General features: G+C 65.2%; 46 protein-coding genes and 3 pseudogenes (1 of these 49 running past the window's edge). 26 read left to right on the plus strand and 23 right to left on the minus strand.

The genetic code is table 11. The features are described from left to right. On the plus strand, window positions 1-627 hold a 627-nt coding region (locus tag F6X42_RS21525), incomplete at its 5' end, for a YadA family autotransporter adhesin (protein ID WP_222945667.1). A gap of 459 nt (window positions 628-1,086) precedes the next feature. Here the strand turns inward: F6X42_RS21525 and F6X42_RS21530 are convergent. Continuing rightward, a complete protein-coding gene (locus tag F6X42_RS21530) occupies window positions 1,087-1,806 on the minus strand; it encodes a response regulator (RefSeq protein WP_187636132.1) in 720 nt (239 codons plus the stop codon). Window positions 1,807-2,110: 304 nt separating this feature from the next. Between F6X42_RS21530 and F6X42_RS21535 the strand changes: the two genes are divergently transcribed. Then, complete coding sequence (locus F6X42_RS21535) at window positions 2,111-2,413, plus strand: ArsR/SmtB family transcription factor (protein WP_187636133.1); 303 nt, start codon at window positions 2,111-2,113, stop codon at window positions 2,411-2,413. Window positions 2,414-2,498: 85 nt separating this feature from the next. After that, window positions 2,499-3,557, plus strand: coding sequence for an alkene reductase (locus tag F6X42_RS21540; protein ID WP_187636134.1), 1,059 nt, complete (start codon window positions 2,499-2,501; stop codon window positions 3,555-3,557). 96 nt (window positions 3,558-3,653) lie between these two features. On the opposite strand, the gene F6X42_RS21545 is transcribed toward F6X42_RS21540, so the two are convergent. After that, the gene (locus tag F6X42_RS21545; RefSeq protein ID WP_187636135.1) at window positions 3,654-4,181 is read right to left on the minus strand and encodes a GNAT family N-acetyltransferase; all 528 of its coding nucleotides are present in this window, start codon (window positions 4,179-4,181) and stop codon (window positions 3,654-3,656) included. Between the two features lie 151 nt (window positions 4,182-4,332). On the opposite strand from F6X42_RS21545, the gene F6X42_RS21550 reads away from it, so the two are divergent. The 3 genes and pseudogenes from F6X42_RS21550 (at window position 4,333) to F6X42_RS21560 (ending at window position 7,239) form a co-directional block, all read left to right on the plus strand. Beyond that, window positions 4,333-4,980 carry a VTT domain-containing protein gene (locus tag F6X42_RS21550; protein ID WP_187636136.1) on the plus strand — a complete coding sequence of 216 codons (648 nt, stop codon included), beginning with the start codon at window positions 4,333-4,335 and terminating at the stop codon, window positions 4,978-4,980. Window positions 4,981-5,050: 70 nt separating this feature from the next. Then, window positions 5,051-5,599 (plus strand): annotated as a pseudogene (locus F6X42_RS21555) (MFS transporter); the annotation flags it as partial. Between the two features lie 236 nt (window positions 5,600-5,835). Continuing rightward, on the plus strand, window positions 5,836-7,239 hold the full coding sequence (locus tag F6X42_RS21560) for an MFS transporter (protein WP_187636137.1): 1,404 nt from the start codon (window positions 5,836-5,838) through the stop codon (window positions 7,237-7,239). A gap of 71 nt (window positions 7,240-7,310) precedes the next feature. On the opposite strand, the gene F6X42_RS21565 is transcribed toward F6X42_RS21560, so the two are convergent. Further along, the gene (locus tag F6X42_RS21565; RefSeq protein ID WP_187636138.1) at window positions 7,311-8,390 is read right to left on the minus strand and encodes a hypothetical protein; all 1,080 of its coding nucleotides are present in this window, start codon (window positions 8,388-8,390) and stop codon (window positions 7,311-7,313) included. Window positions 8,391-8,509: 119 nt separating this feature from the next. Here F6X42_RS21565 and F6X42_RS21570 point away from each other — a divergent pair, with 119 nt between their 5' ends. From F6X42_RS21570 to F6X42_RS21580, 3 genes are all read left to right on the plus strand, one after another. Next, window positions 8,510-9,415 carry a LysR substrate-binding domain-containing protein gene (locus tag F6X42_RS21570; protein WP_187636139.1) on the plus strand — a complete coding sequence of 302 codons (906 nt, stop codon included), beginning with the start codon at window positions 8,510-8,512 and terminating at the stop codon, window positions 9,413-9,415. A 99-nt stretch (window positions 9,416-9,514) separates the two neighbouring features. Further along, a complete protein-coding gene (locus tag F6X42_RS21575) occupies window positions 9,515-10,228 on the plus strand; it encodes an HAD family hydrolase (protein WP_187636140.1) in 714 nt (237 codons plus the stop codon). Then, a complete protein-coding gene (locus F6X42_RS21580) occupies window positions 10,225-11,373 on the plus strand; it encodes a DSD1 family PLP-dependent enzyme (protein WP_187636141.1) in 1,149 nt (382 codons plus the stop codon). Before F6X42_RS21575 ends, F6X42_RS21580 begins: the two co-directional genes overlap by 4 nt. Window positions 11,374-11,381: 8 nt before the next feature. Here F6X42_RS21580 and F6X42_RS45945 read toward each other — a convergent pair. Beyond that, window positions 11,382-11,492, minus strand: a pseudogene (locus tag F6X42_RS45945) (homoprotocatechuate degradation operon regulator HpaR); the annotation flags it as partial. A 64-nt stretch (window positions 11,493-11,556) separates the two neighbouring features. Continuing rightward, a complete protein-coding gene (locus tag F6X42_RS21585; RefSeq protein WP_187636142.1) occupies window positions 11,557-13,908 on the minus strand; it encodes a bifunctional diguanylate cyclase/phosphodiesterase in 2,352 nt (783 codons plus the stop codon). 354 nt (window positions 13,909-14,262) lie between these two features. Between F6X42_RS21585 and bcsD the strand changes: the two genes are divergently transcribed. From bcsD to F6X42_RS21630, 9 genes are all read left to right on the plus strand, one after another. Then, window positions 14,263-14,718 carry a cellulose biosynthesis protein BcsD gene (gene bcsD, locus F6X42_RS21590; RefSeq protein WP_187636143.1) on the plus strand — a complete coding sequence of 152 codons (456 nt, stop codon included), beginning with the start codon at window positions 14,263-14,265 and terminating at the stop codon, window positions 14,716-14,718. Window positions 14,719-14,906: 188 nt separating this feature from the next. Next, window positions 14,907-15,764, plus strand: coding sequence for a cellulose biosynthesis protein BcsP (gene bcsP, locus F6X42_RS45315; protein WP_187636144.1), 858 nt, complete (start codon window positions 14,907-14,909; stop codon window positions 15,762-15,764). Continuing rightward, window positions 15,764-16,552 (plus strand): cellulose biosynthesis protein BcsQ, encoded by a 789-nt coding sequence (gene bcsQ / locus F6X42_RS21600; protein ID WP_187636145.1) that lies wholly within the window; start codon window positions 15,764-15,766, stop codon window positions 16,550-16,552. Before bcsP ends, bcsQ begins: the two co-directional genes overlap by 1 nt. Continuing rightward, window positions 16,549-18,756, plus strand: a complete 2,208-nt coding sequence (gene bcsA, locus F6X42_RS21605; protein ID WP_187636146.1) for a UDP-forming cellulose synthase catalytic subunit — start codon at window positions 16,549-16,551, stop codon at window positions 18,754-18,756. The genes bcsQ and bcsA overlap by 4 nt, the downstream gene beginning before the upstream one ends. Window positions 18,757-18,759: 3 nt before the next feature. Further along, a complete protein-coding gene (gene bcsB, locus F6X42_RS21610; protein WP_187636147.1) occupies window positions 18,760-21,303 on the plus strand; it encodes a cellulose biosynthesis cyclic di-GMP-binding regulatory protein BcsB in 2,544 nt (847 codons plus the stop codon). Between the two features lie 19 nt (window positions 21,304-21,322). Continuing rightward, window positions 21,323-22,510, plus strand: a complete 1,188-nt coding sequence (gene bcsZ / locus F6X42_RS21615) for a cellulose synthase complex periplasmic endoglucanase BcsZ (RefSeq protein ID WP_187636242.1) — start codon at window positions 21,323-21,325, stop codon at window positions 22,508-22,510. After that, entirely contained in the window at window positions 22,501-27,168 is a 4,668-nt protein-coding gene (locus F6X42_RS21620) for a cellulose synthase subunit BcsC-related outer membrane protein (RefSeq protein ID WP_187636148.1), read from the plus strand. The genes bcsZ and F6X42_RS21620 overlap by 10 nt, the downstream gene beginning before the upstream one ends. Window positions 27,169-27,514: 346 nt before the next feature. Further along, window positions 27,515-30,187, plus strand: coding sequence for a response regulator (locus F6X42_RS21625; protein WP_187636149.1), 2,673 nt, complete (start codon window positions 27,515-27,517; stop codon window positions 30,185-30,187). 245 nt (window positions 30,188-30,432) lie between these two features. Continuing rightward, a complete protein-coding gene (locus F6X42_RS21630; RefSeq protein ID WP_187636150.1) occupies window positions 30,433-30,699 on the plus strand; it encodes a hypothetical protein in 267 nt (88 codons plus the stop codon). A gap of 43 nt (window positions 30,700-30,742) precedes the next feature. Here F6X42_RS21630 and F6X42_RS21635 read toward each other — a convergent pair whose 3' ends face one another. The 3 genes from F6X42_RS21635 to F6X42_RS21645 are packed head-to-tail and all read right to left on the minus strand — an operon-like array spanning window position 30,743 to window position 33,147. After that, the gene (locus F6X42_RS21635; protein ID WP_187636151.1) at window positions 30,743-32,116 is read right to left on the minus strand and encodes an ATP-binding protein; all 1,374 of its coding nucleotides are present in this window, start codon (window positions 32,114-32,116) and stop codon (window positions 30,743-30,745) included. After that, the gene (locus F6X42_RS21640; protein ID WP_187636152.1) at window positions 32,113-32,826 is read right to left on the minus strand and encodes a response regulator; all 714 of its coding nucleotides are present in this window, start codon (window positions 32,824-32,826) and stop codon (window positions 32,113-32,115) included. Before F6X42_RS21640 ends, F6X42_RS21635 begins: the two co-directional genes overlap by 4 nt. Before the next feature lie 27 nt (window positions 32,827-32,853). Continuing rightward, a complete protein-coding gene (locus F6X42_RS21645) occupies window positions 32,854-33,147 on the minus strand; it encodes an EF-hand domain-containing protein (RefSeq protein WP_187636153.1) in 294 nt (97 codons plus the stop codon). A gap of 248 nt (window positions 33,148-33,395) precedes the next feature. On the opposite strand from F6X42_RS21645, the gene F6X42_RS21650 reads away from it, so the two are divergent. Both F6X42_RS21650 and F6X42_RS21655 read left to right on the plus strand, forming a co-directional pair. Then, on the plus strand, window positions 33,396-33,617 hold the full coding sequence (locus tag F6X42_RS21650) for a hypothetical protein (RefSeq protein WP_246530167.1): 222 nt from the start codon (window positions 33,396-33,398) through the stop codon (window positions 33,615-33,617). Between the two features lie 207 nt (window positions 33,618-33,824). After that, on the plus strand, window positions 33,825-34,106 hold the full coding sequence (locus F6X42_RS21655) for a hypothetical protein (RefSeq protein WP_187636154.1): 282 nt from the start codon (window positions 33,825-33,827) through the stop codon (window positions 34,104-34,106). Here F6X42_RS21655 and F6X42_RS21660 read toward each other — a convergent pair. Continuing rightward, window positions 34,095-35,345 carry an arsenic transporter gene (locus F6X42_RS21660; RefSeq protein ID WP_187636155.1) on the minus strand — a complete coding sequence of 417 codons (1,251 nt, stop codon included), beginning with the start codon at window positions 35,343-35,345 and terminating at the stop codon, window positions 34,095-34,097. The two genes, F6X42_RS21655 and F6X42_RS21660, sit on opposite strands and share 12 nt — an antisense overlap. Before the next feature lie 305 nt (window positions 35,346-35,650). Here F6X42_RS21660 and F6X42_RS21665 point away from each other — a divergent pair, with 305 nt between their 5' ends. The 4 genes from F6X42_RS21665 to dinB all read left to right on the plus strand — a co-directional run bounded on the left by F6X42_RS21665 (window position 35,651) and on the right by dinB (window position 38,863). Then, on the plus strand, window positions 35,651-36,214 hold the full coding sequence (locus F6X42_RS21665) for a cytochrome b (protein ID WP_187636156.1): 564 nt from the start codon (window positions 35,651-35,653) through the stop codon (window positions 36,212-36,214). A 116-nt stretch (window positions 36,215-36,330) separates the two neighbouring features. Beyond that, window positions 36,331-36,906 carry a YceI family protein gene (locus F6X42_RS21670; protein WP_187636157.1) on the plus strand — a complete coding sequence of 192 codons (576 nt, stop codon included), beginning with the start codon at window positions 36,331-36,333 and terminating at the stop codon, window positions 36,904-36,906. Window positions 36,907-36,954: 48 nt separating this feature from the next. Further along, window positions 36,955-37,536, plus strand: coding sequence for a YceI family protein (locus tag F6X42_RS21675; protein WP_187636158.1), 582 nt, complete (start codon window positions 36,955-36,957; stop codon window positions 37,534-37,536). Between the two features lie 160 nt (window positions 37,537-37,696). Then, window positions 37,697-38,863, plus strand: coding sequence for a DNA polymerase IV (gene dinB, locus F6X42_RS21680; RefSeq protein WP_187636159.1), 1,167 nt, complete (start codon window positions 37,697-37,699; stop codon window positions 38,861-38,863). Here dinB and F6X42_RS21685 read toward each other — a convergent pair. From F6X42_RS21685 to F6X42_RS21710, 6 genes are all read right to left on the minus strand, one after another. Beyond that, window positions 38,830-40,308: a heavy metal sensor histidine kinase gene (locus F6X42_RS21685; RefSeq protein WP_187636160.1), complete on the minus strand. Its 1,479-nt coding sequence runs from the start codon at window positions 40,306-40,308 to the stop codon at window positions 38,830-38,832. The two genes, dinB and F6X42_RS21685, sit on opposite strands and share 34 nt — an antisense overlap. Continuing rightward, entirely contained in the window at window positions 40,305-40,991 is a 687-nt protein-coding gene (locus tag F6X42_RS21690; RefSeq protein ID WP_018424874.1) for a heavy metal response regulator transcription factor, read from the minus strand. Before F6X42_RS21690 ends, F6X42_RS21685 begins: the two co-directional genes overlap by 4 nt. 147 nt (window positions 40,992-41,138) lie before the next feature. Continuing rightward, a complete protein-coding gene (locus F6X42_RS21695; protein WP_187636161.1) occupies window positions 41,139-42,644 on the minus strand; it encodes an efflux transporter outer membrane subunit in 1,506 nt (501 codons plus the stop codon). Further along, the gene (locus F6X42_RS21700) at window positions 42,644-43,867 is read right to left on the minus strand and encodes an efflux RND transporter periplasmic adaptor subunit (RefSeq protein WP_187636162.1); all 1,224 of its coding nucleotides are present in this window, start codon (window positions 43,865-43,867) and stop codon (window positions 42,644-42,646) included. The genes F6X42_RS21695 and F6X42_RS21700 overlap by 1 nt, the downstream gene beginning before the upstream one ends. A 23-nt stretch (window positions 43,868-43,890) precedes the next feature. Then, entirely contained in the window at window positions 43,891-47,139 is a 3,249-nt protein-coding gene (locus tag F6X42_RS21705; protein WP_187636163.1) for an efflux RND transporter permease subunit, read from the minus strand. 372 nt (window positions 47,140-47,511) lie between these two features. Then, complete coding sequence (locus tag F6X42_RS21710) at window positions 47,512-47,946, minus strand: VOC family protein (RefSeq protein WP_187636243.1); 435 nt, start codon at window positions 47,944-47,946, stop codon at window positions 47,512-47,514. 151 nt (window positions 47,947-48,097) lie between these two features. Here F6X42_RS21710 and F6X42_RS21715 point away from each other — a divergent pair. Together F6X42_RS21715 and F6X42_RS21720 are read left to right on the plus strand one after the other, a co-directional pair. Next, window positions 48,098-48,974: pseudogene (locus F6X42_RS21715) on the plus strand (LysR family transcriptional regulator). Window positions 48,975-49,155: 181 nt separating this feature from the next. Further along, entirely contained in the window at window positions 49,156-49,794 is a 639-nt protein-coding gene (locus F6X42_RS21720) for a LysE family translocator (RefSeq protein WP_187636164.1), read from the plus strand. Window positions 49,795-49,841: 47 nt separating this feature from the next. On the opposite strand, the gene glnA is transcribed toward F6X42_RS21720, so the two are convergent. The 8 genes from glnA to F6X42_RS21760 all read right to left on the minus strand — a co-directional run. After that, a complete protein-coding gene (gene glnA, locus F6X42_RS21725) occupies window positions 49,842-51,347 on the minus strand; it encodes a type I glutamate--ammonia ligase (RefSeq protein ID WP_187636165.1) in 1,506 nt (501 codons plus the stop codon). 93 nt (window positions 51,348-51,440) lie between these two features. Then, a complete protein-coding gene (locus tag F6X42_RS21730; protein ID WP_187636166.1) occupies window positions 51,441-51,644 on the minus strand; it encodes a hypothetical protein in 204 nt (67 codons plus the stop codon). A 261-nt stretch (window positions 51,645-51,905) separates the two neighbouring features. Continuing rightward, the gene (locus F6X42_RS21735; protein ID WP_187636167.1) at window positions 51,906-52,409 is read right to left on the minus strand and encodes a hypothetical protein; all 504 of its coding nucleotides are present in this window, start codon (window positions 52,407-52,409) and stop codon (window positions 51,906-51,908) included. Then, window positions 52,394-52,948 (minus strand): hypothetical protein, encoded by a 555-nt coding sequence (locus tag F6X42_RS21740; protein WP_187636168.1) that lies wholly within the window; start codon window positions 52,946-52,948, stop codon window positions 52,394-52,396. The genes F6X42_RS21735 and F6X42_RS21740 overlap by 16 nt, the downstream gene beginning before the upstream one ends. 226 nt (window positions 52,949-53,174) lie before the next feature. Further along, window positions 53,175-54,887 carry a SulP family inorganic anion transporter gene (locus F6X42_RS21745; RefSeq protein ID WP_187636169.1) on the minus strand — a complete coding sequence of 571 codons (1,713 nt, stop codon included), beginning with the start codon at window positions 54,885-54,887 and terminating at the stop codon, window positions 53,175-53,177. 483 nt (window positions 54,888-55,370) lie between these two features. Further along, window positions 55,371-56,423, minus strand: coding sequence for a LacI family DNA-binding transcriptional regulator (locus F6X42_RS21750; RefSeq protein WP_187636170.1), 1,053 nt, complete (start codon window positions 56,421-56,423; stop codon window positions 55,371-55,373). A gap of 45 nt (window positions 56,424-56,468) precedes the next feature. Next, window positions 56,469-57,629, minus strand: coding sequence for an ABC transporter ATP-binding protein (locus tag F6X42_RS21755; protein ID WP_246530168.1), 1,161 nt, complete (start codon window positions 57,627-57,629; stop codon window positions 56,469-56,471). Between the two features lie 3 nt (window positions 57,630-57,632). After that, on the minus strand, window positions 57,633-57,671 hold the 3' portion of the coding sequence (locus F6X42_RS21760) for a carbohydrate ABC transporter permease (RefSeq protein WP_187636171.1). It continues 879 nt past the right edge of the window; 39 of the gene's 918 nt are visible here — the last part of the coding sequence; the start codon falls outside the window, past its right edge — the gene reads right to left on this strand; its stop codon occupies window positions 57,633-57,635.

Raw genomic sequence — 57,671 nt, forward strand, 5'->3', positions numbered from 1 at the left:
AACAATGACGCAGTGGCCAATGCGGCGACGCCGGGTACCGGTGTGGGCAGCACCGTGGCCGGGGCAAACGCCAGTGCAACAGCAGACAACGCGGTGGCAGTGGGCTCAAATGCGGCGGCAACCGGCGTCAACTCGACGGCGATCGGCTCCGGCTCGCAGGCTGGCAATGCGAACTCGGTGGCGTTGGGTCAGGGTTCGGTGACGGATCGCGATAACTCGGTATCGGTGGGTTCGGCGGGTAACGAACGCCAGATCACCAACGTCGCAGCGGGTACGGCGGACACGGACGCAGTCAACGTCGGTCAGATGAACAGCTCGGTCGCACAAGGCGTTCAGCAGGCCAACAACTACACCGATCAGCGTATCAACGCGACCAACCAGGCGGTCAACAATCTGGCCAGGAACGCCTACTCGGGAATCGCCGCAGCCACCGCGCTGACGATGATTCCGGAAGTCGATCAAGGCAAGAAAGTGTCGTTCGGTATCGGGGCAGCGACCTACAACGGTTATCAAGCTATCGCACTGGGCGGTACGGCTCGCATCAAGAACAACATCAAGGTGAAAGCGGGTGTCGGCATGTCTGCCGGTGGCACGACTGCCGGGATCGGTGCCTCGTATCAGTGGTAAGCAGTTGGCGGGAAGGGACATGTGTGCCCTTTCCCGCTTCTTCACGAGCCCAGGCTTCTCTCGTGGGCACAAAGTGGTAATTGAAATGCCCTTCTACAACCTGCCGTGGCGACTTGCCGTGCCTCGGGATAGCGTTGCAGCGATCGGGCTCCAGCGGTCGAGTTGATTCGGACAGGGGAAGTGAGTTGCACGCGGCAACTCAATTGTTCTCAGCCTGGAGTTGCCGGATGCGCTGCTGATCCGCTCTCAGCGGTTTGCCCTCTCCGGGACCGCCAGCATGCTCAGCGTCGTACCGAGCCGCGCAGCGCGGCACGGCTGCCTTAGCAAAGTCCAACGAGCCGAGGTCTTCTGCTGAATGTCAAGGCTGGCCTGGCAGTCAACGCGGTTCAGAAATATTTGACATCAAGACCGCCGCGACGCAAGGCAGGCATGCGTTCAGCGCAGGATCGCTTCCTGTGTTCATTCGGTGGAGGGAGGACTGTCCGATGTTTTCTGCGACGAAGTCACCATTCCATTTTCCAACGCATATCGAAACAGATCGATTTCTCGTTCGATACCGAGTTTTTCCATCGCCTTCGACTTCTGGGTACTGATGGTCTTCTTGCTGCGACTCAAGCGTTCGGCAATCTCGTTCACTGTCAGGCCAGACGCAAGGAGACGTACAACTTCGGATTCGCGCTGGCTCAAGACGTCCGAGGAGCCCCTGCCACGCCGGTTCCAGTCGATCGACTGGACGATCTCGTTGATTGTCGGCGAATAGTACTTGCCGCCGTGATGCACGGCATGAACGGCGGGGATAAGGTGGGTGGCAGCATCGGACTTGCTCACGACGCACGTTACACCTTGCATCACGAGCGCACGTACTACCGCCGGATTGTCCAGCATCGTTAGAACGACGATCTTGAGGTCAGGGTACCGGCGCTTGATCAGCGAAAACAGAGCAATTCCATCGCCGTATTCGCCTGCAGGCATCGCGTAATCGGATACGAGAACGTCGCATGGCTTGCTGTTGAGAAGCGCGATCAGTTCAGTCGAGTTTCTCGCTGTCCCGACCAGCTGGATCGTGCTCACCTCCGCAAACTCGTGTTCGATACCAATCAGCATCATGGGGTGGTCATCAGCGAGTATGACCCGAATCTCGGAAGCGGCCATATTGTCAACTTGATTGAAATAGGACATCACTATGATAGTCACCTGAAGGTGCGAATGCTCAACGGGTATACCTTCACGTTATGCGATCCCTCGCTTATTGCAGCCAAATATGTAAGGCTTTTAACTCATTACGTCGCCGTATGGACTTTAAATTTTCCTGCAACACGCGCGACGCGACCGCTCCCACCTTTTTGTGTCGCCAGCTATCGCCCCATTCGTAGTAGTGCCTTCGCCCGTATCGTTAAATACCGATATATGATTCGTCCTGTAGCGATGCAATTGCGCGCACGCCGCCCGGCGTGCCGGTTGTCGAATCACCTGAACCCATCCCATGACCCCTGATTTCGACGCGATCCACAAAGCACTGGCCAACCCGGTTCGCCGGGAGATTCTCGGTTGGCTGCGCGAGCCGCACGCGCATTTCGCCGATCAGGAACTGCCGCTCGATCACGGCGTGTGCGCGGGCAAGATCGACGCGCGCTGCGGCCTGTCGCAGTCCACCGTGTCGGCGCACCTGGCCGCGTTACAGCGCGCGGGGCTCGTCACGTCGAAACGGGTCGGTCAATGGGTGTTTTTCAAACGCAACGAGCCCGTCATTCAGGCGTTCCTCGAATACATGAACACGAAGCTCTGAGCGCCGCATTCGCATCGCCGCGTTTCCTTTTTCACGCAGTTTTTTTTGAGGCTCGGGTCCTGCCCGCCGCCAAAGGTGAACTCTCATGCCCACTCTTTTCGATCCGCTGCAAATTGGCGATATCACGCTACCCAACCGCATCATCATGGCGCCGCTCACGCGCCAGCGCGCCGAGGAAATCCGCGTGCCGAACACGCTGATGGCACGCTATTACGCCGAGCGCGCGAGCGCCGGCCTGATCCTCAGCGAAGCGACGTCGGTCACGCCGCAAGGCGTCGGCTACGCGGAAACACCGGGCATCTGGTCGCAGGAGCAGGTCGAGGGCTGGAAGCTCGTCACGCAAGCCGTGCACGACGCGGGTGGCAAGATCTTCCTGCAGCTGTGGCACGTCGGCCGCATTTCGGACCCGGTGTTCCTGAACGGCGAGCTGCCGGTCGCGCCAAGCGCGATCGCGGCGGGCGGTCATGTGAGCCTCGTGCGTCCTGAGCGTCCGTTCGTGACGCCGCGCGCGCTCGAGCCCGATGAAATCGCCAGTGTGGTCGAAGCGTTCCGCAAGGGCGCGGAAAACGCGAAGGCCGCGGGCTTCGACGGCGTCGAAGTGCACGGCGCGAACGGCTATCTGCTCGACCAGTTCCTGCAGGACAGCACCAACAGGCGTACCGATGCTTACGGCGGCCCGATCGAAAACCGCGCGCGTCTGCTGCTCGAAGTCACCGACGCGTGCATCAGCGTGTGGGGCGCGAACCGCGTCGGCGTGCATCTCGCGCCTCGCCGCGACGCGCACACGATGGGCGACTCCGACCCGGCCGCAACGTTCGGTTATGTCGCGCGCGAACTCGGCAAGCGCAAGATCGCATTTATCGCGGCACGTGAAGCGCTCGGCGACGACCGCCTCGGCCCGCAGTTGAAGCAAGCGTTCGGCGGCCCGTACATCGCGAACGAGAAATTCACGAAGGAAACCGCGCAACATGTGCTCGACGCCGGCGAAGCGGATGCGGTGGCCTGGGGCCAGCTGTACATCGCGAATCCGGATCTGGTGCGCCGCTTCGCTGAAGATGCGCCGCTAAACAAGCCGGTTCCGGCGACGTACTATGCGCGCGGCGAACTCGGCTACACCGATTACCCGGCGCTGGAAACGGTGTAATCGGCAGTGACAGCGGACTCATGTCCGCTGTATGGAATTGCAACGCAGAGCGGCGGGCGTGACTGAATTTGAGTCACGCCCGCCGCTTTTTGTGCGCTAGACAAGATCGCGTCGCATGAACACCCGTTTCGATTCATCGTGCCCGCGCGCGATATGCGCGTCGCGCCGCGCGAGCAACGCCGCGTCGAGTTCCGACATGTCGAGGTCGCGAAATCCGAGCCGCCGATAGTACGGCGCGTTCCACGGCACGTCGCGATACGTCGACAGCACGAGTTGCGTCAGTTGCCGCATGCGCGCGATTCGCGCGACCTCGTCGATCAATGCCGCGCCGATGCGTCTGCCCGCGTGCGAGGTCAGCACGTCGATCTCCTGAACGTAAATGCGCGCAGGCTGCGGCTCGAACATCACGAAGCCTGCGCAGGCCGCGTGTTCGTCGAGCGCAATGATGATCTCGCGCGCCTGGATCTTGCGCTCGACGATCTCGCGTGCCATAGGCGGCGCATCGGCAATGCCGGTCATGCCGACGCTGACGAAACGCAGACCCGCTTCGAATTCGATCGCGCGAATCGTTTCGGCATCGTGCGGCGCGGCAAAACGGAAGGTGATCGCGCAGTCGTGCAGCATGGCGTTGCATCTGATGAGGACCGTCCGAGTTTGACATCGGCGCCGCGACCTCGACAAGCGGCAAACGACATAAACTCGCGCAAGCGTCCTCCCCGCACGCTCACGGGACTACACTCATCACATCCGAACGCCACCCGAGCCCCACACCGACATGAATTTAATGAATGTGCTGCAGATCGCGCTGCACCTCGACCAGCATCTGAGCGCGCTGATCGTGCAATTCGGCACGGCAATCTACGCACTGCTGTTCGTCGTCGTGTTCGTCGAATACGGCTTTCTGCCGCTGTTCTTCCTGCCCGGCGATCCGCTGATTTTCATCTGCGGCGCGCTCGCGGCCACCGGCGCATTGAACGTGTGGATCATCGCGCCCGTGCTGTTCGTCGCGACGGTGGCCGGCAGCATCGTCGGGTATGCGATCGGCCACGTGGTCGGCGACAAGGTCTACACCCGCAACTACTACTGGCTCAATCGCGATGCGCTGCGCCGCGCGCACGTCTTCAGCGAGACGCGCGGCCGCCTGACCTTCCTGTTGTCGCCGTACATCGCCGTGGTGCGCACGTTCGCGCCGTTCGCCGCGGGCGTGTCGCGCATGACGTTCTCGCGCTTCGTCGCGTTCGTCACCGCGGGTGCGGCGCTGTGGGTCGTCTCGCTGATCGCGGCCGGCTATCTGTTCGGCAACGTGCCGGTGGTGCGCGAGCATCTGAGTTCGCTCGTACTGCTGGGCCTCGCACTAGGCGGCGCGATGCTGGTCGGCGGCGCGGTATGGCGCTTTTTCACCCGGCGGATGCGGGCGCGTTGAGGCCACCGCGTCGGTGCCCGGACGTACGGCCCCCCGACGCTTTAAAACTTGACCCGGGCGAGATATAAAGGCGATCGGCTCCGTCACCGGCGCCTTGCTCGCCGCGCGCCGCGCGCGTCCCACGATGGGGCTGCTGCTCGGCGCCGGCGCGATGTTCGGCATCGGCTGCACGGCGGCCGCGCTGATGCCGAACTACGTGCTGTTCGGGATCGTGCTGGTCGCGATCGGCGTGTCGACGCAGACCTTCACCACCTCGACCAATAGCCTCGTGCAACTGACGACCGAGCCCGCGATGCGCGGCCGCGTAATCGCGATTCTGCTCGCGATCGCGCTCGGCGGCACACCGCTCGGCGCGCCGGTAGTCGGCTGGGTCGCCGACCGTTTCGGCCCGCGCTGGGCGCTCGGCGTCGGCGCGGCATCGGGCTTCGGCGCGGCGCTCGTCGGTCTTGTCTATCTGATGCGATACCGGCAACTGCGCTTCTATCGCGAAGGCTGGCGCCTGCGCTACAGCATCGAAGACCCGCGTCCCGTTACGGCCACGGTCATTCCCGACTCCGTCACGACGGTTCAGCGCAGCGAGCCGGACGAGGCGGAAGAGGATACGGCTTCGAGCGTGTGAGCGCCGCGGCACGGCAACCAGCGCATACCGCCCACACGTCAACCCCTTGCTGGGAAACCCGATGCGGATCATTTGGGCAATGGCCGCCGGTTTGCAGCCCGATTGAATCCAATGCCCGGGACACCGTGGCCGTGGCTCACCCATTCAGGAAAATCCTGGCTTGCGCGACGCCCGTTTAAAGACGCCAATGATCCAGCCATAGACGCTGACAAAAACATTTCCCATCAGGAGACGTCATGCAAACGAACGCATCGGCAAGTAGCGGGCATCGCTCACAGACGCGCAAGGCAACCGCCAGCGGCTGGATCGGCTCCGCACTCGAGTACTACGATTTCTTCATCTACGCGCAGGCCGCCGCGCTGATCTTTCCCCAGCTGTTCTTTCCTTCCGGCAACCCCAGGATCGCGATCGTCGCATCGCTTGCCACCTACGGCGTCGGCTACGTCGCGCGGCCGATCGGTGCACTCGTACTCGGTCACTGGGGCGATACGCACGGGCGCAAGAACGTCCTCCTCGTCTGCATGTTCCTGATGGGTGTGTCGACGATGGCAGTCGGTCTGCTGCCGACCTATCAGCAGATCGGCTTTCTCGCGCCGGTGCTGCTCGTCGTGCTGCGGCTGATCCAGGGCTTCGCGGTCGCCGGGGAAATCTCGGGCGCCAGCTCGATGATCCTCGAACACGCGCCCTTCGGGCGACGCGGCTATTACGCGAGCTTTACGCTGCAAGGCGTGCAGGCCGGTCAGATTCTCGCCGCCGCAATATTCCTGCCGCTCGCCTATTTCATGGACGACAACTCGTTCAACTCGTGGGGCTGGCGCATTCCGTTCCTGCTCAGTTCGGTCGTGCTGATCGCCGGCTACATCATCCGCCGCGAAGTCGAGGAAACGCCCGCGTTCGCCAAGGAAGACGCGAGCGGCGCCGTGCCGCGCTCGCCGATCATCGAAGCGTTCAAGTACAACTGGGACGACATGCTGCGCGTCGTGCTGTGCTCGCTGATGAACGTGATCCCGGTCGTCGCGACGATTTTCGGCGCGGCCTACGCGGTGCAGCCGTCATACGGCATCGGCTTTTCGAAGAGCCTGTATCTGTGGATCCCGGTGATCGGCAACATCGTCGCGGTGCTCGTGATTCCGTACGTGGGCAATCTGTCCGACCGGATCGGGCGGCGTCTGCCGATCATCGCCGGCTCGCTCGGTGCGGGGCTGCTTTCTTTCGCGTATCTGTACGCGATCAGCATCCGCAACGTGCCGCTCGCGATGGTGATGTCGATCCTGATGTGGGGCGTCATCTATCAAGGCTACAACGCGATCTTCCCGAGCTTCTACCCGGAACTGTTCCCAACGCGTTCGCGCGTGTCCGCGATGGCAATCGGCCAGAACATCGGCACGACGATCACCGCGCTGCTGCCTGCCCTGTTCGCCTACGTCGCGCCGCCGGGATCGCACAACGTGCCGTTGACGATCGGCGCGATCACGTTCGCGATCACGATCGTCTGCGCGATCGCCGCATGGAGCGCGCGTGAGAACTTCCGTGTGCGGCTCAGCGACCTCGGCGAAAAGAACGTCGTGCCGATCGACAAGCTCAGCTACGACGCAATGCGCGCGCAGAGCATGGCCGAAGCGAAAAAGGCAGCTGCCTGAGCCCGCTGCGCGCGTACAGCCCGATCATGGTGTGCGCGGCAACCTGATCGCGCGGCGGTGTCGGCGCACGGCTAGCGCCACGTTTCGGTCAGCTCGTTCGCCAGCACCATCTTCTGGCGGACCACCTCGGTGAAGGCCGCGTCGATGCCCGCCTGCGCCTTCAGAAATTTCAGCGCGGCGGAGTGCACGGCGCGCAGCGCTCCGCCGTCGATGCCCGTCATGCGCGCCGCGCTGCGTCGCGTTTCAACGACCAGATCGCGCGCACTCGTGAAGTCGGGCGACAAGTCGCATTGCGCGTCGAACGCGGCGCGCAAACCGGTGGCGTAATCGCGCGACTCGCCGAGCCGGTCCATATCGATCAGCAGATCCACGCCCTCGCCCATGCGCAGCGCGCAGAGGATCCACAAAACGATGAACGCGCGATACGCGTTATCGCTGTCCACCGTGCGCGCGAATTGCTCGCACGCGACTGCATACGCGTCATCCGCCATCGACGGCAGCGGCGGCAAACGCACGCCGCACACGCCGATCGCTTCGCGCACCAACGGGTCCATCTGATTCAGACCGAGCACGCGAAACGGCGCGGCGACAAAAAACGCATTGCTCCATTGCTGCCGCAGCAGCCAACCCGACGCGAACTGCGACGCGGGATTGCGCAGCACGCCCACGTGCAACGCCTGCCCGAACGCGCGCTTCAGCCACGGCAGACGGCCGCCCGTGCGGCAAAACTTGAAGACCGGAACGCGGCCTTGCTCGATCGTGGGTTCGCTCAACGCGCGCAGATACGCCTGCAATGAGGAGAATGTCGCATCGGGCTCGCGCGTAAAGCGATCGATGCTGAAGCGCCTGTCGTAACCCGCCACGCCGCGCGCCTCTTCACGCAGAAACGGCCGGTATTCGTCGAAGTACGGCGCGGCGAGCGGCGGGTGTCCCGAGGTCAAGCTTGGACGCGAGGCGGGCACATCGGCGGGTTTGAGATCCGCGAGCACGTTGCTAAGCGGTTCGTAGAAACCGGCCGCGCGCTCGAGTTCGCGCAGCCGCGACCACACCCACGTGCCCGCGCTGCGCCAGCCCGTGTGCAGAAACACCGCCTGTTTCAGCGGACTGTTGGGCGCGGAGTCGCTCGCGGACGAGTCATGGGGCAACGGCATGGGACTTCTCTTCCAAGGTTCGAATCAATAGACCGGAAGCGCCACTCTACCCTGTGATCGATCCGGACGCATTATGCTGCGAGATTCCACGCTCCCCGTGTTGCACCCACCTTGCACTCATGAACGATTCGGCCGATATCCGCTTCCTGCTCACGCTGCGCGCAAGCGGCAGCCTGATCGCCGCCGCGCGACGACTCGCGCTGTCACCGTCGGCGGTCACGCAGCGCCTGCAGCAACTTGAAAAGAAGCTCGGCGCGCAGCTCGTGAACCGCAGCGCGCGCCGCCTGCAATTTACCGACGAAGGCCTGCTGCTGTGCGAGCGCGGCGCCGAGCTGATCGAGCGGTTCGACGCGTTGTTCGACGATCTGCAGACTCGCCGCGGCGGCCTCGTCGGCACGCTGAAGATCAATGCGCCACTCGGTTTCGGGCGACGTCATCTGGCGCCGCTGATCGGCGAGTTTCAGCAGCAGAACCCCGATATCGACGTCGCGCTGACGCTATCCGACCGGCCGTTGACCGAAACGCTCGAGCGCTTCGATATCGTCGTGCATATCGGCGAGCTGCCGCTGTCGAACCTGGTCGGCTATACGATCGCGCCGAACGCGCGCTTCGTCTGCGCGGCGCCCGCGCTCGTCAAGCGAATCGGCGAACCCGAATCGCCGGATGCGTTGAGCCGGCTGCCGTGCATCGTACTGCGCGAAAACAACGAGGACGTGTCGCTGTGGCAGTTCAGCAAGGGCCGCACGCGCCGCAGCGTGCGCGTGTCCGCGCATCTGAGCTGCAACGACGGCGACGTGATCCGCCAATGGGCCTGCGAGGGGCGAGGCGTGATTCTGCGCTCCGAATGGGACGTCGCCGACGACCTCGCGAAGGGCAAACTCGTGCGCCTGCTGCCGGGCTGGAAAACGCCGGACGCGAACGTGATCGCGCTCACGCACCAGCGCGCAGGGCTGCCCGCGCGCACTCGCCATTTCATGCAGTATTTGCAAGGCCGCTTCAGGCCGTCGCCACCGTGGCGGCGATGATTCAGTTGGCCTGAATCCAAGAATCAACCTGCCTGAATGCGGACGCATCACCGCGGACCTATAATCGATTCATCGTCAACAGCCGGCTCACGGGCAATCATGACTGCTGCCGCTCATTGCACCGACGCCCCAGCCTACCCCGACGCGGTCCTGTTCGATCTGCTAACCGCCCTGCTCGATTCGTGGACCTCATGGAACCGCGCGGCAGGCTCCGACGAAGCAGGCCGCGCATGGCGTGCCGCGTATCTGCGTCTAACGTACGGCTGCGGCCGCTATGTTCGCTACGAACAACTGGTGCGCGAGGCCGCCGCGCAAGTCGGTTTACCCGAATCGGCCGCGAGCGCGCTCGAAGCGAACTGGCTGGACCTGACGCCGTGGCCCGGCGCGCTCGACGCGCTGCGCGCGCTCGCACCGCACTGCAAGCTCGCGGTCGTCACCAACTGCTCGACACGGCTCGGCTCGCAGGCCGCGGCGTTGTTGCCGGTGCGCTGGGACGCGACCGTGACCGCCGAGGAAGCGGGCGTCTACAAACCGGACCCGCAACCGTACCGCCTCGCGCTCGACAAACTCGGCGTCGCGCCGCAGCGCGCCGCGTTCGTCGCCGGATCGAGCTATGACATGTTCGGCACCGCGGCCGTCGGTTTGCGGACCTACTGGCACAACCACGTCGGCCTGCCGCTCGTCGCGGGAGCGCAGCCGCCCGAGGTCGAAGCGGCATCGCTCGACCAGTTAGTGCCGTGGCTCGCAGGCTTCGGCCGCGATCGTCGGCACCGAATCCCTCAACCTCACCTCGCTCCTCAGGTGCAAGCATGAAACTCGAACAGATCGAAACCCCGGCCGCGTTGATCGATGTCGCGCGGATGCAGAAGAACATCGCGCGGATGCAGGCGAAGATGAATACGCTCGGCGTCGCGTTCCGGCCGCATGTGAAGACCACCAAGTGCCTCGACGTCGTGCGCGCGCAGATCGCCGCCGGCGCGCGCGGCATCACGGTGTCGACGCTGAAGGAAGCCGAAGCGTTCTTCGCGGCCGGCATCGGCGACATCCTGTACGCCGTCAGCATGGTCCCGGCGAAGCTGCCGCGCGCGCTCGCGCTGCGCCGCCAGGGCTGCGATCTGAAGCTCGTGGTCGACAATCCGACTGCCGCCGCGGCGATTGCCGCGTTCGGCGATCAGCACGGCGAATCGTTCGAGGTCTCGATCGAAGTCGATACCGACGGACATCGCTCGGGTATCCAGCCCGAACAGCAGACGCTGCTCGACGTCGGGCGGATTCTGCACGAGAACGGCGTGAAGGTCGGCGGCGTGATGACCCATGCGGGTTCGAGCTATGAGTTGAATACGCCCGAAGCGCTCGCCGCGCTCGCGGAGCAGGAACGCGCGGGCTGCGTGCGCGCCGCCGAACGATTGCGCGAGGCGGGCATCGCGTGCCCGGCCGTTAGCGTCGGCTCGACGCCAACGGCGCTCGCCGCGCGGTATCTCGAAGGCGCCACCGAGGTGCGAGCCGGCGTCTACGTGCTGTTCGATCTGGTCATGCACAACGTGGGCGTCTGCATGCTCGACGACATCGCGCTCAGCGTACTGACAACCGTGATCGGTCATCAGGAAGACAAGGGCTGGGCGATTCTCGACGCGGGCTGGATGGCGCTAAGCCGCGATCGCAGCACGTCGCGGCAGTCGCATGATTTCGGCTATGGGCAGCCGTGTCTGCTCAACGGCACGTTGCTGCCCGGTTATGTCATCAGCGGCGCCAACCAGGAGCATGGGATTCTTGCGGCGGCTCGGGGCGATCCGCAAGCCGACGCACAGATCGAGGACATCACACAGCACTTTCCCATCGGTATGAAACTGCGCATCCTGCCGAACCACGCGTGCGCGACCGGCGCGCAGTTCCCCGAGTATCACGCGGTGGCGCCGGACGGCAGCAGCGTCGAGTGGCAGCGGTTTTACGGCTGGTAGTCAGCGCGTCACTCATCCTCTTCCGACAACCCCGCCAGCAGATCGTCGAGCTCGCGATAGTGCGCGTCGAGACCCTTCGAAATCACGCGCACCAGTTCGACGCTCGTGTCCGTCAGCGACCGTGGTCGTGCCGGATAAGACGCCCGGCGTCGAGGCCGGCGACGGCGCCGCCTTCTACTTCCCCTACTCCCCCGCCGGCCAAGGCAACCCACGCGCCGACCAATCCAGCTCGACCCCCATCACACAGCGCCCGCTCGCCAGCTGCACGGCCAGTGTCACCGCGATGCACGGCCGGCCGCTCGCGAGCGAAAGATACGGATTGCCGGTGATCGCCTCGCCGGGCAGCAGCACCGCATTGCGGAAGTACGGCCGATGATCCCAGCGCGCATCGCGCGGATTCGCGACCGGCTGCAGCGACGCGGCGTCCTTGACCCAGGCCGGTCCGCGCACCTCGTGATCGATCTGCCGGCCGGTGTCGTCGAGAATGAAGCAACTGATGCAGCGCCCAAAGGTGGCGAGCACTGCGAACGCGTCGTCCATCACGACACCGGTGCGCAAGCGGTCGGCTGCGCGCAGCAGTTCGAGCCGATACGGCTCCACTTCGGATTCGAACAGCGCATGCTGATGCGCGCGGCCTTGCGCGATCACGTCGAACGCTTCGTCGATCTGGCGATGCACCGACTCGGGCGGCGCGATCTCGACAGCAGGCCGGCCGAGCAGATAGCCCTGCGCGAAATCGACATTCGATTCGACGGCGAGAATCAGCTCCTCGGTCGTCTCGACACCTTCGACGACCACCAGCATCCCCGCCTGATGCAGCAGCGACACGAGCTTCGGCAGGATCGGCTGCTGCGTGCCGTGCGTGGTCGAGCGAATCAGCTCGCCGTCGAGCTTCACGATGTCCGGCCGGATCCGCAGCAGCCGGTCGAGATTCGACTGGCCCGCGCCGAAGTCGTCGACTGCGATCAGGAAGCCGTGCTGGCGATAGCCCGCCGCCGCACGCGACATGTCGTCGACGCTGCCGCCATGCGATTCGAGGATCTCCAGAATCACGCGTTCGGGTTCGAGCCCCGCGGCGCGCACGATCTTCGTCAACTGGTCGGCGTAGCCGTCAGCGATGAAGGTGGCCGGCAGGATGTTCAGGAACAGCCACGCATCGCCGGGCAGCGCGCGATGCGCGTTGCCGAGATGCACCGCGTGGCTCGCGCGGTCGAGCGCGCCTTCGTCGCTCGACGGCTTCGGCGCGAACATCACGACCGGCGGCACCAGCGTGCCGTCGTCCTGCTCGCCGCGCAGCAGCGCCTCGAAACCGACCTGCTTCTGATGCGACAGGCTGTAGAGCGGCTGGAAGTGCGAGATCAGATAGAAGTCTTCCCAGCGATAACGCGCCGCGCCCGCGCTCGGGTCGTGGTCCGCGGCGCGTGGCGCGAACATATCGTCGAACGGTGGCTGCAGCGCGTCGAACGGTGGCGCGCGCTCCGCACAGACACGGTTGCGGCCCGTCAGCTTCGCGCGCAGCAACGCTTCGTCCGCGCGATCGAGCAGCACCATGAAGGTTTCGCCGGGCCGGTGCTCGGCGACGCCGAAGCTCGCGGTCAGACAGCCGTCCGGCCGTTCGATCGCGGCGATATCGACGCGCAGCCGCTCGGCGAGTTGCAGCGCGCCGGCGAGATCGTCCTCCAGCAGCAACGCGAACTCCTCGCCGCCGATGCGGCTCACGCTATGGTAAAGCGCGGCCGCGTCTTTCAACACCTGCGCGACCTGGAACAGCGCCTGGTCGCCGACCGCATGGCCGAAGCGGTCATTGAGTGACTTGAAGCTGTCGATGTCGACAAAGATCGCGCTGATCCGCGCGCCCGGCGCTAGCGTCGCGAGGCGCCCCTCCGCGTGCTTGACGAAGGCGCGGCGGTTTTGCAGGCCGGTCAGCGGATCGGTCGCGGCGAGCTGCGCGAGCTGGGTCTCGAGCAGAAAGTGATTGTGCCGGAAACGGTAGAAGCCGAAATGGAACACCACCGCAGTCGGCGCGCCGATCGCGATGACCCACGTCCATACAGCCGCGTCGACCTCAGGCGAATGCGTTTTGCCGAGCAGCAGCGCGATGGCCACCGCGTAGAACAATGCGCTCCCGGTGAAGAAATGCATGGGCGTGAGCCACAGCGGCGCCGCGCAGATCGGTATCACGACGAGCGCGGGCAATAGCCACGTCAGCGGATCGGCGAGGCCGCGCGCATTCAACACGAGCCCGCCGACGAGCACCAGCATGTATGCGACGCCGATCGCGCCGAACCACGCCGTCGACTTCGTGCGCGGGATCGCCAGCACCAGCAGCGCGAGCACGAGCGCGCACAGCAGCCGGTAGCCGAGCGGCGCGGGCGGGGCGCCGACCAGCTCGCGCGCCGTGACCATGCACAGGAACGCGATCACCGTGAAGCCCATCGTCACGAGGGAAAGCGGCCGCTGAAGGTCGAGCGAGCGCCGGTGAAAGCGCTCGCGCATGGTCGGCCGAGGCAGGGGCTGCGTCGGGATGGCTGACATAGAAGGCTGATCGATCACGCTGGGTTTCCGGTCACTCCGCCAATGGTTATCGGCCTAGGTTCGACAAACATTTAGGTCTAACGTAAGACGACGTATGACGCCGATGTTTCAATTTATTTGATGCAGCGCAAATTTCGCATTGACGTGTCTCCAATGCGCATCACTAAACGTAAAGCTTGCCACCGCAAAGTGGCTAAAAGTTAATGTCTTAAGTAGACTTCCGACGATGTGTGCCCCACACACTAGACAAATCGGTAGAAATGACATAAACGGCGCGCGATTGCCGAACTACTCCGATATCGAATGGCTGTCACGTTCGCGCCTGAGCGGCGGCAGCGACCACTTCCGGAAAACATGGTCCCAATTCTCAACTATCTGCTCGATCGCCAAATTTCGCCGCAATGGCGCGGCATGCTGAGCGCACTGGCGAGCGAGTTCGAAGCGCAAATCGGACGCGACGAGCTGCGTCAGCTCATGCATCGCGTCGGCAGCCGTTTCGCGCTCGCGCATCCGCTGCCCGCCTGCGCGTCGACGGCCGAACTCGAGCAGGCGTTGAATTCCTACTGGCATCAGATGGATTGGGGTTACGTCGCACTCGCCGATGAGGTCGAGTCGCTGCGCATCATTCACTATTGCGCGCCGCTGCCCGCGTTCGGCGAATCGGCGCTCGCGTGGACGCCGGCGTTTCTCGAAGGCGCCTACCAGACGTGGTTGAGCGCGTTGGGCGCGCAGGGCTTGTCGGTGGTGCAGACGCGCGCTTTCGGCGAGGACAGCTCGCTCGAATTCCGCCTCGGCCGCCATCCCGCCTGACCGACGGCGGCTCCGCACGCATCGGTGCGTGCGACTCATCGGCACGACTCCAGATGCACGACGCGCGAACGACATACCAGCTTCAAGGTAGTGCGCTGTAACGCAAGAAACGTGCGACGGTCATACGGCCGCCACACGGAATCAGGGACGGCAGTCCAAATACACGGTATGCAACAGACGACGGCATCATGAGTTCATCGAGCGACATCGAAAAACTATTCGAGCAATTCGGCGGCAACGCCAACGCGTACCAGGAGATCGGCCGCGAAAACGACGCGCGCAGCGCGCGCACTCGTTGGCCGCTGCTCGTGACGCTCGATCTGACGCAACCGGCCATTCCGGCAATCGGCCAGCTTCGCGAAGCGACAGCGCAGCCGCCGGTGAGCGTGGCGTCACGGCCCGGCGTCCAGCAGGACACGACACCGAAAGACATCGCATCGGTGACGCGCGCGAAGGCGCCGCTGTTCGCGCGCCCGCACCGGCGTGACATTCCACCGGTGCCGGTGGCTGCCGCCCAGCCGGCGACGCCGAGCGGCGCGTCGCGCTTCAGTTCGGCCGATGCACTCGACGCGGCCGCCCCGCGCGCGGCGGCGGGCGTCGCGCCGTCGGGCATGGCTGCCGCGTCGGATGTTCGGGTTGCGCCGGTTGCGCCGGTTGCGCCGGTTGCGCCGGTTGCGCCGGTTGCACCGGTTGCCGCGGCGCCGATGGTACCGGTGACCCCGCCTGCGGTGCCGCCCGCAAGCTTCCCGGCCGCGTTCCAGTTCCGCGCGCCGGCCCCATCGATGCAAGCGCTGCAGGCCACGCAACCCTATACGGCCCAGCCCGCGAAACCGGCCCAACTGCCGTCGATCCTCGGCAAGATGTTTGCCGTGCAGACTCCGATTGCGCCGCCGCAAGCGACCGCGACCGCGCCCGCGCCCCAGACCGCGTCGCTGAACTCGGTGTTCGATCGTCTGCGCGGCACGCCCGCCCAACGCACGCAGGCACCCGCCGGCGCCGTGCGCGACGGCTTCGCCTCGTGGCTCACCAACGGCCCGCGTCGCTGATGAAAGTCATTGCCGTGGTGTCCGCCAAAGGCGGGGTCGGCAAGACCACCCTCGCCGCCAATCTCGCCTCCGTGCTCGCCAGCAGCGGCCGGCGCGTAATCGCACTCGATCTCGATCCGCAGAACGCCCTGCGTCTGCACTTCGGCGTGCCGCTCGACAGCATCGACGGCCTGTCGCGCGCGACACTCTCTGGCAACCCGTGGCAAACGGTGATGTTCGACGGCCTCGACGGCGTGACCGTGCTGCCTTACGGTGCGCTGCTGGAGGACGACCGCCGCCGCTTCGAGGCACATGTCGACCAGCATCCGCAATGGCTCGCGCAGTCGCTGCAGCACCTGCGGCTCGACCCGTCCGACATCGTGATCGTCGACACGCCGCCCGGCTCGTCGGCCTACGTGCGAACCGCGCTGAGCGCGGCCACCTTCGCGCTGAACGTCGTGCTCGCCGACGCCGCGTCGTACGCCGCGATCCCGCAGATGGAGCGGCTGATCGAAACCTACGCCGCGCCGCGCGCGGACTTCGGCGGCGTCGGCTATGTGGTCAACCAGATCGACCAGTCGCGCCAACTGACCAAGGACGTGCTGAAGGTGCTGCGCCAGATGCTCGCCGGCAAAGTGTTCCCCGGCGTGATCCATCTCGACGAAGGCGTCAGCGAGGCGCTTGCCTGCGACGCCACGTTGATCCATTACGATCCACTGAGCCAGGCCGCTGCCGATTTCCGCGCATGCGGCGCATGGCTGATGGCGGCGCTCGACGCGATCGCCGCCCAGCCAAGGAACGTCGCATGAGCAGTCCAGCCTCCTCGCGCGAGCCCGAGGGCGGCGAGCCGTCGCGGTTCCAACGCTTCATCGACGCCAGCTTCTGGAACAGCCGCATCGTCACCGGCCTCGTCACGCTGATCGCGCTGTACATGCTGTATTTCGTGTTCTCGGTGCCGCTCCAGTTCTATCAACAGCTGAGCTTCGCGACCTTGTGCTTCGTGCTCGCGCTGCTGTTTCGCCGGCTGCCCGGCCGCTACGCGACGATGGTGATGATCATGCTGTCGATCGTCGCGTCGGGCCGCTACATGTACTGGCGCCTGACCGAAACGACGTACTGGGAGCATCCGCTCGACGCCGCCTGGGGTCTGCTGCTGGTGTCCGCCGAACTCTACTCGACGATCGTGCTGCTGCTCGGCTACTTCCAGACCGCGTGGCCGCTCAAGCGCAAGCCGCTGCCGCTGCCCGCCAATCGCGACGAATGGCCTAGCGTCGACGTGTTCATCCCGACCTACAACGAGCCGCTCGCCGTCGTGAAGCCGACCGTCTACGCGGCGCTCGCGCTCGACTACCCGGCCGACAAAATATCGATCCACGTGCTCGACGACGGCCGCCGCCCCGAGTTCAAGGCGTTCTGCAAAGAAGTCGGCGTGAACTGGACGATCCGCACGCACAATCGCCACGCGAAGGCCGGCAACATCAACGAGGCGCTGAAGATCACGAGCGGCGAGTACCTCGCAATCTTCGACTGCGATCACATTCCGACCCGCTCGTTCCTGCAGATCGGCCTCGGCTGGTTCCTGCGCGACAAGCTGCTGTCGATGCTGCAGACGCCGCACCACTTCTTCTCCGCCGACCCGTTCGAGCGCAACCTCGGCACCTTCCGAAAGGTGCCGAACGAAGGCGAGCTGTTCTACGGCCTCGTGCAGGACGGCAACGATCTGTGGAACGCGACGTTTTTCTGCGGCTCGTGCGCGCTGCTGCGCCGGAGCATGGTCGAAGAGATCGGCGGCATTGCGGTGGAGACCGTGACCGAGGACGCGCACACCGCGTTGAAGCTGCACCGCCTCGGCTACACCACCGCGTATCTGGCGATTCCGCAGGCCGCCGGCCTCGCGACCGAAAGCCTGTCGGGCCACATCGGCCAGCGCATTCGCTGGGCGCGCGGCATGACGCAGATTTTCCGCATCGACAATCCGCTCACCGGCAAGGGGCTGAAGATCGGCCAGCGCCTGTGCTATCTGAACGCGATGATGCATTTCTTCTACGGCGTGCCGCGTCTCGTGTTCCTGACCGCGCCGCTGTCGTATCTGTTCTTCGGCGCGCATGTGATCGAAGCGGCCGCCAGCATGATCGCGATTTACGCGCTGCCGCACATGATGCACGCAAGCATCACGAACTCTCGGATGCAGCGCCTGTTCCGCCATTCGTTCTGGGCCGAGGTCTATGAGTCGGTGCTCGCGTCGTACATCACCGCGCCGACGCTGCTCGCGATGATCAACCCGAAGCTCGGCAAGTTCAACGTGACGGCCAAGGGCGGCGTGATCGAGAAGAGCTACTTCGACTGGTCGATCTCGCGGCCGTATCTGTTCCTGCTGCTGCTGAACCTGCTCGGTTTCCTCGCGGGTCTCGTGCACATCTACATGAACTGGCACGTGCGCAGCATCGTCGAGACCACGCTGCTCAATCTCGCGTGGACCGGCTACAACATGCTGATCCTCGGCGCGAGCGTGGCCGCCGCGAGCGAGCGCCGTCAGATCCGCGCGGTGCCGCGCGTCGCGATGAAGATGCCCGTGATGCTGAAGTTCTCGACCGGCCGCACGCTCGCGTGCGAAACGATCGACTACTCGGAAGGCGGCGTCGGTGTCGCGCTGCCCAGCACCATCGAAGTGCCGATGCACGAGCGCGTGAGCGTGTCGCTGTTCCGCGGCGACGAGGAGTACGCGTTCCCCGCCACCGTCAGCTTTACCGAGCCGGGACGCGTGGGGCTGCGCTTTTCGTCGATGTCGCGCGACCAGGAGTACGAGTTCGTGAAGACCACCTTCGCGCGCGCGGACGCGTGGACCGGCTGGGCCGAGGGGCGCGAGCACGACACCCCGCTGCGCGGTCTGTCGCACGTACTGAAGGTCGGCGCGCGCGGCATCGCGGGTCTGTTCGAGCATCTGTACGACGACTTGCGCGGTTCGGCCAGGAGCCGTCCAGCGAACCTCAAGAAGCTGAAAACGAAAGACTGATCTATGGGCGACAGGATGGCGAAGGACAATATCGAACGCCCGGCTCACGGGCGCAACAGCACTGGACCCCAATCGCGCTGGTTTGCCCGCCACGGCTCGTGGCGCTCGCGGCGAATCATGCGCGGCGTCGCCTGCTGGCTCGCGCTGCAGACCGCGCTGGCGTCGTTCGCGCCGCTGGCCGGAGCAGCCACCCCGGCAGCCACCCCGGCGGCCACCGCCGGCGCGCCGCAAACCGCGCAAGTCGCGACCGGTGTCGGCAACGTGCCCGCGCCGAGCGCGGCGGTGCCGTTCGATCCGAACGCGATCTCCCAAGGCCCGCTCGCCACGCCGACGCCCGCGCTGGCGACCTCGTCGGTGAAGGCGCTCGGCATGCGCACGCCGACCACCGCCGAGCCTGGCACGCTGGTGCCGGGCCGCCGCCGTCAGATGCTGACGTTCGCCGACTTCGGCGCGCTCGATCCGCTGCAATTGCGCGGTGTCGACGGCCAGAACGGCATCGCGTTCTCGGTGCGCGGCGACGAGGTCGTGACCGGCGCGACGCTGCATCTGATCTACAGCTACTCGCCCGCACTGCTGGCGAATCTGTCGCAACTGAAGGTGCTGGTCAACGGCGAAGTCGCGGCGACGCTGCCGCTGCCGCACGAGCAGGCAGGCATGCTGGTCGCGCGCGACATCACGATCGATCCGCGCTTCATCACCGACTTCAACCACCTGAACCTGCAGCTGATCGGCCATTACACGACGGCCTGCGAAGACCCCGCGCACTCGTCGCTGTGGGCAACCATCAGCAATGCAAGTTCGCTCGACCTGACCTACTCTTCGCTCGCGACGAAGGCGGAGCTGGCCGCGCTGCCGCAGCCGTTCTTCGACCGCCGCGACGTGCGCCGGCTCGAACTGCCGTTCGTGTTCGCGCAGAAGCCGGGCAACGGCACGCTCGAAGCGGCCGGCATCGTCGCGTCGTGGTTCGGCTCGCTCGCCGGCTATCGCGGCGCGGTGTTTCCCGCCCAGTTCGACGACGCGCCGCTGTCGGGCAACGCGGTCGTGTTCGCGACGAGCGACCAGCACCCGGCCGGCGTGACGATTCCCGAGATCACCGGGCCGACCATCGCGGTGGTCGCGCGCGACGCGAACGCGCGCGGCAAGCTGCTGCTCGTGCTCGGCCGCAACGAGGCCGAGCTGAAGACCGCCGCGAAGTCGCTCGGTCTCGGCCATAGCGCGCTGTCCGGCGCGAGCGCGACGATCACGTCGCTGAACGAGATCACGCCGCGCGTGCCGTACGACGCGCCGAACTGGCTGCCGACCAACCGCGCCGTGCGCTTCGGCGAGCTCGCCGATCCGAAAGACCTGACCGTGTTCGGCTACGACGCCGACGCGGTGCGCATCAACATGCGGGTGCCGCCCGATCTGTTCATGTGGCACACGCTCGGCGCGCCGATCGATCTGCGCTACCGCTACACGGTGCGGCCGGCGCGCGATCGCTCGTCGCTGAACATCAGCGTGAACAACGGCTTCGTGCAGGCGCTGCCGATTCCGGCGCGGGTTGCGTCGGTGTTCGAGCTGAGCCGCTACTTCAACCTCATCATGCCCGACGGCACCGCCGACGCGCGCCGCAACATCCGCATCCCGCCGCTGCTGATGACGCCGCGCACGCAGCTGCGCCTGCACTTCTATTACGACATCCCGAACACCGGCGAATGCGCGGGCCGCCTGCCGCAGAACGTGGTCGGCGCGATCGATCCGAACTCGACGATCGACCTGTCGTCGTTCCCGCACTACATGGCGCTGCCCGATCTGGCCGCGTTCGCCAATAGCGGCTTCCCGTTCACGCGGATGGCGGACCTCTCCGAGACCGCCGTCGTGCTGCCGGACGACGCCAATGCGAGCGACTACAGCCTGTATCTACTGACGATGGGCCGCATGGGCGAATCGACCGGCTACCCGGTCGCGGGCGTCAGCGTCACTCATGCGGCGGACATCGATCGCTTCGCGGAGAAGGACCTGCTGATGTTCGGCGCGCCCGGCAAGCAGCCGCTGCTGCAGCGCTGGTCGAAGTCGATGCCGTTCTCCAGCGACGGCGCCGCGCACATGTTCCAGCTCACCGACCTCGTGTTCAAGCTGCAAGACTGGTGGCACGGCGAGCGCGGCGTCGAGCGCACGCCCGCGCGCGCCGATCTGACGATGGTCAGCTCGAACGGCGCGGCCCTGCTGACCGGCTTCGAGTCGCCGCTGCACATAGGCCGCAGCGCGGTTGCGCTGATCAGCGCGGCCGGCCCGTCGGACGCCGATCTGTCCGCCGCGCTGCTCGACGCCGACGTGCTGCCGAAGATTCAAGGCGCGATGGCCGTGATCCACGGCCGCGACGTCACCATCACGTCGAACGGCACCGCCTACTATGTCGGCCGCCTGTCGCCGCAGGAGTATCTGCGCTGGGCGCTGTCGTCGCATCCGCTGCTGCTGTTGCTCGGCGGCGTGCTCGCCGCGCTGATCCTCGCGGGCTTGTGCTACCGGACGCTGCGCGCGATCGCCGCGCGTCGACTGAAGGACTGATGGAACGGATATGACTCGTATGCGGTTTCGGATCAACAGAAGAACCTCTTTTGCGCTGGCGCTCGGTATCGGCATGGTGGCGTCGGCGAGTCTTGCGGGTTTGAGCGGCGCCGCTCAGGCCGCGCAGAACGGCCCCGCATGCGGCGACTGGAGCGCCTGGCGCAGTTTCGTCGAGCGCTTCGTGCAGGCCGACGGCCGCGTGATCGATGATTCGACGCCGGCCCAGCAGACCACCTCGGAAGGCCAGTCTTACGCGCTCTTTTTCGCCCTGGTCGCCAACGACCGCGCGAGCTTCGACAAGCTGCTCGGCTGGACCCGCGCGAATCTCGCGGGCAACCAGTTCGACGCGCAGAACGTGCGGCTGCCGGCATGGCAATGGGGCAGGAAGCCGGACGGTTCCTACGGCGTGCTCGATCCGAATTCGGCGTCGGATTCCGATCTGTGGATTGCCTACGATCTGCTGCAGGCCGGCCGCCTGTGGCGCAACCCCGCCTACACGCGGCTCGGTCAGGCGCTCGCCGAGCGCATCGCGCACGACGAAGTCGTCAGCCTGCCCGGCCTCGGGCCGATGCTGCTGCCGGGCGCGCAGGGTTTCAGGAACGGCAACGTCACGCGTCTGAATCCGAGCTATCTGCCGCTGCCGGTGCTGCGCGCGCTCGCGCACGAGGTGCCGGACGGCCCATGGGCCAAGCTCGCCGACAACGCCTTGCAGTTCGTCAAGACCGTCTCGCCGCATGGCTTCGCGCCCGACTGGGCGGCGTGGCAGAACGGCCAGTTCGTCGTCGATCCGAACAACGGCGACGTCGGCAGCTACGACGCGATCCGCGTCTATCTGTGGGCCGGCCTTGCGTCGCCCGCCGATCCGCTCGCGAAGCCGTGGCTCGGCGCGCTCGGCGGCATGCGCGCGAAGGTCGCGCAAAACGGCTTCCCGCCGGAGAAGGTGTCGTCGACCACTGGCGCGTCGAGCGGCGAAGGCCCGCTCAGCTACTGGGGCGCGCTCGCGCCATACTTCAAGGCGCTCGGCGACGAGCATGGCCTCGGCCTCGCGCGCACGCGGCTCGCCGCGCTCGACGCGAGCGTGCCGGGCCGCGAACCGGTTTACTACGATCGTGTGCTGGGTCTGTTCGGCTCGGGGTTCATCGATGGCCGCTACCGCTTCGATGAAGCCGGCCGTCTCGTGCCCGCCTGGAGGACTGCATGCGATTGAACGCGCTCGCCGTGTCGCTGCGCATCGCGCTGGCCGTCGGCGCCGTCTTCTGCGTGGCCGCGGCCGCGCCCGATGCGCTTGCCCAGGCGACCAAAGATCCGCTGAGCGTGCTGATCGACCAGGGCAAGTACTGGCAGTCGCATCAGCGTGGCGACCTCGCCGAGCAAGCCTGGCAGAAGGTGCTCAGCATCGATCCGAAGCAGCCCGACGCGCTCTTCGGCATGGGCATGGTGCTCGCCGATCGCAAGGACGGCGCGAGCGCGCAGCAGTACCTCGCGCGGTTGAAGGCGGCCGCGCCGAACTATCCGAATCTCGATGAGCTCGGCCGCCGCCTCGGCCAATCGAGTCCGCGCGACCAGACGATCAACGACGCGCGCCGGCTCGCGCAAGCCGGCCAGAGCGCGAGCGCGGTGCAGGAGTATCAGCGCGCGCTGACCGGCAAGCCCGCCACGCCCGAGTTGCAGCTCGAGTACTACCAGGCGCTATCAGCGACGCCGCAAGGCTGGGACGAAGCGCGCCGCGGCCTCGAACAGCTCGCGCACGACAATCCGAACGACCCGCGTTACGCGCTCGCGTCCGCGCAGCATCTGACCTATCGCGACGTGACGCGGCGCGACGGTATCGCGCGGCTACAAAAGCTCGCGGGCGACAGTTCGGTCGGCGCGGCGGCGAAAAAGAGCTGGCGCCAGGCGCTGCTATGGCTCGACGCGCGGCCCTCCGACGCCGCGCTGTACGAGTCGTACTTCCAAACCACCGGGGACGATGCCGCCGTGAAGGCACGCTTCGAATCGATGGTGCAGCAGGACAGCGCGGCGCGCGACCGCGCGCAGCAAAACGCCGCGGCCGACGCGCGCGGCCGCGTGATCGCCGACGGCTTCGCCGCGCTCGACCGCGGCGACATCGTGACCGCGCGCGCCAGGTTCTCGTCGGTGCTCGCAAACAGTCCTAACGATAGCGACGCGCTCGGCGGCATGGGCATCGCCGCGCTGAAGCAGGAGCATTTCGCCGAGGCGCGCACTTACCTCGACCGAGCCTCGCGCGGTTCCAATCCGGCACGCTGGAAAACCGCGCTCGACAGCGCGACCTACTGGACCTATACGAGCGACGCGATCGGCGCGCGCAGCAACGGCGAGTTCGCGAAGGCGAAGTCGCTGTTCGAGCGCGCGATCGCGCTGAATCCGTCGGACGTGACCGCGCAGGTGCTGCTCGGCGAAATGCTGCTCGCCAACGGCGACCCGGCCGGCGCCGAGCAGGCGTACCGGATGGCGCTGCGCCGCCAGGCCGACAACCCCGACGCGATTCGCGGGCTCGTCGGCGCGCTCGCCGCGCAGGGACGCGCCGACGAGGCGCTGCAGTTCGCCAATCAGCTGAACGCGGAGCAGCGGGCGAAGGTCGGCGGCATCGACCGTTTGCGCGGCGACGCGCAGGCGGCGCAGGCGCGCGCCGCCGAAGCGCGCGGTGATCTCGGCACCGCGCGCAGCCTGTTCGAGGACGCGCTGCTCAACAAGCCCGACGATCCGTGGCTGCGGCTCGACCTCGCGCGCATCTACGTGCGCCAGGGCGCGCTCGCGAACGCGCGCAGCATGATGGACGGCCTGCTCGCCTCGCACCCGGACATGACCGATGCGCTCTACGCGAGCGCGCTGCTGTCGGCGGAAACGCAGGACTGGTCGACCGGTCTCGCGCAGCTCGACCGCGTTGCGCCCGCGCAGCGCACCGACGCGATGACGGCGTTGCAGCATCGTCTGTGGGTGCATCAGCAGGCCGACCTCGCGACGCGCATGGCGAAGAACGGTCAGACGCAGCAGGCCATCGCGGCGTTGCGCGCCGCCGAACAAGTGGCCGGCAACAACCCCGAACTGATCGGCGTGATCGCCGGCGCGTACCAGCAGGCCGGCGACCCGACCCGCGCGCTCGGCCTCGTGCGCGGCGCGATGAGCGCGGCGCCCGGCAACCCCGATCTGCTGCTGCAATACGCGGGCATTCTGTCCGCGGCCAACCAGCAGGCCGAGCTCGGCACCGTGATGCGACAGTTGCAGGGCATGCAACTGACGCCGCAGCAGCGCGCCGACTTCAACGACCTGAATCTCGGCATCGTGATCCGACAGGCCGATGCGGTACGCCAGCGCGGCGATCTCGCGAGCGCCTACGACGTGATCGCCCCGTGGCTCGCCGCGATGCCCGACAACCCCGACCTGCAGGCCGCGCTCGGCCGTCTGTATGCGAGCGCGGGCGACGATCGCAGCGCGCTCACGAGCTACCGCGTCGCGCTGCAGCGCCGCCCCGACGATCGGAACCTGCTGCAGGCGGCGATCTCGGCCGCCGCCGGCGCGAAGCAGTACAGCTATGCCGAAACGCTCGCGACCCAGGCGCTCGCACTCGCGCCCAACGATCCGGGCGTGCTCGCCACCGTGGGCCGCATGTATCGCGCCGAGGGCAAGCTGTCGCTCGCGTCGACCTATCTACAACGCTCGCTGGTCGCGGCCAATACGCCGCTGGCAGCGAACGCGCCCCGCAACGCGGGCACCAACGTGCCGCGCGGCTGGGAAACGGCGATGAGCCAGATCGGCGCGACGCCGCTGCCGGGCACCAATCCCTTCGAAGGCAAAACGGCGATCGTCCGTTCGGGCGACGCCGACAATGCCGCGCGTCCCGCGCTTCCGTTCCTGAATACGCAGTCTTCCTCGACGACGCAGACCGTGCCGAACTATCCGCCGCCTCCTCAGCCCGCGCCGTATGTCGCGCCGTATGTTGCGCCTTCTAGCGCGCCTGCCGCGCAGCCCGCGCCCGTCGCCGCACCGTACGGAGCGCCCCGCTCCGCCGCCGGGCTCGGCGGCTACGGACAGGAATCCTATGGGTCGAGCCAGTCGGGCGCGCCATTGCAGCCTTATCCGGGGCAAGGCCAGGCGCCAGTGCAGCCGATGCCTCAGCAGCAGTACAACGCGGGTTACGCGCAGCCGCAGCCGTACGGGCAGCAACCGGCATACGGGCAGCCGGCATACGGGCAACCGGCGTACGGGCAGCCGGCGTACGAACAGCAGCCCTATGGCGCACAGGACGGCTATGCGGCGACGCCGTGGCCGATGTCGCCGGCCGCACGCGAAGCGCAGGCCAACGCCGCGTCGACGCCGTCGCTGCCGTACGGATCGACACGCGCGAGCACGAAAAAGAGCACTAAGAAAAACCCGGCCAAAACCAGCCAACCCGCGCCAGTCTACGGCCAGCAGCCGCCGCCCTATCCGCAGCAGCAGGGCTATGCGCAGCCGTATCAGCCGTACTCCCCGCAGCAGCCGTATCAACAGCAGCCCTACCCGAACCAGGGCTACTACGCGCAACAGCCGTACATTCCGCAGCCGCCGGCCGGCTACGCTCAGCCGTACTACCCACCCGGCAGCAACGCGCAACACAACCCGCAATCGAACGTCGCGAACGCGCAGACGCTCGGCGTCGCCGAAGAGCTTGCGCAGGTCAATCGCGAGCAGTCGAGCACCGTGTCGGGCGGCCTGATTTTTCGCAATCGCGTGGGCGAGGACGGCCTGTCGTCGCTGACCGACATCGAGGCGCCGATCCAGGGGCGCATCAAGGCGGGCAACGGTCACGTGGTCGTGACCGCGACCCCGGTCACGCTCGATGCAGGCACCGCTTCGAACAGCACGTCGACGCTCGCGCGCTTCGGCGCGGGGCTTTCGACCGCGTCGTCGGAATCGGCTGCGGTTGCCGGCAACAACAACTACGGTAGCCAGACCGCGAGTGGCGTGGGCCTGTCGGTCGGCTACGACAGCCGCAGCATCAGCGGCGATATCGGCGTGACGCCGATCGGCTTCCGCGAGACCAACATCGTCGGCGGCGCGCAATACAACGGTGGCATCACCGACAAGGTCTCGTACTCGATCGCGGTCGCCCGCCGCGCGGTGACGGACAGCCTGCTGTCCTATGCGGGCGCGCGCGATGCGGCCTCTGGCCTCGAATGGGGCGGCGTTACGTCGAACGGCGCGCTCGCCAGCCTCACGTGGGACGACGGCACGAGCGGCCTGTACGTGAACGCGTCGTATCAGCACTACATGGGCACCAACGTGCCGAGCAACAACGCGGTCAAGGGTGGCGGCGGCGTCTACACGCGTCTGCTGAAAGACGCCGACCAGATGCTGACGGTTGGCGTGAACACGACGATCATGGGCTACAACCGCAATCTGTCGTACTTCACGTACGGCCAAGGCGGCTACTTCAGTCCGCAACAGTACGTGATCCTGAATCTGCCGGTCGAATGGTCGGGCCGCGCGGGCCTCTTTACGTATGACGTGAAGGGTTCGATCGGCGTGCAGCACTATCGCGAGGATGCGTCGAACTACTTCCCGCTGAGCGACGGCTCGACGCGGCAAGGCGACGCGGCGGCCGCCGCGCAAACCCTCGGCAACGGTCTGGTCGCGGTCTACCCGGGCCAGAGCAAGACCGGCGTGTCGTATTCGATCAGCGGGGTCGGCGAATATCAGCTCGCGCCGCAACTCGCGGTCGGGGCGACCGCATCGCTCGGCAACGCTTATCAATATCGCGAGTGGCTCGCGGCGGTCTACGTGCGCTACAGCTTCAACAAGCAGACCGGCTTGCAGCCGTTCCCGCCGGTGCCGGTGACGTCGCAGTATCTGTCGTTGTCCAACTGACGGATGCGCTCAATGGGTCAGCCCGAGGCTTGCGCTTCAGAAGCCGCAAGCCTCGGGCTTTCGCGTTCCTCACTTCGGAAATGCGGGCGCTTCTTCCGCTTTCGCCGCGCAGCAAACGCGCGTCGCGGTAAATGTTGCGCTTGCATTCAAGCACTTCGCAAACCGGTCCGTTTTCGGACAGGCTTATTGGCCAATCCCCGTCCCGAATAGCCCCTACGAGGGATCAACGAGACAACGTTGTGCCCTACAATAATTGCAGTTTCGCAAGGCCGCGCGACGCGCGCGAAGCCCTCGAAACCCGGTCAAGAGCCAACCACTTTCGACGTAATTTCAGGTGGAGCGCGGCATGCCCTTTCCGGCACAAGACTACGGCTGCGCCGGCTGGCGCGGCGAGATGGCGCGACGCATCAGCGAATTCGACTGGCGCGCGACCAGCCTCGGCCCGATTGAAAACTGGCAGCGCAGTCTGACCTCGACGGTCCAGTTGATGCTCGCCTCGCCGGTGCCGCTCGTCCTGTTGTGGGGCGAGCCCGGCTACATGATCTACAACGACGCGTATGCGGTTTTCGCGGGCGGCCGGCATCCGTATCTGCTCGGCCGTCCGGTCGAAGACGGCTGGCCCGAAGTCGCCGATTTCAACCATCAGGTCATGGTCACCTGCCTCGCGGGCGGCACGCTGTCGTATCGCGACAAGGCGCTGATGCTGCTGCGCGACGGCAAGCCGGAAGACGTGTGGATGGATCTGTACTACAGCCCGGTCGCGGGCGACAGCGGCGCGCCGGCCGGCGTGCTCGCGATGGTTGTCGAGACCACCGGGCGCGTGCTGACCGAGCGCCTGCGCCAGCAAGCCGAAGCCGAGCTGCACGAGACCAACCAACGCTTGCAGCTCGCGCTGAACACTGGCGCCGTGCTCGGCACCTGGGTGCTCGATCTGCGCACGGGCGAGGTCAGCGGCGACGAACGGTTCGCGCGCACCTTCCTGGTTGCGCGCGACAAAGCGTCGAAGGGCGTCGCGCGCGATGCCGCGACGCAGATGATCCATCCCGACGACCAGGCGCTCAACGACCGCCTGACTGCCGAAGCAATCCGCAGCGGCGAGCCGTATCGCGCGGAGTATCGAATCCGGCGGCCGGACGGCAGCTATATGTGGGTGCAGGCGAACGGCCGCTGCCAGTTCGACGAACACGGTGAGCCGACACGCTTTCCGTGCGTGCTGATCGATATTCACGAGCGCAAGATCGCCGAACAGCAACTTCTTCAGCTAACCGAAACACTTGAACAGCGCGTCGCCGATTCGATCGCGGCGCGTGCGCTCGCGGAGGAACAACTGCGCCAGGCGCAGAAGATGGAAGCGATCGGCAGCCTGACGGGCGGCGTCGCGCACGACTTCAACAACGTGCTGCAGGTGATCAACGGCAATCTGCAGATGCTCGCCGCCGACGCCGCCGCCGACCCAGTCACGCGGCGGCGTCTATCCGCCGCGACCGATGCGGTCAAACGCGGCGCGAAGCTCGCCGCTCATCTGCTCGCGTTCGCGCGGCGTCAGCCGCTGTCGCCGACGGTGCTGAATCCGCGCCGCCTGCTGACCGGCATGAGCGAGATGCTGCACCGCGCGCTCGGCGAAACGGTGCGGATCGACACGGTGCTCAGCGACGACTTGTGGAACGTGCAGGTCGACCGCAATCAGCTCGAAAACGCGCTGCTCAATCTCGCGATCAATGCGCGCGACGCGATGCGCGCCGACGGCGTGCTCACCGTGCGCGCGACCAACCGCCTGCTCGACGCCGCTTTCTGCCGGGACAAGCCGGAGCTGTCACCGGGCGCATACGTGGAGTTTTCGGTTACCGACACCGGTTCGGGCATGCCGCCCGACGTGCTGCAACGCGTGTTCGAGCCGTTCTTCACGACCAAGCCCGACGGCCACGGCACCGGCCTTGGCCTCTCCATGGTGTTCGGCTTCGCGCGGCAAAGCGGCGGGCATGTGTCGATAGAAAGCGAAGTGGGACACGGCACCGCGGTGTCGCTGTTCTTTCCGCGCTGCTGCGAGGCGGAGACGCCGGAGACCGTCGACGGCACCGCGGCGTCGGTGGGCGGCGGCGAGACGATACTCGTCGTCGAGGACGATGCCGACGTGCGGCTGACCGCGGTCGAAATGCTCGCGCAGCTCGGCTACAAGGTGCTGACCGCGTCGAACGGCGACGCGGCGCTCGAGTTCATCGACAGCGACGTACCGATCGATCTGCTGTTCACCGACGTCGTGATGCCCGGCAAGCTGAAGAGCGTCGAACTCGCGCAACGCGCGGCCGCGCGCACGCCGCCGCTGCCTACGCTGTTCACATCGGGCTATACACGCGACGAAATCGTCCACCACGGCAAGCTCGACACGGGTATCACACTACTGTCGAAGCCCTACCGGCGCGACGAGCTTGCCCGTATGGTGCGCAACGTTCTGCGCGCGGGCGCCGCGCGCGCGGACCATGCGGCCGGGATGCGCGAAGCGGGTATCGCCGCGTGCGTGCCGCCCGCCGCGTACGACAGCGCGAACACGCATGGCGCTACGAACCCGAAGGCGCCGCGGCAAGCGTTGAGAAAAGAGCCGAAGAACAAGCCGCAAAAGCAGAGCCAGCCGCGCGTGGCCCGCGCAGCCGCGCGCGTGCTGTTCGTCGAGGACGACACCGAATCGCGCGAGGCGCTCGGCGAACTGCTCGGCGCGCTAGGCCTCGCGTGCACCGCCGTCGCGAGCGCGGAAACAGCGCTGCCGCTCGCGAACACCGAACACTACGACGTGCTGTTGACGGACCTCACGCTGCCCGGCATGTCTGGCGACGAACTCGCCCGCGCGGTACGGCGCGTCCAGCCGGAAATACGCGTGCTGCTGGTGTCGGGCTACGGTCGCAGCGCGGAGATCGGGGCGCCGATCCCGGGTGCGCGGCTACTCGGCAAGCCACTCGATATCGCCCAGCTACGACTCGAGCTCGCGCAATGGCTCGACCATACGGAGGCGGCGGCGTCGTCGTAACCCCGAGCGCGTATCGCCTGAGCGCTGGCATGCTTGCTTCGGCGGCGTCTTGCGCGAACTCGGCGCCCCCGGCGGAGCCAAAAGCCGAGGCCCGAAATCGCGACCTGGAATGGCTTATATTGTTGGTAAGGATGAGTACCCGCAACGGCGCGGCTCGATCCGCATGAGCCGCGCGCGGGTATGATGCCGAGCGCGGCGCCCACCGCGATCGCTTCCGGTGCCGCATTTTTGCCACGAGAACCATCATGCCTGCCCAACACGACGAAGTCCCCGGCGCTCACGACACGAAGCACAAGGCGAAGCGCAAAACGCTGTCGCTGTCCGTGCGCAATCTGCTGATGGTCGCCATTGGCGTGGCGATGTTCTCGATCGTGGCGGGCGTCGTGCTGTACAACCCGATCATGTACGGCGACGAGATCCCGAACTTCGGCATCATCCTGATGCTGACGGTGCCGGTGATCGCTGGCGTCGCGTTTCGCGTCGGGCTCGACGCGTGGCTCGATCGGGAGTGAGCGGCAACACGCCACGCCGCCGCGCCGCCACGCCGTTTTGCGCTTACGCCGCCTTGGCCGGCAAGACGACCCACACTTCGAGGCCGCCGCCGTCGCGCGCATGAAACTGCAGGCCGCCGCCGTGCAGCCGCGCGATCCGCTCGACGATCGACAGCCCCAGCCCCGTGCCGCCCCCGTGCGCACGCGCATTGCCGCCGCGCTGGAACGGCGCCTTCAGCTTTTCCAACTCCTGCGCGGTCAAAGCTTTGCCGCGATCGCCGACCGCGACCGTGACCGCGTCTTGCGTCGCCCACGTGCGCACCGCAAGCCCGCTGCCGCCATAGACGATCGCGTTCTGCATCAGGTTCATCAGGAGCCGCATCATGCTGATCGGCCGATATCGAACGGCCGGCAAGCTGGCCAGCGACAGTTCGAACTCGTGCCCGAGCCCCGCGAAGTCGCCGGCGAGCCGTTCGATCAGCGCGTTCAGATCACCCGGCTGGGCTTCCTCGCGCTCGCCGCTACCCGCGTAATCCATGAACTGCTGCAGGATCGTCTCGATCTGATCCAGATACGATTCGGCGGCGATCACGAAGCTGCTGTCGGCCCCCTGCGGCATCGCCATGGCCATCGACAGGCGCAGCTTCGTCAACGGCGTGCGGATGTCGTGCGAGATGCCCGCGAGCATCAGCGCGCGCGTCGATTCGGCGTCCTGTAACGCACGCGTCATCTGATTGAAAGCACTGCCCACGGCGGCGATTTCGGCGGGGCCGTCGGTCGGCAATGGCGAGGGCAAGTCGCCGGCGCTGACGCGGCGGGCAGCTTGCGTGAGCTCGTGCAACGGTTCGTTCAGATGCAGCTGGATCGCGTAGCCGGCGAGCGCGGCGAGCACGCCGAGACCCAACGATAGAAAGATCGCCGCTTCGAGACCGCTGCCCTGCGCGTCCTCGGGCATCGGCAGCGCGATCCAGTATGGCGCGCTCGCTGCGGTACCCGCGGTGTTGCCGGAGCCGGCAGCCGGCGCATGCATGCGAATCCACAGCCGCTGCGCACCCTCGGTCTGCCACCGCACGGGCATATCGGCAGGCAGGTGCTTCTGCAGGCTGTCGAGAAAGACGCCGCGCTGATAGGTGCGATACGCGCGCCACACATCGTACGTCGGCGTGTCGGTCGCTTCGGGCGGCAACTGCTCGCGCGCGTCGAGACGCGCGCTCAGCGCCGTGCGCGAGGCGGGCGGCGTCGCCGCCAGCAGGTTGTCGAGCGTGATCACGTAGGTCGCGAACACGGCCGCCGCGCGCTCGACGCGCGGCCGCTGCACGTAATGCAGCAGCACGACGATCGAGCAGATCTGGCTCAGCATCACGAGCGCGATCAACAGCGCGATGTTGCGCGCGAGCAGCGTGCGCGGCAGCAGCGTGCGCGACAGCGAGCGCATCATGATTCGACGTCGGCGACGAGCATATAGCCGACACCCCAGACGGTACGAATGAAACGCGGCTTCGACGGATCGTCCTCGACGATCTGCCTCAAGCGCAGCACCTGCACGTCGATGCTGCGATCGAGCGCTTCATGGTCGCGCCCTCGCGCTCGCGCGATCAGGTTGTCGCGGCTTACCGCGCGATTCGGCGACGACGCGAGCGCAACCAGCAACAGCATCTGCGCGGAATGAATCTCGAGCGGCTCGCCCGCGCGTGATAGCTGCTGCTTGCCGACATCGAGCGTGAAATCGCCGAAACGCACGCGCTGCGAAGTCACCGTGACATCGCCCGCGGCCATCTTCTGGCGGCGCAGCAGCGCGTTGATTCGCGCAACCAGCTCGCGCGGCAGAAACGGCTTCGCGAGGTAGTCGTCGGCGCCGGTTTCGAGGCCCGTCACGCGATCGAGCGGATCACCCTTCGCGGTCAGCATCAGGATCGGCAAGGTCTGCCCTTGCGCGCGCAGCTTCGCGCAGATCTCGAGGCCGTCCTCCTCGCCGATCATCAGATCGAGTATCAGCAGATCGAACGGCTCGCGCTCCAGATAGCGATTCAGACGCTTGCCGTCCTCGGCCGCGCGCACGTCGAAGCCGTGACCGCGCAGAAAGCGCAGCAGCATGTTGCGCAACTCGGCTTCGTCGTCGAGCACGATGATCCTGGCGGGGCGTTCCATCCGAAAGCTCCTCGATATCCGCGCCGCTCAGTGGGCGGACCCGCGTTCCTGCATGAATGCCTCGATCTGCGGCAGCGTGATGTAGCCGGCCTTCTGCGTGTCGATCTCGTCAAAATGACGCGCGAGCATCGGCATGCCGGACGCCGCCTGGTCGCGGGTGAGCTTGCCGTCGTGCGTGGTGTTCGCGTTTGAAAAGCGCGTTTGCAACTGCTGCTCGATGCGCTCCATCCGCTGCTGGCTGATACCTTGCGGCGCGGCCGCCTGGGCGAACGTGACGGTAGACGCGCAGCACAGCAGCACGGTGGCGAGCAACTTCTTCATGACTGACTCCTTCGGTTGAATCATCGAGCGTCGCCTGCCTGAGTGCCGCGATCCGTTTCGATGACAGGCCGAATTCTTGGCCAGACGGCGCGCGATCGCAATTCAACAATCATGTCGAATCATGTCACGGCGCCGGGTGCTGCTGCAGCGTGACACCGAATGAAATCAGTTTGCGGTTCCGTTTTGCGGACCTGCTGCTTATCGTTCCGTCTGCCGTCCGTCGGCATTCCACGTATCAGGAGTCCCAAATGACCATCCGTCTCGCCTGCGCCTCGACTTTCACCGCTATCGGTCTTGCCTGTTCTTCCGCCGCCTACTCGAGAGTCGTCGTGTATCTGCCGACCACCGTGATCTACGCGCCGCCGCCACGGCCGGTCCACTACCCGGTGCCGATCAATCCGATGTATGTGTCGGCACCGCCAACCGCCATTCCAGTGGCCGCCGCGACCATCGTCGCCGCGCGGCGTTGACTGCGCGGCACGCGGGGTGCCGCGCGTAAATCTTGCGGGGATTTTGCCGCTTCTTGCCATCGCGCACCGCGTCTCGCCCGCGCACGATGTAACGCTTTGCACCGTCAAGGCTGATATTGACTATATATAGGCGGGATGGAACGAAGCTTGCTGCCGTTTTTTTAGGTTCGCGCGCCCATTTCCACCCTTCTTTTCCCGGACTGTGCAATGAGTTACCAACATATCGACCAGGAAATTGCCCACCTCGAGGTCGTTTTCAACGCACTTTCAGCGCGCGACCGTTTTCCGCTGTCGTACTGGCATCGTCGGCTGCATGCGCTGAACCGTTTGTCGATGGTGCCCGCGCAACGCGAGCGCATCGCGCTGCTCGAAGCGAGGCTGCGCTCGGTCGGCGCGCGACTGGACCCGCTCACCGGCGCGACGCGCGTCGGCTCTTCCGGCACGCCCGCGCGGATGACATATGGGCCAGGCGCCCGTTCAGCCAGTTAGAATCCGTGCCCCGAGCGCCAGCACGAGCGCGGGCACCATCACCAGCGCGCCGACCTTCAGGAATTTTATGAAGCTGACGTCTTCGCCTTCGCGGCGAATCGCGTTGAGCCACAGAATCGTCGCGAGTGAGCCGGTGATCGACAGGTTTGGCCCGAGGTCCACGCCGATCAGCAGCGCGTCGATCACGCGCTCGGGGCTATGCGCCTGCATCACGGTCGAACTCGCGATTAAGCCGGCCGGCAGGTTGTTGATCAGATTGCTGAGGAACGCGATGCTCGCGCCGGCCCACCCGGCCGCGGCCATTTCGTTGTGTTCGGTCGCACGCCGCAGTTCGCCCGCGAACATGTTGATCACGCCGGTGTGATCGAGCATCTCGACGAGCACGAACAGCCCGGCGACGAGCGGCAACACGTTCCACGAAATTTCGCGGATCATCGGCAGCGGCGATCTGCGCTCCTTGATCAGCACGACGAGCGCGGTCAGCGTGCCGAGGATCGCGGTGGGCAGGCCGAGCTGGATGTCGTATGCGGAGACTGTCAGCAGCGCGCCGGCCGTCACCGCGATGCCCGCGAGCGCGACGCGCCCGCTCGCCGGCAGTTCGACCGCATCGAGATTCGCGTCGCAGACGCCCGCGAGCGCCTCGCGTTGCGTCCAGCGCAGCATCACGAAGGTCGCGGCGATCGACAGCACCGACGGCAGCGTGAAGCGCAACATCCAGGGTCCCAGCGGCGGCGTGTGATTACCGTACAGCACGATGTTGGCCGGATTCGAAATCGGCAGCACGAAGCTCGCCGCATTGGCGACGAACGCGCAGACGAACAGCAGCGGCAGCGGCGGTGTCTTCGCTTTCTTCGCTGCCGCGAACACGGCGGGCGTCAGTACGACGGCGGTTGCGTCGTTGGAAAGAAACGCGGTGATCACAACGCCGAACAGATACACGAGTATGAATAGCTTGCGCGGCGAACTGCGCGCATGATTGACCGCGAGCACCGCGACCCAGTCGAACAGCCCTTCGCGGCGGCCGACTTCGGATAGCAGCATCATGCCGAACAGAAACAGATAAACGTCGGTGCCCTTGCCGATCGCTTCGATCGCGAGATGCAAAGGCAACAGGCCGAGCGCGACGAGCAGCACCGCGCCGGCGACGGCCCACACCGCTTCGGGCCATTTGAACGGCCGCGTGATCACACCGGTAGTGGCGAGCGCGGCAATACTCCAGGAAAGAAAAACGGAATTCACGGCTTGAGCCTGGATAACGGGTTATCTCGGTGGCTGCGCAAAAGCGCGGGCACTCTTATTGTTCGGGGCAACAAGTTACCACACCGGTACTACGGCGACCGGTACGTAGCGGTGAGCGAGCGGTGAGCGTGCCGTCATGCGCGTATCTTTCAATGCGCACGCAATTCGTCACGCATGTCTTTCGTTACGATTAGCGTCACCGCGACAACGATCTGTTCCCGCGCACCCGCCTATTCAGTTTGAATTGGCATCCCTACTATCCGCATTCTCACGCGGCCTCTCTCGCGAGCAACGGATAGAACACGATGCAAACACACGCTTCCGGTCCCACGCGCTACCACGGCGGCTCGATCGCGCTGCACTGGCTGATCGCCGCGCTGATGATCTGCGGCTTCTATATCGGCTGGATCATGACCGATATCCCCGGCTTCACGCCGACGAAGCTCAAGTACTTCTCGTGGCATAAATGGATCGGCGTGACCGTGTTCGCACTCGCGCTGCTGCGCGTGCTGTGGCGCACGACACACCGCGCGCCCGCGCTCGATGCCGCGACGCCCGCATGGCAGAAGGCCGCCGCGCATCTGGTGCACGGCCTGCTGTATCTGCTGATGCTCGCGATTCCGCTGTCCGGCTACCTCTACAGCTCGGCCGCCGGCATTCAGGTCGTGTATCTGGGCATCGTGCCGCTGCCGACGATCATCGGTCCCGATCAGGCGCTGAAGGCCGCGCTGCGCACGGTGCACGGACTGCTCAACTACACGCTGCTCGCGCTCGTGATCATGCATGTGCTCGCCGCGCTCAAGCATCAGTTCGTCGATCGCGACGGATTGCTCGCGCGCATGGTGCCGTTTCTGAAGACCGAGGCATAACGACATGACAACTTCAGGAAAGCCATAGCCGTCACCGATTGGCTACGACTTGTTGGCAATCAAATTCCTCGCGGTGTGCAATCAGGCCGCGAAGCTCGGATAGCATGCGTACCATCATGAAGACACCCTTTTATCATTCCGCTCATCGCGCGACGCTCGCGTCTTTCACGGCGCTTGCGCTGTTCGGCGCGAACCTCGCGCACGCCGACGTCGACCTCGCGAAAAGCAGCGTCAGCGCGACGACCAAACAAATGAACGTGCCCGTCGACGGCAAGTTCAGGAAGTTCTCCGCGCAACTGAATTTCGATCCGACGAAGCCGGCCGCGGGCAGCGCGAACGTGTCGATCGACACCGCCAGCTACGACCTCGGCGCCGACGACTACAACAAGCAGGCGCAAGGCAAGGAATGGTTCGACAGCGGCGCCTTCCCGAGCGCGACCTTCGTGTCGAGCTCGATCGCGCCGGCCGGCGGCAACCAGTACAAAGTGACCGGCAAGCTGACGATCAAGGGCAAATCGCAAACGGTCGTCGTGCCGGTCGTGATCGCGAGCCAGGGCACCACGCAAACCTTCGACGGCTCGCTGCCGATCAAGCGCACGCAGTTCGATGTCGGCACTGGCGAATGGAAAGACACGTCGGTGGTCGCTGACGAAGTCGTCATCAAATTTCATCTGGTCGCGGCGAAGAAATAAATCACCACGCCGCAGCACCGCTTTACCCTTCGACCTCTGGAGTCCAACTTGAAGCAATCCTTCCTGCTCGCCACCGGCGCGCTCGCCGCTGCCTTATCGTTCAACGCGATGGCCGCCACCGAAACCTACCTGCTCGATCCGACGCACACGTCGCCGAGCTTCGAGACCGACCACTTCGGCGGCCTGTCGATCTGGCGCGGCAAGTTCCAGAAAAGCAGCGGCACCGTCGTGCTCGATCGCGCGGCGAAGACCGGCACGGTCGAGGCGACGATCGACCTGAGCTCGGTCGGCATCGGCAACGACAAGCTCAACGAGGAACTGGTCGGCGACAAGTTCTTCGACACCGCGAAGTTCCCGACCGCGACCTACAAGGGCACGAAGATCCGCTTCGACGGCGACAAGCCGGTCGAAGTGATCGGCACGCTGACGCTGCACGGCGTCACGAAGCCGGTCAACCTGAAGATCGAATCGTTCAAGTGCATCCAGCACCCGATGCTGAAGCGCGAAGTGTGCGGCACCGAATCGGTCGCGACGTTCAACCGCGACGATTTCGGCATCGATTTCGGCAAGGCGTATGGCTTCAACATGAAGACCACGCTGCATATCCAGGCCGAAGGCGTCAAGCAGTAACCGCATCGCGCCCGGCACGGCCGGGCGGCGAACTACTGGATCGCGGGCCGCCGCGGCGGCCCTGACCGGCAGCGGGCGCGGCAAGGTACCATGACGGGCTGGCGCCATCGCAACGCGCGCCTTCACAGCTCCCGTTTATTGCCATCGCCCGCTGCCCCCCATGAATTCGCCGCCCCGCCGCATTGCGCACCTCGATATGGACGCGTTTTACGCGTCCGTCGAGCTGCTGCGCTATCCGGAGCTGCGCGGCCGCGCGGTGGTGATCGGAGGCGGCCGCAACAGCGCGCCAGAGGTGCTCGAAGACGGCAGCAAGCGCTTCGCGAGGCTGCGCGATTACGCGGGGCGCGGCGTCGTGACCACGTCGACCTACGAAGCGCGCGCGCTCGGCGTGTTTTCGGCGATGGGCATGATGAAGGCCGCCGCACTCGCGCCCGACGCGATCCTGCTGCCGACCGACTTCGATTCATACCGCCACTACTCTCGCCTCTTCAAGGCGGCTGTCAGGACGTTCACGGACCGCATCGAGGATCGCGGCATCGACGAGATCTATATCGACCTCACCGATCAGCCGGGCGAACCGGCCGACCTCGGGCGGCGCATCAAGGAGGCTGTTCGTCAGGCCACCGGGCTCACGTGCTCGATCTGCATCGCGCCGAACAAGCTGCTCGCGAAGATCGGTTCCGAGCTCGACAAGCCCGACGGCCTGACGATCCTCACGTCCGCCGACATACCGCTGCGCGTGTGGCCGCTGCCGGTGCGCAAGGTCAACGGCATCGGCCCGAAGGCCGCCGGGAAGCTGACCACGCTCGGCCTCGCGACGGTCGGAGACTTGGCCGCCGCCGACGCCGGGTTGTTGCAGGACAACTTCGGGCGCAGCTATTCCAGCTGGCTGATGGAGATCGCGCAGGGTCACGACGAGCGGCCCGTGGTGGTCGAATCGGAGCCGAAGTCGATCAGCCGCGAGACCACGTTCGAGCGCGATCTGCATCCGCGGCACGATCGGCCGGCGTTATCGAGCGCGTTTACGGGGTTGTGCGTACGCGTCGCCGACGATCTCGTGCGCAAGGGCTACGTGGGCCGCACGATCGGCATCAAGCTGCGCTACGACGATTTCCGCACCGTCACGCGCGACCTGACGCTCGACCAACCGACCGCCGACGCGACCGAAATCCGCCGCGCGGCGACCGAATGTTTGCGACGCGTGCAGTTGGACCGCAAGCTGCGGCTGTTGGGCGTGCGCATCAGCACGCTGACATCGGCGAGCGAACAGGCGCTCAAGCCGCGCCTGCCGGTTCAGGTCGACTTGCCTTTCGCGAGCGGCGAATAGGCGGTATCGGCGGCGACTCCGGTCGCAGTCGCATTCGCGCGAGTGGCCGGCACGTCGCCCGACGTTGACATCACCGATGCCGCCACCGAAAACGAGAACGTGTTGACGCCGTTCGCGCTGTGCGCGGATACGGTGCCGCGATGCATCTCCGCGATCGCCTTCACGATCGCGAGCCCGAGCCCGTGGTTTTCGCGGCTATTGGTGCGCGAGACTTCCGCGCGATAGAAACGGTCGAACAGGTGTTCGAGGATGTCTGGCGCGATCGGCTCGCCCGGATTCGCCACGGCGACGCGCACCTGGTCGCGCATCGGTCCTTCCCCGCGCGCGATCGTCACGCTGATCGACGCGCCGGGCTCGCAATGCTGGATCGCGTTCATCAGCAGGTTCGTGCACGCGCGGCCGAACAGCGAGCGATTCACGCGCGCGACCGCATCGCCGTGCAACCGCGCATGCACGCGCGCTTCTTCGAGTGGAATCTCCAGAAACTCGAGCGTATGCGCGACTTCCGCCGCGAGCGACACCTCGATGAGCCCCGTCGCGCGCTCGCCCTGATCGGCACGCGCGAGGAACAGCATGTCGTTGATGATCGTGCGCATCCGCTCGAATTCTTCGAGATTCGATTGCAGCGTATGGCGCAGATCGTCGACCGAGCGGTTGCGCGTCAGCGCGACCTCGGTCTGGCCGATCAGGATCGTGACCGGCGTGCGCAGTTCATGCGCGACGTCCGCGTTGAACGATTCGAGCCGGCCGTAGGCGCCATCGAGCCGTTCGAGCGCGCCGTTGAACGAGTTCGCGAGGTCGTTCAGTTCGAGCGGCAGCGACGCGGTATTGAGCCGCTGCGAGCGGTTGTTCGGACTGACCGCCGACGCGTCGCGCGTTAGACGCGTGAGCGGCGCGAGGCCGATGCGCGTGACCGAGTAGCTGAGCAGCAGCACCGCGAGGCTGCCGAGCGCGGACAGCGCCGCGAGCGCCGAGCCGAACACGCGCATCGTGCGCAGGTTCGGTGAATAGCTCGCCGCGACCTGCAACTGCACCGGCGGCCGGGCGGCATTGGCGGGCAAGGTCACCGTCGAGGTCAGCATGTCGGGGCCGCCGCCCGCCGGCGCGATGCGCGCATAGCCCCCCGACCAGCTCTTCGTGACGGTGCCCTGCACCGGCGTGCCGAAGTGATAGCTCGGGTCCGCGCTCGTCACCGAGTACACGGTGCTGCTGTCGTGCGGCGTCATGTCGGTGAGTTTTTCGCGGCACGTCCGCCATTTTTCGGGTGTCACCGCGTGATAGACGATGATGCGCGCGATCTGCGTGCGATCGTCGAGCGACTCGCGCAGATGATGTTCGAGCTGGGTGCGCAGCACCAGAAAGAGCCCCGTGCCGACGAGCGTAAACACGAACAGCGCGACCAGCGCGAACATCGACGCAAGACGGCGGGCAATCGAACGGTTCATGATGTCTCGGCCTCTTCGCGCACTTCGAGCACGTAGCCCATGCCGCGCACCGTGTGCAGCAGCTTCGACGGGAACGGGCCGTCGAGCTTCGCGCGCAGCCGCTTGATCGCGGTTTCGACGACGTTCGTGTGGCTGTCGAAATTGACGTCCCACACGAGTTCGGTAATCGCGGTCTTCGACAGAATGTCGCCCTGACGGCGCGCGAGCACGCTGAGCAGTTGAAACTCTTTCGCGGTCAGGTCGAGGCGCACGCCGTCGCGCGTCGCGCGGCGGCCGATCAGATCAACGAACAGGTCGCCGACGGAAATCAGCGTGGACTCCTGCGAACGCGTGCGGCGCGCGAGCGCATGCAGACGCTCGACGAGTTCGAGGAACGAGAAGGGTTTGGTCAGGTAGTCGTCGGCGCCTTCGCGCAGGCCGCGCACGCGATCGTTCACGTGATCGCGCGCGGTCAGCATGATGACCGGCGTCGACTTGCGCATGCGCAGCGCCTTCAGCACGCTGAAGCCGTCGCGCTTGGGCAGCATCACGTCGAGGACGATCACGTCGTAATCGAATTCGGTGGCCAGATGCATGCCTTCCTCGCCGTCGAGCGCGACGTCGACGACCCAGCCCTGCTCTGTCAGACCGGAGCGCAGGTAGTCCACCACCTTGTGCTCGTCTTCAACGATCAGCAATTTCATCCGCATCCTCTGTCGACCGGAGTTAGTGCTTTAGCACTTACTCCGGTCCCATGCCACTAGTGGCTGTCCAACTTTGCATTATACGAACGCCCCTGATTCTCCGCGCCGATCCCACTGCATCGGCATGGAAGCTCCGCCGTGGGCGATTCAGCGTGCAGGAGCCGGCGCGTCTTGTTGCTGGGCGGCCAGCGCGCCGGCTTGCGCGCCGCCATCCCAGCCGCCGCCGAGCGCCTTCACGAGCGCCACCGACAGCGTCAACTGCTGGCCGCGAATCTGCACATCCGTGCGCTCGCTGGTCAGCAGCGACTCCTGCGCGTCGATCACGTTCAGATACGCGACGAGACCGCCCGAATAGCGATCGTTCGCGAGCGACAGCAGTCGCCGCGCATCCTCGACCGCCTCGCGCGACTGCTTCGCCGCGCCGTCGAGCACCGACAGTCCGGTGATGCCGTCCTGCACCTGCTGGAACGCGCTCAGCACGGTCTGCCGATAATTCGCCTCGGTCGCCTGATAGCCCTCGCTCGCGTACTTGACGTTGGCCGCGCGCCGCCCGCCGTCGAAGATCACCTGACCGACCGTCGCGCCGAGCGTCCACATCAGCGTCGGCGCGCTCAGCAGATTGGCGAACTCGGTGCTCTCCCAGCCGATGCCCGGCGTCAGCGTGAGACTCGGGAAGAACGCGGCCTTGGCCACGCCGATCTGCGCGTTCGCCGCCGCCATCGCGCGTTCCGCCGACGCGACGTCGGGCCGCCGTTCCAACACGTCGCTCGGCACGCCGAGCGGCACCGTCGGTGGCTTGATGTCGAGCACCTTGGGCTCGATCGCGAACTGCGGGGCCGGCACGCCGACCAGCGCGGCGATCGCATGCTCGTATTGCGCGCGCTGATTCAGCAGCAGTTGCGCCTGCACGCGCGTCGAATCGAGCTGCGATTTCTGCTGCAGCACGTCGAGGCCCGAGACCGCGCCGAGATCGTGCTCGGTGTTCACGTAGTCGAGCGCTTTCTGCTGCAGCTTGACCGACTGGTTCAGCACGTCGATCTCGTTGTCGAACTCACGCAGCGAGAAGTAGTCGGTGGCGAGGTCGGTCGTCAGCACGAGGCGCGCGTTCGCGAGATCGTCCGCCGACTGCTCGGCCGACGCCTGCGCGCCTTCCACCTGACGACGGATGCGGCCGAACAGATCGGTGTCGTAGCTGATCGTCGGCCCGAGCTGAATGTTGTTCTGCACCGTCGATTCGGTCGGCGTCGCGTAGTTCGTCAGCGGCCGGTCGTGCGAAATGCGAAAGCGCGAGGCCTGTGCGGAGAAATTGACTTCCGGCACGCGCTGCGCGCTGACATTCGCGAGCGTCGCCTTGGCCTGCTCGTAGTGCGCGCTCGCCGCGGCGAGCGTCTGGTTCTGCGCGAGCGCCTGGGTTTCGAGTCTCGCGAGCGTCGGGTCGGCGAAGCCCGTCCACCAGTCCGGCGCGAGCGGCGCATGCGACGGCGCCGCGACGCGCCAGAACGAATCGGTGTGCCATTCGGACGGCACCTCGGCCTGCGGCCGCTGATAGTCCGGGCCGACCGTGCACGCGGCGAGCAACGCCGCGCCGGCGACAGCGCTCAGCGCGGTGAACGCGGAGCCGCGCGTGCGCGCCCGGCGTGAAGCCGCGAACATCACGACGCCCCCTTGCCGTTCTTCTGCGGCTGCACCTGCACGTGATCGCCATCGGCGATCGAGTCGCTCGGATTGATGATGATGCGATCGGTCGGCGTGATACCGCTTTCGATTTCGAGCTGCTGTCCGAGGTCCACCGCGATCACGACCTTGTGCAAGCTGACGTTGCCTTTCGCATCGACGACCGCGAGGCGCGGCCCTTCCGCGCGAAACAGCAGCGCGTTGCCGGGCACCATGAGGCGCGCATGCGCGGTGGCCGGCACCGCGACCTGTACATAGGCACCCGGGCGCAGCTTGTCGTCCGGATTCGGCAGCGTCACCTCGATCTGCAACGAACGCGTGGGCACGTCGATCGCGCCCGACATGTGCGTGATCGTGCCGTTGAACTGCTGGCCCGGCAGTTCGGCCTGCGTCACGACGACCTTCTGCCCGACCTTGACGTTCTGCGCGTACGCCTGCGGCAACTGCACGTAGACGCGCAACGGGTCCGACTGCGCGAGCGCGAACAGGGCCCGGCTCGTGCCGCTGCCCGCGTCGATCAGATCACCGACGTCGACGTTGCGCTGCGTGACCACGCCGGTAAACGGCGCGACGATCCGTTTGAACGATTCGAGCTGCTGCAGCCGCCTGACGTTCGCATCGGCGGCCGCGAGATTCGCGAGGTCCTGGGTGTAGGTGCTTTGCCGTTCGTCGAGCTCCTGCTGCGACACCGCATCGCGCTGGCGCAACTGCTGCCAGCGCTCCAGCGAGCTCTTCGCGAGCGCGAGGCTCGAATTGATCTGCTGACGCTGCGCGAGAGCCTGCGCGAGTTCCTGATCGATTTCCGGCGTGTCGAGCTCGGCGAGCAGTTGCCCCTGCTTCACGTGCATGCCGATATCGGCGTGCCAGTGCAGCAGATAGCCGGTCGCGCGCGCATAGATCGGCGACTCGACATAGCCGCGCAACGTGCCCGGCAGCAGCGTGTCGTCGCCGCCGTCTGTTTGCGTCGGCGTGACGACGTTCACGTACTGCGTGGCGTTCTGCTGCGCGATCGCCGCGACTTCACGGTTTTGCAGCACGTTCGCGATCACGGTGCGCAGCGCGCCCACCACGAGCAGCACGAACACGATCACGACCACGAACTTCGCGCGCTTCCATTCGCGATGGCGCGGCGGCAGCAGGTGCTCTCCCTCTTCGGTTTCACGCGTGGGGATCGCTAGCGATGCATGAGTTTTTTCGGTCATCTCAGTCAACCATCGTTTAACTTTTACGCGGGCGTCGCCGCACTGCTGTGTTCCGGCGCCGGGCTGCCGCTATGGCCGCCGCTTCCACCGCCATCCTCACCGCCGTCGCCGCCGCCGTTGTCGCCGCCGTTCTTATGACGGCGCGCGAGCCACGAGTGAATCCCGGCGAACACGAGCGGCACGAAAAACAGCGTCGATACGGTCGCGAACAGCAACCCGCCGATCACCGCGCGGCCGAGCGGCGCGTTCTGCTCGGCGCCTTCACCGATACCGAGCGCCATCGGAATCATGCCGATGATCATCGCGAACGCGGTCATCAGCACCGGACGGATCCGGCTCGCGCCCGCTTCGAGCGCGGCCGTGAGCGGCGGTGCGCCGGCCGACAGCCGCTGGCGCGCGAACGACACCATCAGAATACTGTTCGCGGTCGCGACGCCCATCGTCATGATCGCGCCGGTCAGCGCCGGCACGCTCAGGTGGGTGCCGGTCAGGAACAGCATCCACATGATGCCCGCGAGCGCCGCCGGCAACGCGCTGACGATGATCAGCGGATCGATCCACGACTGGAAGTTGACGACGATCAGCAGATACACGAGCACGATCGCCATCGCGACACCGATGCCGAGTCCGAAGAAGGAAGTGCGCATCGTCTGTACCTGACCGCGTACCGTGATCGAGCTGCCGCGCGGCAGCGAGCCGCGCACCTCGTTGACGATCCTGTCGACCTGATTCGCGACGCTGCCGAGATCGCGCTTTTCGACGCTTACATAAAGGTCGATCACCGGGCGGATGTTGTAATGCGTGACTTCCGCGAACTGGCTGCGCGGCGAGACCTGCACGAGGTTGCCGAGCAGTTGCGTCGGGCCGTTCATCGTGGCCGACACCGGGGTGCGCAACAGTTCGTCGATCGAGGAGACCCGGTACTGCGGCGTCTGCACCGCCACCCTGTATTCCACGCCGTTCCTGTTGTTGATCCAGAAGCCAGGCGACGTCTGCGAGCTGCCCGATAGCGAAACGAGCACGTTCTGCGCGACGTCGTTCGCGGTCAGGTTCAGTTGTTGCAGGCGCGTACGGTCCATGTGCAGATCGATCACCGGTTCATCCAGCTTCTGCTGGATATGCGTGTCGACGGTGCCGGGAATCAGCCTCACCTGCTTCAGCAGCTTGCGCGCGACGTCGAGGTTGCCCTGCTGATTGGCGCCGGTAATCTGCACGTCCACCGCGGCGGGCAGGCCGAAGTTCAGGATCTGCGTGACGATGTCGGCCGGCTGGAAGAAAAACTCGACGCCCGGGAAACGCTGCGGCAGGAGGGCGCGCAGCTTGTCCATGTATATCTGCGACGGCTTGTGGCCTTCGTTCAACGCAATCTGGATCTCGCCGTCGAGCGTGCCCATCGTGCCCGCGTTGCTATATGACAGATTGATACCGCTATACGGCACGCCGAGGTTGTCGAGTATCGTGCCCAGTTCTCTCGGCGGCACGACTTCGCGGATCACCTTTTCGACCTCGTCGGCGAGCCGCGCGGTTTCCTCGATACGCGTGCCGGTCGGCGCGCGCATGTGCAAGCGGATATCGCCCGCGTCGACGCTCGGGAAAAAGTCTTCGCCGAGCGTGAAGAACAGGCCCATCGACAGCACGCAGAAACCGAGGAACAGTGCGCCGAACATCTTGCGACGCACGAGCAGGCTGCTCAGGATCATGATGTAGGCCGCGCGCATGCGCTCGAAGCCAGCGTCGAAGCGGTGATACAGGCGCATGAGCAGATTCGGCTTGGTGCCCGCCTTCGGCTTGTGCGCGTGGCCCATCAGCAGCATCGCGAGTGTCGGCACCAGCGTGCGCGACAGAATGTACGACGCGAGCATCGCGAATACCACCGCTTCCGCGAGCGGCACGAACAGATAGCGCGCGACGCCGGTCAGGAAGAACATCGGCACGAACACGATACAGATACACAGCGTCGACACGAGCGCCGGCACCGCGATTTCGCCGGCGCCGTCGAGAATCGCATCGTGCAGATTCGTGCCCATGTGCAAGTGCCGCTCGATGTTCTCGATCGTCACGGTCGCGTCGTCGACCAATATGCCGACCGCGAGCGCGAGCCCGCCCAACGTCATGATGTTGATGGTCTGTCCCAGCGCATGCAGCACGATCAGCGACGTCAGAATGGACAGCGGAATCGAGATCGCGATGATGCAGGTGCTGCGCCAGTTGCCGAGGAACAGCAGGATCATCGCGGCGGTCAGCGCCGCGGCCGCCAACGCTTCGCGCACCACGCCCTGCACCGCCGCCTTCACGAACACCGACTGGTCGAACAGCGCGGTGATCTGCAGATCCGGCGGCAGCGCCGCGCGCGCGGCCGGTAAGATGCCTTTCAACGTATCGACGATCGCCAGCGTCGATGCGTTGCCGTTTTTCAGCACCGACATCAGCACGCCGCGATGGCCGTTCTGCCGCACGATGTTGGTCTGCGGCGAGTAGCCGTCGCGCACATGCGCGACTTCGCGCAGATAGGTCGTCGCGCCGTTGACGGTGCGCACCGGAATATCGTTGAGGCCTTCCAACGTCGGTGGCGAACCGTTCATGTCGATCGTGTATTCCTTCGGGCCGATCTTGGCCGTGCCGGTGGGCAGAATCAGGTTTTGCGCGTTGAACGCGTTGACCACGTCGGCGGGCGTCAGGCCCTTGGCCAGTAGCGCGCGCGTGTCGAGATCGACCGAGATCAGCCGCGATTTGCCGCCATACGGATAAGGCACGGCCGCGCCCGGAATCGTCACCAGTTGCGGACGCAGGAAATTCAGCGCCGTGTCATTGAGATCCTGCTCCGACAGTTTCGGACTCGACAGCCCGAGCTGGATCACCGGAATACTGGAGGCCGAGTAGCTGATGACCAGCGGCGCCGTGGCCCCCGGCGGCATCTGCTTCAACTGCGCCTGCTCGATGGCGACCGTCTGCGCGATCGCCGTCTGGAGGTTCGCGTTCGGCTGCAGAAACACCTTCAGGATCGCGATGCCGGCGAGCGACTGCGATTCGATATGTTCGATGTCGTTGACCGTCGTGGTCAGACTGCGCTCGTTGACCGACGTGATGCGGTTGGCCATGTCCTCGGCCGACAGCCCAGTGTACGTCCAGATGATGCTGACGACCGGAATGTTGATTTCCGGCAGCACGTCGACGGGCGTGGTGAACAGCACGAAGGGCGTCGCCAGCACGATCAGAATCGCCATCACGATGAACGTGTATGGCCGCTTAAGCGCTACGTTGACGATCCACATTGAAACGGGCCAGAGAAAATGCGGGTGGAGGAAGGGATTGAATCTGCGCTTATGCTAGATCGGTAGAACCAACGCCTGCATGGCGCCAAAATGGCGAAATTGTCAGGAAGCTTGTTGAAAGCCGATGCGCGATTTTCGAAGGCTGACGACAACCGTCGGACTTGCGTCGAATTAGGCACCGGGCAAACGTTTGTTGATTAAATATACGCGCAGTTAATGGAACGTTTGCTGATACGCGGGCACGGCTTTCGCGATACGCCATTTTGCTCCACACGGCCGTGCGCTCCAAGGTACAAAGGCCGGTTGACCTCGAGGGTCGACCGGCCTTTTCATTCGCAACTATCCGCCCGTTAGTATCAACGCCCGCGACGCTTACCTGGCGAACAGCGACGACATATCGGCGAACGCCTTGAACTCCAGCGCATTGCCCGACGGATCGAGAAAGAACATCGTCGCCTGCTCGCCGACTTCGCCCTTGAAGCGCACGTGCGGCTCGATGATGAATTCGATGCCGGCCTTCCGCAGTTTGTCCGCGGCGGCCTGCCATTGCTCCATTGACAGCACCGCGCCGAAGTGGCGCACCGGCACCGCGTTGCCGTCGACCGCGCTGGTATGACGATGACCGACTTCGTCCGGCGCCAGATGCGCGACGATCTGATGACCGTAGAAATTGAAATCGACCCACGCGTCCGAACTGCGCCCTTCCGGACAGCCTAGTAATTCGCCGTAAAACTGGCGCGCCGCGGCGAGGCTATGAACAGGAAACGCCAGGTGGAACGGCGGCAAAGCGGTTTCGGCAACGCTCATGATGGGAAGACTCGCTGGGTGGTGTGGGTTGATGTGACCGGCGATCGCGACCGACGAACCGGCCGATGCGAGAGTCAGTTTAACCATGAATAAAAATGCTGAGAAACGATATATATTTGATCTGACCATCACCAAAATCGATTGATCGATCATGCTCAACGAGTTGAAAACCTTCATCGCGGTCAGCCAGTACGGCACGTTTTCCGGGGCGGGCGCACGCATCGGGCTCACACAATCGGCCGTCAGCGCGCAGATGCAGCGGCTCGAGGCGGAACTCGGCTTCCAGCTGTTCGACCGCACCGGCCGCTCGGCGACGCTCAATGCGGCGGGCCGCGAAACGCTCGCGCTCGCGGAGGAAAATGATGACGCTGTACGCGCGGCTCTCCGAGCGCAGCGGCGGCGCCGCCGAAAGCGGCATGCTGCGGGTCGGCGCGATCGCGTCCGCGCAGGTGTCGCTGCTCGCCGACGCGCTCGCGCGCTTTCGCAACGAGCGTCCCGGCTGGCGGATTCGCGTGGTGCCGGGCGTGTCGCTGGGACTGCTCGGCCAGGTCGACTCGGGCGAACTCGATCTGGCCGTCATCATCAAGCCGCCGTTCGCGCTGCCGTCGGAGCTCGAATGGCGCACGCTGGTCGCCGAACCGTTCGTGCTGCTCGCGCCGAAAAAGCTCGCGCGCGGCGGCCGCTCGTGGCGCGAACTGCTGCGCAGCGAGCCGTTCATCCGCTACGACCGGGCGTCGTTCGGCGGACGGCTCGTCGACCGTTTTCTGCGTCGCGCGCGCGTTGGCGTGCGCGACGCAGTCGAGCTCGACGAGTTGCAGGCGATCGTGCAACTGGTCGCGCGCGGCATGGGTGTCGCGCTGATTCCCGACACGGCCGGGCTCGCCAAATGGCCGGCGAGCGTCGTGGCACTCGAACTCGGCGATGCGACCTTCGAGCGTGAGATCGGGCTCGTGCTGCGGCCGCGGCACAGCCGGCCGGTGGTCGCCGACGCGTTGGCGGAGTGCATTGCGGGCGCGGCGGACGGTTGAGCGCTCGTCGCGGCGCGTTCGACGCGAGTTCGATTCGAGTGGGCTGCCAGCCGAACGCGCAACTGTATCTGTGAGCCGCGCGCGACGGCGCGCAGAATCGTCGTTTCATTCAACCGGCTGTGTGGCGCGTCGCGTTGCATTGCGTCGCCAAACACGCGCCCCGCCCCGACTTGTGCCCGCCATGATCGCCAGCCCTGTGCTCACCGCCGATGTCCTGATCGCCTACAGCGCCTATTTCGTCGGCACCGCGAGCCCTGGCCCGAGCAATCTCGCGATCATGTCGCTAGCGATGAGCGCGGGCCGGCGTGCGGCGCTGGTGTTCGCGCTCGGCGTGGTGTCGGGCTCGTTCTCGTGGGCGCTGCTCGCGTCGCTTGGGTTGTCGGCGATGCTGGCCACTTACTCGCAATGCCTCGTCGCGATCCGGATCGCGGGCGGGCTGTATCTGCTGTGGCTCGGCTTCAAGTCCGCGCGCTCGGCGTTGAGCGCCGACAAGCCGGCCGCGAGCGCGGCGCGCATCGACGAACCGCTCGGGCGGCTCTATCTGCGTGGTCTTTTGCTGCATCTGACGAATCCGAAAGCGGTACTCGTCTGGCTGTCGATCGTGTCGCTCGCGATGTCGCCGGTACACGGCGCCGCGCACGTGATGCCGGTCGTGCTTGGCTGCATGGTGATCGGCGCGACGGTGTTCAGCAGCTACGCGATGCTGTTTTCGACGGCGTCCGCGCGGCGCATCTATACGGCGATCCGGCGCTGGCTCGATGGCTCGCTCGCGGTGATGTTCGGCATTGCGGGGATCAAATTGTTGACGTCGACGCGTTGAGGTGGGTTCGGCGCACCGGGACGCTGTGGGCCGCCTGCGTTGTTCTTCTAGATATCGAAGTACAGGTAAAACTCCCATGGATGCGGACGCAATTTGATGGTGTCGATCTCGCGGCTGCGCTTGTAGTCGATCCAGGTCTGGATCACGTCGTCGGTGAAAACATCGCCTTGGCGCAGGAACGTGTTATCGGTTTCGAGCGCCGCCAGCGCCGCCTCGAGAGAGCCCGGCACCTGCCGTATCTTGCGGGCCTCTTCTGGCGGCAGATCGTAGATGTTGCGATCGAGCGGCGCGCCGGGATCGGTCTTGTTTTCAATGCCGTCGAGGCCGGCCATCAGCATCGCCGCGAAAGCGAGATATGCATTGGCCGACGGGTCCGGACAGCGGAATTCGACGCGCCGCGCGTTCGGCGAATCCGAATACATCGGGATGCGCGCCGCGGCCGAACGATTGCGCTGCGACATCGCCAGATTGACGGGCGCCTCGTAGCCCGGCACCAGCCGTTTGTAGGAATTCGTCGTCGGCGCGCAAAAAGCCATCAGCGCGGGCGCGTGCCGCAGCAATCCGCCGATATACCAGCGGCACAGGTCGGAAGTCAGCGCCCAGCCGCCCGCGTCGTAAAAGAGGTTCTGTTCGTCTTTCCACAGGCTCTGGTGGCAATGCATGCCGCTGGCGTTGTCGGCAAACAGCGGCTTCGGCATGAAGGTTGCAACCTTGCCGTGCCGACGCGCGACGTTCTTGCAGATGTACTTGTAGATCATCACGTTGTCGGCCATGCGCGTGAGCGTCGCAAAGCGCATGTCGATCTCGTTCTGTCCCGCGGTTGCAACTTCGTGGTGATGCACTTCGATCTGTACGCCTGCCTGCTGAAGCGTCAGCGCGATCTCCGAGCGGATATCCTGCAGCGTGTCATGAGGGGGCACCGGGAAATAACCCTCCTTATAACGCTGCTTGTAACCCAGGTTGCCGCCGCCGTATGCGCCTTCGTCCCGACCGGTGGTCCAGTCGCCCTCGCCCGACTCCACGTAGTAGTAGCCGCAGTGCTGATCCTGGCCGAAGCGGATCGAGTCGAAGATGAAGAATTCCAGCTCCGGCCCGAAATAACACGTCGTCGCGATGCCGGTCTGGCGCAGATAGTTCTCCGCTTTTTTCGCGACGTAGCGCGGATCGCGCGAATACGGTTGCAGCAGCACCGGATCGACGACGTCGCAAATGATCGACAGGGTCGGCGTGCCGCAAGCCGGGTCGACGAAGGCCGTTGCAGGGTCGGGCCTGAGCAGCATGTCGGACTCGTGGATCTCCTGAAAGCCGCGGATCGATGAACCGTCGAAACCGATGCCGGCGCTGAACAGGTCGTCGTGAACTTCGGGGAGCGTGATCGATAAATGCTGCCAGAGTCCGGGCAAATCGGTGAATTTCAGATCGACGATCTGAATACCGTGCTGTTTGACCAGCTCGATCACGTCGCTGGCGTTTTGCGGTCGCGTGACGCGATAGCCGCCCGCTTCAGCGGACACCGCAAACGGCGACCCGGTGGTTCCTTGCGTACTGGCCATGAACTTTGCCCTCTTCCGCCCCTTTACCGTCCGTGTACTTATAGTCCAACGTTAGTACGTCCGCGTGCGAAAACAAGGCGGCAGTGAGCGGGCCTAGCGGTCTTGCGACAGTGCCTTCAGATGGGCCTCCCCGGCATCTCTGGCAGCGGCGGGGGTCGCATACGTCTCGTCCGAAACGAGCGAGCGTTTGACCTCACGAGCCCCGAAGTCGACCAGGGTGATTACCCAGACATGCTCGCCGCTGTGTTCGGCCGTTTGCACGAAGGCGCGCACGTCGCCCGTGTCGTTTGCTTTCATCGTGATCTCCTTGTGGAAAAGCCGCGCGGGAAAAGGCTGCGCGACAATCAAGCCGTTCGCGAGCCGCAGGGCTGTCCTCACGGCGCGCGTAACTTGATCTTAGGCAATGGAATCGCTCGTTTGACGGTTTTCTCGCGTCCGAGGTGGCGCACCGCCGATGCGCTCGGCGGCGATCAGGTAGCTGGGTATTGATCGTGAACGGCGCTTTCAGGCGCTGACTGCTTGCACACAACGCGTTAAAGCGCTGGTAGTGCGCACGGTCTATTGCCAGACTTGCACGCCCGCATCCAGATACCCGATCTCCTTCGTCTTGCTGCCTGTCAGCAGGCACGAGGTCGAAACGGCCCGCGTGCGGAGCGCAATCCGGCTCACGTCTCGCAAATGCGCATAGGATTTCAGGCGAGTTGGCGTTTTTGGTGTGATGTCCCGTCTCACGCTCTTGATAAACACGTACTTATAGTCGCTCTCGGTGTCGTTTTCGGCCAGGTAATTAGCCAACCAGGCAGTCGCAATCGAAATGACGCGATTCCTTGCTTCATTGGCGTTATTCTGGGCTATCGACTTCCCCATACTGACCGTTCCGAAACCGGCCATCGGATGCTTCGCCATCTTGCGTGTGCCGCCCGGTTTCCGGCTCCGTCCTTCAATGTCGTCCGGAGCGGGTTGCGCGTCCGTCGCGCCCGCATGCATCAACATCGATGCCCAGGAATAGTACTGGCCGTTTTGCCCATAGCATATTTGCTTCTCGATCAGGTCGAGCAGCATGAACGTCGCCATGAAAACGCCGCCTCCTGACTTGTCCCGGTCGGCGACCGCGTCCTCGTCGCCGCTGGTTTGCCCCCACAGCAATTGCCGCGCCTAGCGGCTGTCGAATAAACCTTCTCGACCCGCCGTGCCTTGCGGGTGTACACCGTCTGCTTCTTCGGGTCGAATTCGCGCGCCTTATCGGCCGACTCGCTTGCGGATACCACGTGCGAAGTCGCCTTGAGGACATCCCCGGCGAACAGGTCAGCCGGAACTTCAGTCACGTCCGACGTGTAGCTCTTCAATCCTTTCGCGGCTGCGCCCCACTTTGCAATGAGCCGGTCTGCGACTTTGATGAACACGGTTGCTTCACCGACTGTCTGTTGGCTCAACCAATACCAGTCTCCGATGCCAAGGGGACCGTAGGGAGCGTCGAACGTACCCTCGCCGTGTGGTTTGCTCGCGGTTGGCTTGATGCTTGCTATCAGGTTCCAGATGTCCGCATACAGCAGGTGATCGACATCTAGCGATTTGAATGCTCTCCCGAATCCGATCTTCATTTTCGACCTCACAAAAAATGGTTTGGATCCAAAATTCGCATGTCGCAATGAAGCCTTCGCGCAAGTTGGCGGAATCAGCACCATCTTCAACCCGAATTGCTCGAGTTATGCCTTTTCGATTCCGCGCGTCAAGCCGCAATTGAACATGACTGCCGCGCTACCTATCTTATTCAAATTCGCAGCGGCTTTCGTTGCTTTGTCGCTTCGGCGCATTTGACCCAGGCCGTCACGGCGCCCCCTTGACCCGCTCATGGGGCTTCTCCACGCCGGCCATGCTCAGCGCCTCATGCAGCGTGCCGAAAATGCAGCGCTCCTCGACGATCGGCGTGATCCCATGCCGATCCATATCCGAGCGCAAATAGGGATTCACCCGCGCAAAGATCACCTCGATCCCATTGCGCTTGAGCGTCGAGCACAACTCGCCCACCGAGCGCGCCGCCGAATAATCGACATCCGTAATCGCGCTCGCATCGACGACGAACCAGCGCACCGCGTTCGGTGCGTGATCGATCAGGCGGCGCATATCGTCGACGAAAAAATGATCGTTCGCATAGAACAGATCCGCGCCGAAGCGATAGACGATCAACCCCGGCGCGGTCTCCGTGCCGGGCACCGCCGGCACCGGCACCCACATGCCGTCGCCGTTGGGCGCGAGCATCATCGTGTGCGGCCGGTAGCTGTGCCGCACATGACGCAGCAACGACAACGCAACCGCCAGCAGAATGCCGTGCTCGACGCCGATCAGCACGACCGCCGCCGCCGTGGACAATGCTAGCCAGAATTCGCCGGGACTCTCGCGACGAATCGAAAAGAGCGACTGCACATTGACCAGCCCGACCGCGATCGTAAAAACGATGCTCGCGAGAATGCAGTGCGGCAGATACTGCAGATAGCGGCTGAAAAACAGCAGCACGATCACCACGACCGCCGCGAATACGAGTTGCGCGAACTGGCTGCGGGTGCCCGCGCGATCGGCCATCGCGGTCTGCGTCGGGCTGCCGTTGACGACGAACGCGCCGGAAAACGCCGCCGCCGTATTGGCAGCCGCGATGCCGAGCAGATCCGCGTTGGTATCGACCGACTCGTGATAGCGCTCGGCGAAAACGCGGCTCGCGGCAGCGCTTTGCGCGACGATCATCACGAAGCACGACGCGGCGACCGGCACGAGATCGAGCATCTGCTGCCAGCTCACCGACGGAATCCACAGCGGCGGCAATCCGCCCTCCACCGGCCCGAGGATCGAGATGCCGTGCGCCGCGAAACCGAACGTGTCGCTCGCGGCAATGCCCGCGACGACCGCGATCAACGGCACCGGCAAGCGCGGCCAGAAACGCTGGCAGACGAGAATCGCGACCACTACGAGCACCGAGATCGCCAGCGTCGGCCGATTGATCTGCGCGGCCTCGCGCACGACGAGCAGCAGTTGATTCACGCTGCTCGCCGCATGCCCGGGCACGCCGACCATGTCGCCGAGCATCGCGATGCCGACCTGCACGCCGACGCCGGCGAGAAAGCCGACCAGCACCGTGCGCGACAGGAAATCGGCGAGAAAGCCGAGCTTGAAGATACGCGCGACGAGTAGCAGCGCGGCGGTCAGCAGCGCGACCATCGCCGCGAGCGCCGCGTATTCGGCGCTCGACGCGGGCGCCATCGTCGCCAGACGGCTCGCGAAGATCGTCGCGGTGGCCGAATCGGCGGCGACGACCAGATGCCGCGATGCGCCGAAGAACGCGAACGCGACCAGCGGCAGGAACACCGTATAGAGCCCGGTGACGGCCGGCATGCCGGCAATGCGCGCATAGCCGAGCACCTGCGGAATGTCCATCGACGCGAGCTGCACGCCGGCCAGCGCATCGCGCGCCGCCGCAACCCGGCTCAAAGGAAGAACGCCCTTCGGCGCGCCGGCACGTGCGGCCATTTTCTGCAGAGAATCTCGCATACGCGATGCTGACCCAAAACGAAGCTAATCGCGCATCGTGCCGCGAACCGGCATGTCAAGGCAAGACTTGACGAGGATAGGACGGGCTATTGACGAAAACGGAAACGAGAAAGCAAACCGAAAGAAAGCAAACGATTGCTTATTCAAACTTACGACAAGCTAACGACGCGTCAACCTCAATGCGAAAATTTCACGGCGCGGCCGCAGCGAAAAGCGCGCAAAGATTCAACGTTTGAACTGGCCTGTCAGCGGATCGACATGGCGCGCAAAACCGAACAGTACAGCGATGCAGATCGGACAGACGATCAGAAAAATGGTCAACATCACACTCACCCCGTAACAACTTGTTACCAGCAAGTGTAAAGAAATTCAAAGTTAGTTTAATGGGGGAAAACCGCAAAGCACTATTGCGAAGGATTACCGCGGCCTTAAAACGGCTGTCGCATACATAAGTGAAAACGCGAATCGGCGCGCCACGTCCGTCTAACGGATCCCGCCGCGCGTATTTTTCTTCGCCATCGGCGCTGGCCCGACCGATTCGCGCATCGTCACGCTGAGCGGGAAGTCGCGGAAGATCTCCCACGTGGTGCCGTAACACTGGTTGATCAGCCAGCGCACCGCGTTCCGCGTAAGCTCGGCGGTCGGAATATGCACCGACGTGAGCCCTGGCGCCGCGTATGCGGCCGAGTAGTCGTCGTCGTAGCCGATCACGGAAATATCGTTCGGCACTGAAATGCCCGCCTGGTGGAAGCGCGCGAGCACGCTGACCGCCATCGTGTCGTTCGCGCAGAACAGGCCCGTCACGCGACGCTGCGTATCGAGCAGTTTCTGCGCGGCCTCGTAGCCGCCTTCGGGCGAGAAGTCGGATTCGATCAGCGGGACGTCGTCACGCGCAATGCCGGCTCGCGCGAGCTCGGCGAAAAAGCCATCGATCCGCATCACGTTGTCCGACGCGGTAGCGGGCCCGCCAATCACCGCGATGTCGCGATGTCCATGATCGAGCAGCGTGCGCGCCGCGAGTTCGCCGCCGCGCCGATGATCCGCGCTAAACGACGCTTCCGGCAACTGCTCGAACGCGCGATTCAGGAACACCATCTTCGGATGCATGCCATGCAGCATGATCAGGTCTTCGTCGTGCAGATCGTGGCTGATCACGACCACGCCGTCGCAATCGCGGCCGATCAGGAAGCGCACCGCCTCGATCGCCTGCTCGCGCGGCGACACCTCGCCGCAACCGGTCGCGACCACGACATGGCGCCCCACCGCGCGCAGCTCGGTGTCGGTCTGCTTCAGAATGGTGCCGTAGTAGGAACCGAAAAAGGTCGGCACGAAGATGCCGATGATGCCGAGCTGCTGCGTCGCCATCGCCCGGCCGATCGACGACGGGCGGAAGTTCAGCGCCTCGATCGCCGCCTTCACGCGCGCCGCGGCATCGGCGGAAATCGGTCCCTTGCCGGAAATGGCCCGTGAGGCGGTCGACATGCCCACACCGGCCAGTTCCGCGACGTCCTTGAGTGTTGCCACGCGGTTCTCCATCAAGCCTGTCTCGACGAGCCGCTTCGCGCGTGACGCGCCGCGGCGTTATAAGCGCGCGCCGCTCGCTTCGTCGAATAGCGAGACATGCGCGGCGTCGAACGAGAACGCCACGGTGTCACCCTCCGCAATCGGCGCTTTGGTCTGATCGATCGACGCGATCTGGTCGCCATGATAGTCGAGCCAGATCACGCGGTGGTTGCCCATTGGCTCCATCAGCGAAACTTTTGCGCGCTCGCGGGCGCTTTCCGTGATATGCACGTCTTCGGCGCGTACGCCGAGCACGCAGGGCACGCGCTGCGCCGGCGCCTCCTTGAACGCGTACGCCGACACGTCGATCCGCACCTGCCCGGCGCAAAAGTGAAGCGCGCGGTCGCGCGTCTCGAGCGTGCCCTTCAGCAGATTCATCGCCGGCGAGCCGAGGAACGTAGCGACGAACAGGTTGTCGGGGCGCGCATAGACCTCGGCCGGCGTGCCGAACTGCTGGATCACGCCGCCGCGCATCACGGCCATGCGCGTCGCGAGCGTCATCGCCTCGACCTGGTCGTGCGTCACGTAGATCATCGTCGCGCCGAGGCGTTGATGCAGTTGCTTCAGCTCGCGGCGCAGCTCGGTGCGCAGCTTCGCGTCGAGATTCGACAGCGGTTCGTCGAACAGGAACACGTCGGCTTCGCGCACGATCGCGCGGCCGATCGCGACACGCTGCCGCTGTCCGCCAGACAACTGCGACGGCTTGCGCTTGAGCAGCGGCCCCAGTTGCAGCATCTCCGACACACGCGCGACACGCCGCGCAATTTCCGCCTTCGGCGTTCCATTGATGCGCAGCGCGAACGACAGATTGCGCTCGACGCTCATCGTCGGATACAGCGCGTACGACTGGAACACGAGCGCGATGCGGCGATCCTTCGGATCGGCCCACGTCATGTCCTCGCCGGCGATCTCGATGCTGCCGTCGCTGGCGTCGATCAAGCCCGCGATGCTGTGCAGCAGCGTGGACTTGCCGCAACCCGACGGCCCGAGCAGCACGACGAATTCGCCGGCGAGCACGTCGAGATCGAGGCTCTCGATCACGGTGTTCGAGCCGAGGCGAATCGTCAGATTGCGGACCGCGACATTGGCGGGATGCGTGAGCACCGCGGCGTCGGAGCCAGCGTCCGCGCTGGCACCCGGCACGCCGGCCACGTCGATCGTATTAGCCATGTCTGCCATGCCCTACCCCTTGACGGCGCCCGACGCAATGCCGCGCACGAA

Origin of the sequence: Paraburkholderia podalyriae, from assembly GCF_014397785.1 — a bacterium.
Lineage (GTDB): Bacteria > Pseudomonadota > Gammaproteobacteria > Burkholderiales > Burkholderiaceae > Paraburkholderia > Paraburkholderia podalyriae.

Coding starts and splice junctions, on each gene's coding strand:
- F6X42_RS21530 (WP_187636132.1), bottom strand. CDS start 1,806: ATGTCCTATTTCAATCAAGTTGACAATATGGCCGCTTCCGAGATTCGG.
- F6X42_RS21535 (WP_187636133.1), top strand. CDS start 2,111: ATGACCCCTGATTTCGACGCGATCCACAAAGCACTGGCCAACCCGGTT.
- F6X42_RS21540 (WP_187636134.1), top strand. CDS start 2,499: ATGCCCACTCTTTTCGATCCGCTGCAAATTGGCGATATCACGCTACCC.
- F6X42_RS21545 (WP_187636135.1), bottom strand. CDS start 4,181: ATGCTGCACGACTGCGCGATCACCTTCCGTTTTGCCGCGCCGCACGAT.
- F6X42_RS21550 (WP_187636136.1), top strand. CDS start 4,333: ATGAATTTAATGAATGTGCTGCAGATCGCGCTGCACCTCGACCAGCAT.
- F6X42_RS21560 (WP_187636137.1), top strand. CDS start 5,836: ATGCAAACGAACGCATCGGCAAGTAGCGGGCATCGCTCACAGACGCGC.
- F6X42_RS21565 (WP_187636138.1), bottom strand. CDS start 8,390: ATGCCGTTGCCCCATGACTCGTCCGCGAGCGACTCCGCGCCCAACAGT.
- F6X42_RS21570 (WP_187636139.1), top strand. CDS start 8,510: ATGAACGATTCGGCCGATATCCGCTTCCTGCTCACGCTGCGCGCAAGC.
- F6X42_RS21575 (WP_187636140.1), top strand. CDS start 9,515: ATGACTGCTGCCGCTCATTGCACCGACGCCCCAGCCTACCCCGACGCG.
- F6X42_RS21580 (WP_187636141.1), top strand. CDS start 10,225: ATGAAACTCGAACAGATCGAAACCCCGGCCGCGTTGATCGATGTCGCG.
- F6X42_RS21585 (WP_187636142.1), bottom strand. CDS start 13,908: ATGTCAGCCATCCCGACGCAGCCCCTGCCTCGGCCGACCATGCGCGAG.
- bcsD (WP_187636143.1), top strand. CDS start 14,263: ATGGTCCCAATTCTCAACTATCTGCTCGATCGCCAAATTTCGCCGCAA.
- bcsP (WP_187636144.1), top strand. CDS start 14,907: ATGAGTTCATCGAGCGACATCGAAAAACTATTCGAGCAATTCGGCGGC.
- bcsQ (WP_187636145.1), top strand. CDS start 15,764: ATGAAAGTCATTGCCGTGGTGTCCGCCAAAGGCGGGGTCGGCAAGACC.
- bcsA (WP_187636146.1), top strand. CDS start 16,549: ATGAGCAGTCCAGCCTCCTCGCGCGAGCCCGAGGGCGGCGAGCCGTCG.
- bcsB (WP_187636147.1), top strand. CDS start 18,760: ATGGGCGACAGGATGGCGAAGGACAATATCGAACGCCCGGCTCACGGG.
- bcsZ (WP_187636242.1), top strand. CDS start 21,323: ATGCGGTTTCGGATCAACAGAAGAACCTCTTTTGCGCTGGCGCTCGGT.
- F6X42_RS21620 (WP_187636148.1), top strand. CDS start 22,501: ATGCGATTGAACGCGCTCGCCGTGTCGCTGCGCATCGCGCTGGCCGTC.
- F6X42_RS21625 (WP_187636149.1), top strand. CDS start 27,515: ATGCCCTTTCCGGCACAAGACTACGGCTGCGCCGGCTGGCGCGGCGAG.
- F6X42_RS21630 (WP_187636150.1), top strand. CDS start 30,433: ATGCCTGCCCAACACGACGAAGTCCCCGGCGCTCACGACACGAAGCAC.
- F6X42_RS21635 (WP_187636151.1), bottom strand. CDS start 32,116: ATGATGCGCTCGCTGTCGCGCACGCTGCTGCCGCGCACGCTGCTCGCG.
- F6X42_RS21640 (WP_187636152.1), bottom strand. CDS start 32,826: ATGGAACGCCCCGCCAGGATCATCGTGCTCGACGACGAAGCCGAGTTG.
- F6X42_RS21645 (WP_187636153.1), bottom strand. CDS start 33,147: ATGAAGAAGTTGCTCGCCACCGTGCTGCTGTGCTGCGCGTCTACCGTC.
- F6X42_RS21650 (WP_246530167.1), top strand. CDS start 33,396: ATGACCATCCGTCTCGCCTGCGCCTCGACTTTCACCGCTATCGGTCTT.
- F6X42_RS21655 (WP_187636154.1), top strand. CDS start 33,825: ATGAGTTACCAACATATCGACCAGGAAATTGCCCACCTCGAGGTCGTT.
- F6X42_RS21665 (WP_187636156.1), top strand. CDS start 35,651: ATGCAAACACACGCTTCCGGTCCCACGCGCTACCACGGCGGCTCGATC.
- F6X42_RS21670 (WP_187636157.1), top strand. CDS start 36,331: ATGAAGACACCCTTTTATCATTCCGCTCATCGCGCGACGCTCGCGTCT.
- dinB (WP_187636159.1), top strand. CDS start 37,697: ATGAATTCGCCGCCCCGCCGCATTGCGCACCTCGATATGGACGCGTTT.
- F6X42_RS21685 (WP_187636160.1), bottom strand. CDS start 40,308: ATGAACCGTTCGATTGCCCGCCGTCTTGCGTCGATGTTCGCGCTGGTC.
- F6X42_RS21690 (WP_018424874.1), bottom strand. CDS start 40,991: ATGAAATTGCTGATCGTTGAAGACGAGCACAAGGTGGTGGACTACCTG.
- F6X42_RS21695 (WP_187636161.1), bottom strand. CDS start 42,644: ATGTTCGCGGCTTCACGCCGGGCGCGCACGCGCGGCTCCGCGTTCACC.
- F6X42_RS21700 (WP_187636162.1), bottom strand. CDS start 43,867: ATGACCGAAAAAACTCATGCATCGCTAGCGATCCCCACGCGTGAAACC.
- F6X42_RS21705 (WP_187636163.1), bottom strand. CDS start 47,139: ATGTGGATCGTCAACGTAGCGCTTAAGCGGCCATACACGTTCATCGTG.
- F6X42_RS21710 (WP_187636243.1), bottom strand. CDS start 47,946: ATGAGCGTTGCCGAAACCGCTTTGCCGCCGTTCCACCTGGCGTTTCCT.
- F6X42_RS21720 (WP_187636164.1), top strand. CDS start 49,156: ATGATCGCCAGCCCTGTGCTCACCGCCGATGTCCTGATCGCCTACAGC.
- glnA (WP_187636165.1), bottom strand. CDS start 51,347: ATGGCCAGTACGCAAGGAACCACCGGGTCGCCGTTTGCGGTGTCCGCT.
- F6X42_RS21730 (WP_187636166.1), bottom strand. CDS start 51,644: ATGAAAGCAAACGACACGGGCGACGTGCGCGCCTTCGTGCAAACGGCC.
- F6X42_RS21735 (WP_187636167.1), bottom strand. CDS start 52,409: ATGCTGCTCGACCTGATCGAGAAGCAAATATGCTATGGGCAAAACGGC.
- F6X42_RS21740 (WP_187636168.1), bottom strand. CDS start 52,948: ATGAAGATCGGATTCGGGAGAGCATTCAAATCGCTAGATGTCGATCAC.
- F6X42_RS21745 (WP_187636169.1), bottom strand. CDS start 54,887: ATGCGAGATTCTCTGCAGAAAATGGCCGCACGTGCCGGCGCGCCGAAG.
- F6X42_RS21750 (WP_187636170.1), bottom strand. CDS start 56,423: ATGGAGAACCGCGTGGCAACACTCAAGGACGTCGCGGAACTGGCCGGT.
- F6X42_RS21755 (WP_246530168.1), bottom strand. CDS start 57,629: ATGGCAGACATGGCTAATACGATCGACGTGGCCGGCGTGCCGGGTGCC.